The organism is Streptomyces sp. NPDC101225 (genome assembly GCF_044767585.1).
Classification (GTDB): Bacteria; Actinomycetota; Actinomycetes; order Streptomycetales; family Streptomycetaceae; genus Streptomyces.
On sequence record NZ_JBIWOE010000014.1, the window covers coordinates 110,442 to 167,594 of the forward strand.

Here is a 57,153-nt window from a genome sequence, read left to right on the forward strand (position 1 = left end):
CAGCGGGTACTTCCGCTGACCGCTGAAGACTTCGGCGGCGTACGGCGGGACACAGGCCGCGAGGACCTGCACCACCACCTCGCCGCCGCCCGCCTCGGGGTCCGGCACCTCTCGCACGGTGAGTGGGGCACCGAACTCCGTCAGGACTGCTGCTCGCATCTGCTGGCCTCCATCTGGCCTCCGTCATGGTTCGGCCTCGAGGCTAGGAGGCCGGCAGGGCATGCGCCAAGCGACCATCTGGCATGTGTGGTATGCGTAGTGCGCATGGACTTCTCCAGCACGGCCCTGCGGGTTCTGCGGCAAGTCGCCGAGTCCGGAAGCTTCACCGCGGCGGCCTCCCGGCTCGGCTACACCCAGTCGGCGATCTCACGCCAGGCGGCGGCCCTCGAACGCAGCGCGGGCGTCGCCCTGTTCGAGCGCCGCTTCGACGGAGTGCAGCTCACCCCCGCCGGCCTGACCCTGCTGCGCCACGCCCGCTCGATCCTGGACTCCGTCGCGGCGGCCGAGGACGAACTCACCGGGTCCGCACCGCGGAGGGAACGGGTGCGGCTCGGCATGTTCTCCAGCGCGGGGGCCGTGATCCTGCCCGGAGCGCTCACCCGGCTCGCGCGGGACAGCCCGCACATCACGGTCACCACCCGCGAGGCCGGCACGCCCGCCCTGCTCCGGGCCCTGCGGGCGGGCACCCTCGACATCGCCGTGCTGACGTCCCGGCCGCCGCACCGGCCGTCGGACGGCGAGTCACCCCGCCTGCACACCGAAACGGTCGAGGACACCGAGCTGCTCGTGGGCGCGCCGAGCACCGGCCGGTTCACCGGCCGCACGACGGTGCACGTCGACGAACTCGTCGACGCCCCCTGGATCGCCACCTCGTCCTCGACCGCCGACCCGGTGCTGGGTGTCTGGCCCGGCCTGCCCGGAAGGCCGCGCATCGCACACGTCACACGCGACTGGCTGACGAAACTGCAGCTGGTCTCCGGTGGTTTCGGTGTGACGACCGTTCCGTCACGCATGGCGCCGGTACTGCCGCGCGGTGTGAGCCTGCTGCGCGTGGACGGAGCGCCCCCCGAGATCCGCCGGGTCCTCCTGGCCCGGCTTCCGGGCCGTGCAACGCCGGGAATCTCCGCCGTCACGGAAGCGATCACCTCGCCCCCCTGATCCGCCGCCGCACAACGTCACCACGTCCTCCGTGGCCTTGCCGGCGCCCATCACCGGGCAGGGAGCGTACGGGGCCGGCTGCGGACGTCTGCGGGATGCCGACGTCCGCCCCGGCCCCGCTCGGTCAGAGGTGCCGGGGCGCTCCGAGCAGCGGGGTGCGCACCGGAGCGGCCAGCCCGACGAACACCACCATCTCGCGGCCGCCGGGGTTGGTCTGCACCGGCACGTTCCTCCAGTTGTTGGCCAGCCAGACATTGCCGGAGGGGTCGATCTGGACGGCGGTGTTGCGCTCCAGCCCGTCGCTGGTGTACCCGGTGCCCGCCGGTGAGATCGGGTCGCCCGTGTGGAGTCCGGGCGGGCAGGCGGACAGGCGTGCGCCGCACAGGTTGGCCACGCGGTGACCGCCGAAGTTCGCCACCCAGACCGTGTCGTTGCCGTCGACCGCGATGCCCCAGGGCAGGAACAGGCCGTCGTTGACGAAGGGCTGGGCGGGGGTCGTGCCGTCGGGGCGGATCATCGTGACCGAGGCGTCGACCTGCCGGGAGACGATGTCCGCGACCGCCTCGGCGACCATGGCCGGCGTGGTGCCCTCACAAGGCGCCACCACCACGCCGCTGTTGGCGACATAGACGTTGCCCAGGCTGTCGGAGGCGACGCCCATCGGGTGGTTGATCCCGCCGCCGGTGATCGACCGCAGGGGCGTGCCGTGCGGGGACAGCAGCATGACGCTGTCGCTTCCGTTGCCGGTCACCCAGGCACGCTTGCGCGTGTCGACCGTGACGCCGAAGGGCTTGACCAGGCTGTCCCCGCCGGGTGCGATGTTCCGGGCCCGGTAGGGGTTCCCCTGCGGAATCCGGGTCACGCTCCGGCCGCCGCAGTTGGCGACCCAGATGGTGCCGTCGGGGCCCGACACGGCGCCCTGCGGCTGGACGATGTTGCCCTGCCGCCATCCCTGGGGCGGTGAGAGGGGGCGGCCGTCGGCGGAGAACTCCGAGACGCTGCGGTACAGACGGCTCGCGTCGAGCGGACAGCCGGAGCCCTGGAACCCGAAGTTGGCCGCCCACATGTGGCCGCGGGGGTCGATGGTCGCGCCGAACCCCACGCCGTACAGGCCGCCGCCGCGGTACGGGGCGCCGGGGACGTCGCGGCCGGTCGGAGTCAGCCGGGACAGGATGCGCGAACCGCAGACGGACTGCTGGGGATCGGCGCCGAACGTGTAGTTGTTGACGACCCAGGCCGTGCCCTTCGCGTCGAACGCGACGTTGCCGGGCCCGTCCAGCTCGTGCCCGTTGCCCACGTAGCGCAGGGCGATGGTCCAGGCGTCGGGGGCCTTTGCCAGCCTGGGCCGGTAGGTGTCGCGGCCGTCGGCCAGCGCGAACAGACCGGTGACGTGGTTGCCGGGCAGCCTGGCGATGTCCGCGACGGCCTGGTACGTCTCCCTGGGCGCGGGGGCTCCGGGCCGTGCGGCCAGTTCGAGGAGCGCGTCGCAGGTCTGTCCTGCGACGCAGCCCGACAGGATGTCCGCCAGCGTGTTGAAGGCCCGCAGGGTGGACGTCTGGTTGCCGTTGGGGGCGGTGGCGAGCGTCGTGGCCACCGATCCGTCGCGGACGTCGGCCAGGTTGTGGGAGACGGCCGCCGCGTTCTGCAGGCCGGGACTGCGGCCCGCCACCTCACCGCCTCGGGTGAACTGCGCCATCGCGAAGCCGGCCGCGACCGTGGTGCGTTCGTTGAGCACCACCTGCCCCGGACGGCCGTCGGCGGCGAGCATCGCGACCAGCCGGACCGGCCGCCCACGCCGTCCGGACCGTCCCGTGTCCGCGGTGAGGTACAGGACGGCGTCGGGTCGGTCCGGGGCACGGTACGAGAGACTGAAGCGGCCTCGGGAGTCGCTGCGTGTGCGGGCCAGCGGGCGGGCACCGGCACCGGGGCGGTTCCCCGCCTGAAGCAGCGTCACCTCGGCACCGGCGATCGGCCTGTCGCCGCTGCGCACGACGCCGCCCTGACCCTGCCTGCCGTGTCCGGGCGACGATCCACCCCCCGTGTCCGGGTACGAGGCCCCCATCGCGAGGGAGGACAGGAGAGCGATGAGCAAAGCCGTTCTGCGAGGACGCACAAGAGCTCCGTTCTGTGGCGGGGAACCGGATGCCGCCGGCGACGCTCCCGCGGTGGGCGATCGGCATCTCGGCGGACAGGTTCACGGTGTCAGCGGCACGCCGTGGGCCGAGGATCTTCGCCCCACGTGTCATCAGCGCCACCCGTTCCGGTGACGGCACACGACCGGACAGCCCTGGTGGCGGTGCGAGGAACCCGGATCTCCGTTCGCTCACGTGGGCGACCGCACCGCCGTCCCGTTCACGGCCCGTCCCTCCCGTGAAAGGCGAATCGGGGGCCGACCGTCCGCTTCCCGCCTCTGCGTCGATCTGCTGAACTACCTTGAGACAAGAGGGTGTTGTGGAACCAACCGGTACCGGCACGGCATCGCTACCGGCATGAGGCGACCGTGGGCGCTCCGACGTGTCGACCACGGACCGCACGGCGCCTGCGATGCGCGGCGCCGGAGGCGAACTCACGGCAGGGGGGCGATCGTGACGTATGCGAGAACCGGGTCGGTCTGCGGGGCCGTGACGCTGTGCGCGGCGCTGTTGGCCGGGTGCACGGACGGCGGTGGTACGTCCCCGGGGACGACCCGGGCAGCGACCCCGAGCGACGCCCGGAGCGGTGGCGGTGCCAAGGCCGGGGCGTCCACCGGCACGGCCGGCGGGGCCCTTCCGGTCGCGTCGCCGACCGAGCAGGCGGATCCGGCGAAGCAGCCGCGAACCGTGCGGGAAGCACGGGAGTTCGTGCGGAAGATGATCGCCGACCCGCAGCTGCTGGGAATGGGAGCCGTGCGGGCGACTCCGTACGAAAGCGATCCGAGCACCTGGGCGGTGCTGGGCCACGACTGCGTGTGGCGGCGCGAGGCGTTACCGAAGGACGTACTGGCCACGCTCACCCGGTACTTCGAGATACCGGCGAGCGGCACGAAGGGCTCGGTACGGATGTCGGCCACCGTCACGGTCCACCGGACGGCGCTGGACGCCGCCTGGGAACAGGCCGGCATGCTGGAGGAAGCCGTCGGCTGCCCGGAGCAGACCCTGCGCCCGGGTGAGCGGTTGACCGGTCTCGATTCCACGGCCGTCGCCTGGGGCGAGAACGGCAACACCACCAGCGACGACTCGCTCTCCGAAGTGGGCAAGTGCGTCAGCGACACCCAGGGCGGGCCCTACGCCTACTCGTGGACGCAGTCCACGTTCGGTTCGGTCGTGGTCGGCGCGTCGGTGTGCGAGGGGCAGGGGCGCGACACCAGCGAGATCTCCCTGGCGGCCCGGATGCTGGTGCGGGTGCAGGCCGAGATCGCCGTCCCCGTCGCGGCCGCTTCGGGCTCGCCGGAACCGGAACCGGGGCCTTCCTCCGGAACGCCGGACCCCGGCGACGCGAAGGGAGACAAGTGATGGAGCGGCTGCTTCCCACCGACCCCTCGCGCCTGGACGGGCACCGGCTGCTCGGGCGGCTGGGCGCCGGCGGCATGGGCGTGGTCTACCTGGCGCGCACCGAGGCCGGCGACCTGGCGGCGGTGAAGGTGATCCAGCCCGAGTACGCCGGCCAGGCCGAGTTCCGGGCCCGTTTCCGCAGGGAGGCGGACTCCGCCCGGGGGGTGGACAGTCCCTGGGTGGTGCGCGTGCTCGACGCCGACACGGAGGCGGACGCGCCCTGGCTGGCCACCGCGTTCGTGCCCGGCCCCTCACTGGCCGAGGCGGTCGCCGCCTGCGGACCCCTGCCGGACCACGCCGTACGGGTGCTGGGCAAGGTGCTGGCGCGCGCCCTGGCCGCCGTGCACGAGGCGGAGCTGGTGCACCGGGACGTCAAACCGGGCAACGTCCTGCTCGCCCTCGACGGCCCCCGGCTGATCGACTTCGGCATCGCGCGCCCGACGGCGGCCGACGAGACGGAGCTGACCTCGGGCGACATGGTGATCGGCACGCCCGGTTTCCTCTCTCCCGAGCAGGCGCAGGCACGGCGGGTGACGGCCGCGAGCGATGTCTTCTCGCTGGGCTGCGTGCTGGCGTACGCGGCCACCGGACATCTCCCGTTCGGCACCGGCACGGCGGACGCGCTGCTCTACCGCACCGTCCACGACGTACCCGAGTTGGACGGGGTGGCGGACGCCGAACTGCGGGCCCTGCTCGGCCGCTGCCTGGCGAAGGAGCCGGAACAGCGGCCCACCGCGGCCGAGGTGGACGCGGAGCTGGTGGAGGACGCACCGGCCGGCACCGTCGACTGGCTGCCCGACCCGGTGGTCCGGATGATTGCCGAACGGTCGGCGGAGATGCTGGGCCTGCCGGGCATCGAGCCCACCGAGGTGGGGCAGGTGCCCGGGCCGCCGGCGCCGGGCCGCCGCCGGGCCCTCGTCCTGGGCGGTGGCGCGGCGCTGCTCCTCGCGGGTGGCGGTGCCGCGCTGTGGGCGGCCCTGCGGGACGACCAGGGCGGCTCCGGAACACCGAGCGCCGACGGCAGCCCCTGGGTCATCGGCCTGCAGGCGGATCTGACGGGCCCGCAGCGGGAGGACGGGCTGGCGCAGGAGCGAGGAGCACGGCTGGCCGTGGAGCGGTTCAACACCCGAAAGGGCCGACCGTTCGACCTCGTTCTGCGCACCGAGGACGACCGGGGTGATCCGACCCGGGCGGTGCAGGCGGCGCGGCGGCTGACCGGCGCCGACGACGTCCTCGCCGTGCTCGGACCCACCGGCTACGCCTCGGCCATGGCCGCCCTGGAGGTCTACGACGGCGCCCGGATGCCCTTGCTGACGGTGTCGGAGCTGTCGACCAGTGTCCCGCAGACCGCCCTGGCCGGTACGCCTCCACGCGCGTACTTCCACACCGCTTCCCTGACCGCGTACGGCGCCATCGCCACGGTCAACACCCTGGTCGCGCAGGGTGTGGGCCGGATGGGTCTGCTGGCCGACCGGGCGGGCGGGGTACGGGGACTGGAGTCCGTGCTCGTGGCCCACATCGACGCACGCGGCCGAACCGAGGTGTACCTGCGGGTGGTGCCGGCGGCCGCGAGCGCGAGCGCGCTGGATCCCGTCGTCGCCGACATGCTCGACCGCGGCGTGGACGGGTTCTTCTACCTCGGCACACCCCAACGCGCCGCGGTGACCGCCCGGTCCCTTACGGAGCGGGGGTTCGGCGGGCCCCGCTTCCTCGACCCCGCCTCGGCCACCTCGGTCTTCCTGGCCCGGGCGGGCCGGGCGGCCGAGGGCTGGCAGGTCATCACCTCGTACATCGCTCCGGAGGCCGCGCCCGTACGCGACTTCGCCGCCGCCTACCGCGCACGGTACAAGAGCGCGCCGGAGCCGTGGGCGGCCGAGGCGTACGACGTGACGCGACTGGTCGCCGCCCGGCTCACCGCCCTCGCCCCGAAGGGCGGCGGACACCCCTCCCGCACCCGGCTCACCCAGGCCCTCGCCGGGGCACGGTTCACCGGGGTGGCCGCGACCTACGCCTTCGACAAGGACAAGCAGATGGCGAAGAAGCGAGTCCATCATCTGCGCGTCCAGGACGGCCGGTTCGCCTACGTGGGCGCGCTGGACCTCTCCTGATCGCGAAGCCGGAGGACGTGGACGATGCGGGCACTGCACGCGCTGGACCCCGGCGAGGTGGGCGGACACCGCCTGCTGGCCCGGCTCGGCGCGGGCGGCATGGGCGTGGTCTACCTGGCCCGCACCACCGACGGAACCCTGGTGGCGCTGAAGGTCATCCGCTCCGAGTACGCGGCCGAGCCGACCTTCCGCGAGCGCTTCCGGCGGGAAGCGCGGCTGGCGAGCGGGCTCACCGGCCGCTGGCTGGTGGCGGTCACCGCCGCCGACGCCGAGGCCCACGAGCCGTGGCTGGCGACCGCGTTCGTGCCCGGCCCCTCACTGGCGGAGGCGGTCGACGGCCACGGGCCACTGCCTCCGCACACCGTGGCCCAGCTCGGCTCCCGGCTGGCCGAGGCGCTGGCCGAGGTGCACGGCGCCGGCCTGGTGCACCGGGACGTCAAACCCGGCAACGTCCTGCTCGCCCTCGACGGCCCCCGGCTGATCGACTTCGGCATCGCCCAGGAGCCCGGCGCCACGGCGCTGACCGAACCCGGCGCGGTCGTCGGCACCCCCGGCTACCTCGCCCCCGAGCAGGTCCGTTCGGGCGGTGAGGCCCTCCCGGCGAGCGACCTGTTCGCCCTCGGCTGCGTCCTGGCGTACGCGGCCACCGGGCGCCGTCCCTTCGGCACCGGCAACCCGGGCGCCGTCCTGTACCGCACGGTGCACGAGAGCCCCGACCCGACCGGCCTGGAGCGTCTGCCGCCCGCACTGCGCGAGTTGCTCACCCGCTGCCTGGCCAAGAACCCCGCGGACCGGCCGAGGGCGGCCGAACTCGCCCACGCTCTGGCGGCCTGCGCCCCGGCGGCGCCCCGCCCGGACGGCTGGCTGCCGTCAGCGGTCCTGCGGCTGGTGGCCGACCGTTCGGCCCGCGCGCTGGACCCACCGCCCCGGCAGCCGAATCCCGGCGCGCCGCAGGAGCCGACCGCCGGCGCGGCGCGGGCACTCTCCCGTCGCCGTGTCCTCGCCGTCGGCGGCTCGGCCGCCGCGGTGATCGCCGCGTCCGGCACCGCTGCCGCGGTCCTGCTGACCACCCGCCGGAGCACTCCGCGCAGCAGCGCGGCCGGCAACCCCCCGACCGTCCACACCGTCGGCCTCCAGGCGGCTCTGACGGGAGGTCAGCGGGAGGACGGGCAGGCTCAGGCGCGGGGGGCCCAGCTCGCCGTGGCCCGCCACAACGCCCGCAAGGACGCCCGTTTCCGGCTCGCCCTCACGCCGTACGACGACCGGGGGGAGGCCGCACCGGCGAAGGACGTGGCCCGCCGTCTGCTCGCCGACCGCACCGTGCGCGGGGTGATCGGTCCCACGACCGTCACCGCGACCCGGGCCGCGGTCCCCTTGTACGGGGAGGGCGCCATGCCGGTCGTTCTCGTCTCGGTCGACGGCGACGCCCTGGACGGACTCACCTCGGCCGCCACCCGCACGCTCTGCGTGACCGCGGCGCCGACCGGGTACCGGAACCTGCCGGTGCTCGCCTACCTGAGCCGGGTCCGCAAGGTCGGGCGCACCGCCGTGGTCGAGGACCGGGCCGCGGGCGGCACGGCCGCCGACATGGCCCGTGACCTGCGCGAGACTCCGCCCGGCGGCGGTACCGCCACCGTCCACCCGGTCGCGGCGACGACGGACGACTTCCGCCCCGCCGTCGCCGCCGCCCTGGCCACGCACCCCGAAGGCGTCGTCTACGCCGGCACCTCGCCGACCCGCGCCGCGGCCTGCGCCCGTGCCCTGGCCGCAGCGGGATTCACCGGACCCCGGGTGACCTTCGAGCCCGTGATGCGAGCGGCGTTCACGCAGTCCGCGGGGGAGAGCGCCGAGGGCTGGGTGTTCGGGGCGCCCTACAGCCGGCCGCAGTCGTCGGGCACCGAGGCCGCCAGGGCGTTCACCGCCGCGTACCGGGACCGCTACGGCGAACCGCCCGCGCGCTGGGCGGCCGAGGCCTATGACGCCGTCGGCCTGATCGCCGCCTGCCTGGACGTTCTCGGCGGCGGTGCCGACATCACTGCCGGGCAGGTCGCCGAGCGCATGTTCAAGCTCACCTACGCGGGTGTGGCCAAGCCCGTCCACTTCACCCAGGGACTCGTCCACAGCCTCCTGCCCGAGGACACGAGCTTCCTGTACCGGGTGGAGGACGGACGCTTCAGCTTCCTCGGCCGGTACGACCAGGTGAAGTGAGCGGCAGGGGAGGCGGACGTCACCCTGTGACGCCCGCCGGTTCAGGCGTAGAGCCTCACGGAGTAGGTCGACGTGAGGTCCGTCCACAAACCTCCCACGCAGTTGTTGCCGCTGAGGTCCCACGCCACACGTCCGGTGCCGTCGTATCCCGTGAATCCCTTGACCCCGGCGCCACCGAACTGGCAGTTCAGCACCGTGTAGTCACCGATGAGATCGTGGACGTTGTACGTCCCGTAGTAGTAGAAGTCGTACACCTTCGCGTGGTTGGGGCTGTCGTCCCAGATGTCGCCCTTGTAGATGCACACATGGCCCGAGTTGCAGGCGGTGGTCTGCACGCGGCCGGGAACGGCGGGCGTCATGACCGGCGATGCGGACGCGGCCGTGGAGGTGGCGACCGCCATGGGCAGCGCTGCCCCGAGACAGGCGAGCAGGGCGATCGAGATGCGACGCATGGATGTCTCCTTGCGATCGAGGAGCCGGAGCGGGAAGCGGGCGAGGACGCGCGTGACCGGCGCGTGTCCGGCGGGATGCCGTCGGGCGACCGGTCGCGACGGCATCACCGGCAGTGCGGTACGTGCGGCTGCCACTGGGACGCCGACCCGGTCGTCACGTACCAGTCGTTGATGTAACCGCTGTCGTCGTCGAAGTCGAGCACGAACCAGTAGTGGTCGCCGTGGCCGTCCGCGTCGCCGTCGCCGGTGGTCCAGCAGGCCAGCATCATGGTGTTGCCGTTGTAGTAGCGGTGCCCGGTCGTGCCGGAGGCGTAGGAGGGCCCGTTGTGGGAGGCCAGATAGGACCCCGGCGAGATGCTGGTCACGGAGGCGCACCACACCGTTTGCCCGTCGTGGTCGCAGGCCCAGCCCGCGGCCGACGCCGGTGAGGCGGCAGTGCCCACCGCGACCCCGGCCAGCGCGAGTACGCCGGCCACCGAGGCGGCGCCACGCCGCCTCGGTCCGGACTTGCGGACGGGGGCCCGCACGGTGGCCGACGCGGTGGCCCCGGCGGCGGACGGCCGCGGACGCGCCGGGGCGCCGGGTCCGCCGATCGCTGCGGTGGCTTGGCGTACGGCGGCCGCGGTACGGGCCGCGCGCCTTCTGATCGACTGAATGGAGAGTTCTCCCTCTGGCCAGGTCCACCGCAGCGCCCCCTCGATCGGGCGCCCGGGACCCCGGCCGGCGTGCGGGGCGGCGCACCGTGCGGCTCGCCGCCCCTGGGTGGACGACGGCGCGCTCAGCAGGTCGCCGAGGCCGGCAGGCCGCCGTACTGGTCCCCCTTGAGGTAGACCGCGCTGACGTAGCCCTCGGCCAGGCGGACCCAGACGTCGTTGGTGTAGCCGTTGTCCTTGATCGTCTGTCCGTGCTTCCAGCACGACGCCCCGCGCACCTCGCCCGCTGCCACATGGCCGGTGATCGAGTACGTGGTGGCCGGACCCGAGCGGACGTTGACGTTCTCGTACGCGGTCACCGCGTACGGCAGCCCGGCGGCCGCCGCCTGGGCCCCCGCCGCCGTGCCCAGCAGCAGGCCGGCCGTGACGGCTCCCGCTCCCGCCGTCGCGAGCACCTTCGTCCTCAGTCCCATGCCGATGGTTCCTTCCCCGTTGTCGGACGGTGTTCGGTGTGTTCGGTCGTGCGTGCCCGCGGCCGGACGACGGCGCGTCAGCACGGTTGGGGGATGCCGTTGCCGATGTCTTCGGGCAGCGGGTTCGTCTCGCTGTAGATGTCGGTGTCCTTCATGTATCCCCACTGTCCGTTGTCCGCCTCCGTGTACTCCCACCGGTACGGGTGCGGGCCGCCGACGTAGGTGCCGCTGTCGGTGCGGCATTCGAACCAGCTCGGGTTCGAGTACATCGTGCCGACCGGATGACGGGTGTCGGGGGTGGCGTACACCGTGGCCCCCACGACGTTGTTGCAGTACATGTGCTGGCCGTTACTGCCCCACCAGCACGGATTGGCCGCCTGCGCGGTGCCGGTGAAGACGGTGCCCAACGCGGCCAGGGACAGGCCGGTGGTGAGGAGCGCCGAGATCCTGCGCGCGGATGTCCTCATGGTGATCCCCCTGGTGACGATGTCGGTTCTGTTCTCCCGCGCCGCCTTCCACGCGGTCCGGTGGGGAGACGCGGTGCGAGGCGGCCGCGGGAGAAGGTGCTCGGAACGCGGTGTCCGCGCTGCGAGCGGCTTGAGCTCGGTGGTCGCGGTTCAGCCTGCACGAGGTGCCCGGCTTGCGCACGACGGTTCGGACTCAGCCGAAAGACCGGTGCGTCACGCACCGAGGACTTGACAGGGGATCGGGTCCCGGACCCGTCGCGGGTCGTCAGGGCATGGAGTCGGCCCCGGCCGGGCGGGCCTGATACGCGTGCCGCGCCCGCCCGCCGGTGTCCCGCTCGAGCACGGCCCGGCCGAGCGGGGTCGGCATGTGCCACACCGTGTTGGCCGTCCGGTGACTGACGACGAAACCCGCCCTCCGCAGCACGGTGGCGTGTTCGCTCGCGGAGGCGGGCGAGATACGAAGGCGCCGGACGAGGTCCGTGCCGGTCACGCCCTCGGCGCCCGCGATCTCTTCCAGGACGGCGGCGCGCGTGGCGCCGAGCAGCTGGGCCAGGGAGCCGCCCTGTGGCGTCTGCGGCCCTTCCGTGAGCCGCTGCAGGCCGCGGTTGGCCGGGTACACCAGCACAGGGTCCAGGCCGGAGTCGCGCAGCGCGATGGGACGCGCCCAGCAGAAGTACGAGGGCACCAGCAGCAACCCCCGTCCGTCGAGGTGCAGTTCCCTGCGGACGGGATAGGCCACCGACAGCACGGGCGCCTCCCAGCGGATCTGCGGATGCAGCGCGCTCAGCATCCGCTCCACGCCTCCGTCGAGGAGGTCCGCCGCGCGGGCCGCGCGCTCGGCCGCGACCACCCCCTGGATGTGGTCCCACGCCGGAGCCAGGGCACGCTGGTGGTACCGCAGCATCGCGGTGCCCACGCGCCGCAGCGCCGTGGTGTCACCGCAGGCCAGTGGCCGCATCCAGCCGGCCGGGCCGCGCTGGGCCGCCAGCAGCGCGAGTTCCGTGCGCAGCCGGCCCCGAGCCGTGCTCTGCACGGCGTCCACGACGGACTCGATATCGTTGTCGGCGGTCGGGGTGAGAAAGTCCGGGGAGTAGCCTCTCGGCGGGGCGAGGCGCAGCAGCAGCCGTGCGGAGGGGTCCAGCGCGCCCCGCGTCCTGGCACGCCAGGGACCGAAGACGCCGTGGTCGGCGGGCCCGCGCAGGGCATGCAGACTCAGCAGCATCTCCCAAGCCGGTCTCGGCCCGGCGGCGATGCGGACGCGCCCGATGTCCTCGCCGGCGAAGTGGATTCGCAGCACCTTTGCTCCCCCGAAACACAAGCGGTCGCGGGAGAGGACGCCGAGGGCGGCGGATTGGTTCATCGTCGGCCGACGCTGGCTTGAACTCGCGGATCCACGGGGTGGGCCGGACGTGCCCGCAGGTCACGGTCCGACGGTGCGCACGCGAACGGTCCCGGCCGGGTGCGGGACCGAGGCTCACGATCCGTATGAGGGACGGCACATTCGTGGACTACTGGCTCAACTCCGACTCCCTGCACCCTTTGGCGCAGGGCGACGGGCATCAGCGGAATCGCACGGGCAGGTGCAGTGGGCCCCGGATGAGCACGCCGCCCCGCCAGGTCAGCGCCGCCGGGTGCACATCGAGTGCGAGGTCCGGGCACCGGTCCAGCAGGGCACCGATCGCGACGCGTGCCTCCAGGCGCGCCAGCGGAGCCCCCAGGCAGTAGTGGATGCCATGGCCGAAGGCGACGTGTCCGCGGGCCGACCTGCGGATGTCGAAGCGGTCCGGGTCGGGGAAGCGGGCCGGATCGCGGTCTGCGTCGGCGAGGGCGGCCAGCACGAGTTGTCCGTCACCGGGGACGGTGGTGCCGGCGATGTCCACGGGCTCCGTGGTGAACCGGTAGGTCGGCGTCTCGACCGGGCCGTCGTAGCGGAGCATCTCCTCGACCGCGTTCTCCATCAGGGAAGGGTCGGCGCGGAGCACGGCCAGCTGATCCGGATGGGTCAGCAGCGCGAGCACGCCGTTCGATATGAGATTCACCGTGGTCTCGAATCCGGCCACCATCAACAGCCAGACGGTACCGGTCAGTTCGTCGGCGGTGAGGCGGTCGCCGTCCTCGTCCGACGTCCGGATCAGCGCGCTGAGCAGGTCATCGCCCGGATTCTGCTTCTTGTCCGCCAGCAGTTGGCCGATGAAGCGGGACGTCGTCGCCGCCGCCGCGCGCTGCTCGGCGGGGTCGGGCGAGGACAGGGCGGTGTTCGAGGCCGCGGCGAAGTCGTCGCGGTCCAGCGCGGGCACCCCGATGAGTTCGCAGATCACCGACATCGGCAGCGGGTACGACAGGGAGGCCACCAGGTCGGCCCGCCCGTTCGAGGTGGCCAGCATGGTGTCCAGCAGGCGGTCGGTGATCCGGCGCACCCACGGCTCCAGGTCCTGCACCCGGCGTGGCGTGAACTCCTTGGCGACCAGCTTGCGCAGCCGGGTGTGGTGGGGCGGGTCGGACGAGAGCATGTGCCGGCCCGCGGCGACCGTGGTCATGCCCAGCGCCGGCGAGGCCATGTCCCAGTCCTTGGACAACCGTGGATCGGCCAGGACCGCCCGCGCGGCCTCGTACCCGACGACCAGCCATCCCTCCGCCCCTCCCGGCATCCGGATCCGGTGCACCGGACCGCGGGAGCGCAGGTGCGCGTAGACGGGGTAGGGGTCGCGGGTGAAGTCCTCTCCCAGGGAGGCGAGGTCGATCGGGGTGGCCGCGGTGTGCGTGGTGTCCGCCTGCGTCATTCGCCTGCCTCTGCACTGGTCACAAGGGTCGCCGGGGCGTCGGCGCCCGGGGTGTCGGTGTACGGACCGACAGGGGATTGCCACCTTCATCGTGGCCTGCCACCGACACGGTGAACAAGGTCATTTGACGCCACGTCGGATCGCCGTCCACGTCGTCCCCGCCCCCGGAAGCAGCCTCGCGGGCGGCACGTCGGTCCACGGTGCTCACGCCGCCCACGGATGGGCGCGCACGCCACCGCGACTGCCGTCGCCCGTCCGCACGCCATCGCCCTCGCGACCACCACCGGTCCCGCCCTCGCCGCCGGCCCGTCCTCGCCCCCCGTGGACGTTCCGCCGTGACGGTTCCCGGCCTGGTGAGCCCGTGTGTCGATCCGGTGAACGTGCCCGGCGGACGCTGCTCCTCCCTGCCCACCGGCCGGTGCCGGAGTGCGTCGTACAGGCCGGCGCGACGCCAAAACATCGCTGATGCAAATTTCGCGAGTCGTTCGAACTTTCTCACCGCTGCGGGACATCCATCGAAACACCCGAGCCAGGCTGCTCAGTGATGCCTCCGTGTCGCCGGGGGCTCCTGCGTTTCCGTGCCGAACAATGGTCTCTTTGGCAAAGCGCTGTGTGTTGTCCAAGGGCACGCTGTTAACGTCGCTGGACACCGAAGCCGGTACCTGCGGCGTGGAGCCGTGGTGCCGGGTGACGGGGATCTACCCGGCCGGTGAGTGGGTGAGCATCGCGGTGACCAACGCGTGTCCGGCCCATTGTGTGCCGCCCCGACCGGGAGGGAAGCACAGTAAGGAGCGAATCAGTGTCCCGGAAGAACTCGAGGCAGGCGCCGCATGCGATGCGGGGGGAGCATGCCCGTCGAACGCGATCGAAGTGGTCGCTTGCTGTGATCGGCGGGCCGGTGATCCTGGCCGTCGTCGCCGGATCGGTCTTCGCGGCCGGCGGCCGACACCATGACCGCGGTCAGGCGGACGGGGGCAGAGCGGGGCAGGGGGCGCAGGCCGCCACCCCGGATCCCAACTGCACGTTGGTGGTTCCCCGACACCCCCTCACCGCCCGGGGACTGGCCACGCCCTACGAACTCGTCGCCACCGACCCCGCGCAGGGGCCCTGCCACGAGGCCAATCCCGACCAGGCGGCGTTCGTCGAGGCGGCGATCCTGACCAAGGACGGGAGACTGAGCGTCTACGACCCTCTGGTGATCGACAAGGGGACGAGGGCGGCCGCGCGGACCGTCCGGCCCACGGTGCCGAGGGGTTCGACGGTCGGCATATGGTTCGGCTTCAACGGCACCGATCTCACCCTGAAGTCGAGCGACCGCTCCCATGCCCTGGCCCAGGGCCGTTGCGTCAACGGCGTGGGCAGATCGATCTTCGGCCAGTTCGCGTACTGCAACGCGCCCGCCTTCTTCCGTGCCGCGGGCACCAGGACGGCCAAGAAGCATCTCAAGATTCCCGCGCTGGGAACCTCCAAGGACGGCCTGCCCTGTCCGACCACGCGTGACTTCTCCGTCGTGGACCAGGACGGAAGCGACAACGTGGTCACCCGGTACCTCGCCGACGGCCACGGCCGCATCGCCCAGAACAACGCCGCGAACAGGGCGGCCCTGAGCAAGACCGCGCACGTGGACGCCCCCCGCTACCGCCACCACTCTCACCACCACAAGCCCGGGTCATCGACCCCCGCGAAGCCCGCGGAGCTGACCAACGGCAGCGACAACCTGCTGCTCACGCAGTTCATCGACCCGGCCCTGGGCTGCACGCCGTTCACCGCGCCCAACCAGTCCAGCGACGGTCAGGCATCCTCCGCCCTGCCACTGGACGAGTTGTCCGCCGCGGCACGCCAGCAGGCCCCCGTGGCGCTCGTACCGCAGAACGACCCGATGACGCTCCTCGACGGCCGCACCAGCGTCCGCAAGACCAACGCCTACCGCGCCGGAGTCGGCATGCCCAGGATCGGTGCGGGCAGGGACGGGGACGGGGCGGCGTACTGCACGAGCCTCTTCGGCGATCCCGCCGGCATACAGCGTGTCTTCAAGGACAAGGCGCTCTTCACGACCGCGCCCTCGCCGGACCCGGGGACGGCGCCCAACCTCTTCGCCTTCCTCGCGGCGCGTGCGAACCAGACGTTCACCAACCTCGGCTGCGACCGGCTCCTCCACGTGGGCAATCCCGTCGAGCTCACGACGGACGGGAACGGCCTGGTCGTGGACGCGGTACTCACGCGGCTCGGCCAGACGCCACCCCCGTCCGGCGACCCCACGGACAGCGCCTCCCCGTCCTCGACGCCGAGCGCCTCATCCCCGGCCGCGGACGGTGATTCGGCCACTCCGCCCACGGATGGCGCGGACTCCTCGTCTCCGCCCGCCGCCACGAACGACAGCTCAGCCGACCCCGGTTCCGGCACCCCCAGCACCTCGATGACGCCCGGTACGCCGTCGCCGTCGGTGAGCGAAACCAGCAACTGACCGACGCGGGATCTTCAGGCGGAGCGTGCACGTACCGGCTGCGACCCGGACGGTCGCAGCCGGTTCGCTTCGGTGCGTGGTCGCGTCCTTGCCGCCCAGCCGTCCGGCGTGAGCGACACGGACGCGCGCGTGACGCGAAGGCGTCGGCCTCTCGCTTTCCCGAGACGTCACGGACGAACGCGAATGACCGTCTTCCCCAGGACCCGCTCGGTCGGATTGAGGGCGGCGACCGCGTCGTCGAGGGAGGACACGGTGGCGATGTGTGGTCGTACGCGTCCGTCTCGTACCCTCTGGGCGATCTCACTCAGTTGGGGGCGATCGGGGACGACCACGAAGTCGATCGCCAGGCCGTCGGCGGGTCGGACCTCGGGTGGGCCGGCGATGGACACCAGTGTTCCTCCGGCGCGGACCAGGTCCGCGGACCGCTTCCCGATGTCGCCGCCGAAGACGTCGAAGACGAGATCGACCTTGCCGACGTCTTCGAGGGCGTCGGTGTCGAGGTCCACGAATTCCTGGGCGCCGGAGTCGAGCGCCGTCTGCCGGTGGGCGGTGCGGCCGGTGCCGATGACGTGGGCGCCGGCCTCCCGCGCGAGTTGCGCCACCACCGAACCGACTCCGCCGGCCGCACCGTGCACCAGGACGCTCTGTCCCGCCCGGAGCCGGCCATGTTCGAACAGCCCCTGCCACGCGGTCAGCCCCGAGATCGGCAGGCTCGCGCCCACGGTGAAGTCCAGGTCGCCCGGGAGCGGCGCGAGGTTGCGCGCCTCGACGGCCGCGTACTCCGCGAGGGTGCCGTCGCGTGTCCAGTCCGTGAGGCCGAACACCCGCTGCCCCACCGACAGGCCCGTCGTCCCGTACCCGAGAGCGGTGACCACGCCGGCCAGTTCGTGCCCGGGAACGGACGGCGTCCTGTCACGGCCGAGGCGGTCGGTCCAGGTCGAGGGCCACGAGAGCTCACCCGGCGTGAACCCCGAGGCGTGAACCTCGACGAGGACGTCGTTCCCCGCCGCCGTCGGCTCGGGCCGCTCCACCAGCGTCATCCCGGCCGTTCCGGCGGCCTGATCCGTCACCACAATGGCCTTCATCCGGCACCTCCTGTATCAAGTCCTCGCCGTAGGACATGTCGATTCAGCAGTGTTTGCGGCGCCCTGACCTCGCCGTCTTACCAGGCCGATCGTCCGAGCTCATCGGCCGCACAGGACTCCGCGAGGCCCGTCTCGATCTCGGAGCCCCCACGTAGAGCCTCCGCCAGCCTGAAGTCAGGCGGTCTCATGCGGTATGCGAATGGCCTATGAGATGTGAGTGGTAGTTTCGATGGTATGGGCATGAGTCTTGAGGAGCGGATGCGGTCGGCGGTGGCGGCGCTCCTGCACGCGTCCGGCGAGTCGCAGACCGACCTCGCCGCGGCTCTGGGGGTGAGCCAGGCCCAGGTGAGCCGTCGCCAGTCCGGCACCGCGGCCTGGAGTCTGACCGACTGTGAGGCGGTCGCCGCGCATTACGGCATCGATGTTCTCGACCTCCTGGCGGGACCCACCCGGGCCACCGAGGCGCTGCCCGCCACGCGCCGCCGCGTCTCTGCCCGCCAGGCCGGCCCGCGGCGTCCCGCCGTCGTCGAGGGAGGCGCGTCATGACGGATTTCGGCGCGATCGACGCGCTGCTCGCCGGCGCGAAGAAGGAGGTGGCGCTGCCGCCCGCCGAGGAGCGGCGCACCCTGCGCGAGGAGCTGAACGTCTCGCGCGCCCAGCTCGCGCAGGCCCTGGGCGTCAGCCCCTCCACGGTCGGGGGCTGGGAGTCTGGACGCGATCCGGGCGGCGAAGTGCGGGAGAAGTACGCCTACTTCCTCGAAGGGGCGAAGGCCAAGCTGGCCGCCGAGGCCGCCGAGGCCGCCGACGCGACCGAGGAAGCGCCGGACGAGGAGCCGGAGGACGAGGCTCGTGCGGCCGCCGAGCAGGACGCCGAGCAGGACGCCGGTCAGGACGACGACGTCGACGTGCTCGCCGCCCCCCAGCCGTGCGTGCTGTGCGGGCACATGGCCCGTCAGCAGGTCGCGGGCTTCCCTCAGCACCTGGACCCCGCCGAGTGCACCGACGCCGGGCCCGCCCGGACGAGCGGGCCCGTGGCCCCGGAAAGGTCCGCTCCGCGCCCGCAGCCCGAGGGTGAACGACCCTCCGGCCGGCAGGGGCGGACGGAGCGCGGAGTCAAGGTCGTGCCCGTCGGCCGGCGCATGCAGACGGCCGACACTCCGGATCTGATCTCCTCGGCCGTCGCGACCGCGCTCGCCGAGCACGCCGGTGACGTGGAAGCAGCGACCAAGGCACTGCTGAAGCGGGCGATCCCGGATGCGATGGCGCTGCTGGACCACAGCCGCATGGGTGGCCGCTACGACATCGTGGCGCATCCCTGGCTGCCCGACATCCTGCGCAAACAGTCCTCTCGCGGCGCGGACCAGATCTGGGAGGCCCGCCCCAAGTGGGCGCGGCCCGAACTTCCCGCGGGCGAGCACGAGGTCACCGCGCTCGACATCAACGGCGCCTATCTGAGCGCCCTCAAGACCCATCTGCCGCTCGGCCGGCTGGAGCACTCCAGCGGCGACCACCACCATCCGCGCCGCGCCGGTGTCCATCTGATCACCCCGCCCGTCTGGGACCACGACGACCAGTTGCCGAACCCGATCGGCAGCCGCGACGAGCCGGGCCCGGTGTGGGTGACCGAAGCGACGCTGCGCCTGCTTCTCCGGGTCTTGGGCCCGCGGTACGGGCTGTGCCACCCGCCGGAGATCCACGAGTCATGGACTTCCGGGGCGACGGAGGGACTGCTGGAGAAGTTCCGTGTCGCTCTCAAGGACGCCCGCGACCGGGCGATCGCCGCCGACGACGAGGTGACGCTCGAGTACGTCAAGGCGATGTACGCGAAGTTCGTCTCCACGCTGGGGGAGTCGAACTACAACCGGGAGCTGTACCGCACCGACTGGATGCACCTCATCCGCTCGCAGGCCTTCGCCAATTTGTGGTGGAAGGCCCACCGTGCCTACGACCAGGGGCTGACGGTGGTCCGCGCGATGGGCACCGACGAGCTTCACGTCATCGGTGACTGGCGCGCGGTGTTCCCCGAGGGGCGCGGCCTCTCCGAGGTGAAGGTCAAGGACGTCTACACGGTCGGCGCGCCCGACACGCACGGCGATCCCGCCGGCTGATCATCGGGCGGGAACCGCACATCTCCCGTCGGGCGGCTGAGACGTCCGTGTGGTCCGGGCTGACACTCCCGGTCCGGAGCGGGCGGCGGAGCGGTCGCCGCCAGATCGGCGGTGCTGGCGGCGACCTCGGCGCGAGGGCTTGCGCGGCCCCGCCGGGCACGCGCGCCTCGCGCGGGACCGTCCTGACGGTGCGGCGTGGGGCGTGCGGGAGTTCGCCCCAGCTCGAAGCAGCCGCAGGACGCGGGATCGGGGGGCTCGGACGGGCCTTGGGACGGGCCCCGGCTTCCCGGCTGGTGCACTTCTCGCTCCAGGCCCGGGGACTGGGGACCACCACCCGGTTCCCGTCGCGGGACGCCGGGTCGTTCCACCAGGCAGCCTAGGACGCCGTGGCGTGAGGCAGTAGGGCCATCCGGGCCGCTCCACAGGGGCCGACCGGCGACACGTCGCCCGCCCGCTCGGCCCCAGCCCACTACGCCGGCCACGTCCGCACCAGAAGGCTCTGGCCTCGCTCCGGTCAAAGGCGCAGACACGGTTGCCCCGGCTCCACATGGCGTGGCGCGATCATGTCCCGAACCCGAAGGACGGCCGCCGTCCGGTACCCGCGGTCCCGATCCGGCCGGCCGTCGATCGTCCGGATCAGGAGTCCCGGGCCTGGAACGGAAGCCCGTCCTGCTGCCCTGTCAGATCCCGGTACCGCAGCGAGGCACGGAAACGGCGTCGGGGAGTACGGGAAAATAGCCCATGAGCCGGATGCTGCGCAGCATGCGTCCGGTCCGGATGTGCGGGCAGGCGAGCCACAGTCGCCTGCGCCGCGCGTGGAGGATCTGGTCGGCCTCGATGAGCGGCTGGGCACCGCTGCTGTCGATGAAGTCGATCCCGCACAGGTCCACGACAAGATGTCGACCGTCGGCCTGCTCCAGGGCGTCGCCGAGTGCCTGACGCAGCAGTGGGGCCGTGAAGACATCCGCCTCGCCGTGTACGGAGAGGAGCGTGTGGTCGGGGTGCACGGTGCACACCGTATGAAGGTGCATGGCAGCTCCTGCTCAGGGCAAAGCCTGCAGCTCTACGTCCGCCAAGGTCTGGAGCGGCACCTTTCACGGAGCCGACCGCGCGAGGGACGGTCCGTTCACCGGTCACGTTACCTTTGCGCGGGATGTCTCCACGGCGGAACCCCAGGGACAGAACGCGTGTGCGATTTTCGTTCGCACGGGTGGTCTTCCGCCCGGAACCTGGTGACTTGGTAACCCGGTTCGGGTGATCCGGCATCGTTGACCCGGCATCGTTTCAGTTCTCCTCGCCGGCCGGATCGGCCACCGGTCGCGTGGGCACGACGGTGTCGGGCGCGGTGACCACCTGGAGGGCCACGTCGACCAGCTTGTGGTTGCCGTCGCGGGCGATCGCGCGCAGCGAGCTGAAGGCGTCGTCGAGCGACACCTGAAGCCGGTGGGCGAGGAATCCTTTGGCCTGCTCGATGACGACGCGGCTGTCCAGTGCGTGCTGCAGTTGCCGGGCGAGGATCTCGCGTTGCCGGGAGGCCCGTTCCTGCAGGATGCCTGTCGTGGCGATGTCCGCGAGCGCCTGGCCGAGCGTCGCGTTGCGGTCGTCGAGGATGCCCGGCTCGGCGCGGAACAGGTTCAGGGCGCCGATCACCTGGCCCCTGTGCCGCATCGGCAGGGCGCACACGCTGTGGAAGCCCTCCTGGCGGGCAGCCTTGGCGAACCGTGGCCAGGGCAGGTCGGAGACGGGTACCCCCGGGGCGGGGTCGTCGTAGTCGACCCGTCGGCGCTCGGTGTAGCAGGTCACGCAGGGGCCCTGCCGGCCCTGCAGTTGGAGAAGCTCCAGGAGCCGGACCTTCTCGCTGGAGGCGGCGATCAGGTGCAGTCGCCCCTGCGGATTCGTCAGCAGGATGCCGGCCGCGTCGACGTCGAGCAGGGCCACGCTGTGCCCGGCGAGCCGGTTGAGGAACTCGATGACGTCGAAATCCTCGACGAGCGTGTCGGCCAGATCGACGAACGCCGTGATCAACGCTTCTTCGTGCGACATGACGGATCTCCTCCTCACCGGTTCTCGTCGTGTTCGGTGCCGGTCGGCCCACCGTCGCCCGGCTGCTCTGTCGCGGTCGGCGCCGGCGTGCCGTTCGTGCACCTCCCGAGGTGCGCCGCCGCCGGCCCGGCGGCCTGGTGCGCCTTCACGCGGTTCCGGCCGCAGGGGTCTTCGCCGACGGTTGTCCGGCGATCCTCCGTCACGGCCACGACGTCGTCCGCGATACGCGCCACCGGCTTCGGCGGCGCGGCGCACCGATGGACCATCCGGCGCAGGTGTGCCGAGGGCGGGGCCAGTTGCTCTAGGCCGTCACGGCAGGCACCCGCCGGCGTGTGCCGCAGGGGCCCGGTCGCCCGTATCGAGGAGTGTTCGGCCGATCCTGCGACGGGCGCGCTGCCGGGGCTGGTTCGAGGGTGCATGTCGTTCAACCTCCCGGTTCACCGTGGACGACAACGTCCTGCCGGTGACTGAGCCGCGAAGCCTCATTGACGGACCGAAGGTCCCCATTCGTGGGGACCGAACGGAATCGAACGACTGATGACTTGTCATTTCTCGCTGCGTGAGGGCCTCCAGAGACCGGCCCGGGATCTCGCCCGTCGTTCCGAGCGTGTGCTCACCGAGTCGTTCGGGGCGTGCGCTCACCGCGGCGGTGGCGCAGGGACCGCCGGGTCGCGTGGGTGGTGCGATGAATGGGAGAAGCCAAAGGCGCTAGGGACCAACGACCCAAGGACGAAGGGTCGTTCGGCCCGGGCGGATACCCGCCCCTTCACCTGACAATCCTGGTGAACGACCGCGGTACGGAGACCCGGATACGCCGGGAGGGCCGTCCGCGGCGACGTCCCCGGCTCGTCATCGCCGGAGCGAGATCCCGCCCGCTCCGGGAGCTTCGGGGACAACGGCGCGACTCGTGCAGGAGGGAAGGCACGGGGGATCGCGCGGGTGACCGTCATCGTCGCCGACCTTCGGGTGGCGGTCACCCAAACTCTCGCTGCGGCGAGGGGGCGACGGGGCGACGGGGCGGAGTCAGTCGAGGCCGGTCGCCCATGCCGTCAGCGCGGCGAAGTCGTCGAGGACAAGGCCACATCGCGGGTCGACCCGGTGCAGCAGGGCGGGACCGTCGTGGTGCTCCAACACCCAGGTGCGATCCGCCTCGGTGATCTCGTCGTCGACCCAGGCGAACGCGCGGCCTTGCGTCCACGCGACGATCTCAGGCGTCTTCCAGAACAGGCCGTCACCGGGTTGCGGCCGCGGCGAAGTCCAGCGGATGAAGGGCAGTTCCGGCAATCCCAGGACTGGTGCGATGAAGGCGTTGGCTTCTTCCTCCCACGTTGTCGCCCACACCAGGTCGAAGGGAAGCGCGTCCAACGCCGGGCCGTGATAGGGGTTGAGCCACACCCGCAGCGGCTTCACGGGCTTGTGGGGCAGCCCCCACTCGATCAGCCGACGCCGCTCGGCGGCCTCCCACCGAGGCGTCAGCAGGCGGTAGGCCGGCCGTGGAGCCTGCCCCTGGAGGGCCGCGTGGTGACGGGCGCAGCCCACTGGCGCGCGAACTTGACGCTACGCCGGCTCGCGTCGGTGATCTGGGATGCCGGCCATGACGTCCGGGGCGAGGCCCGGCGGAGCCGTAGCGCCGACTCTACGGCTCCGGCCATTGCCCTCGGGCGGTCCCGGCAGCCTCCCGCAGACCGCCGGGAAATCCGAGGGCACCCGCACCGGACGGCTGAGGGAAACGCCCTGCCCGGTGCCCCGACGTTCGCCGCCCATGGACGACGAACGTCCCCACTTCGGGGGCGGGACCGGGGCCCCGACCCGCCCCCGTCGTACGACCGCTACCGCCTGCCCACGGTGGGCGGTTGCTTCGGCCCCTCGCGGTCACGCTCGCGGTTACCTTCTCAGGCGCGTGCCTTCGAGGCATGGGCCCAACAGCCCCTGGCGGGCACCGCTGGACCCGGTGTCGAAAGGGCCGAAGGGCCCAAGCCGTAGGCCCGCCGCTCAGCCCCACGCAGAGGCCGTCGCGCCGGGACCTCGGACAGAATCGTCTTCTGGCGCCGGCGTCGCGAGTGCCCTCGGGGTGGTGGCACACGGGGATCGCCCGTGCACGCCGTCGCCCGGCCGCACCGCACGCCGCTGGTCGACGGGGACGCACGGAGGCACGGCACGGCACCGCACCGCAGGGCACGCGCCGTCGGCCGCAGGTCAGTCAGGAGGGGACAGCGGTCGGGGTCCGGCCATCGGCGGCGGGGCTGCCGGCCCTCCGGACGGCGCAGCTCCTGGTGACCACCCCAGTACACGGCCGACGACGAATTCGGTCGGCAGCCTGAACCACATCGCGGCGTTCTCCGCGCCTGCCGGCGTGGGCGTCTCGGCCGGGGTGAGCACCTCGGAGCGGCCCACGACGGTGACACTCCATCCGCGGCCGTCGGCAGGGTCGATCTCGCCGGTCTCGAAGGCGATCACGTTCCGGTCCGCGGCCCTCAGCAGCGCCGTGGACCAATCCGCCGTGAGCAGCAGGCTTTCGTCCCCCGCCATGCTGAAACGGACCGGTATCACCGCGGGCAGGGCCTCGGCGGTGTACACCACGCGCCCCGTGCCCATGCTCCCCAGCAGCAGCATGCACCGCTCCCGCTCCAGGCGGTCGTCTCGGTAGCTGTCCATGGCGGACATCGTCAGGGGCCGCGGAGCCGTGACGCAGGGGCCCGAAGGCCTTGGCAGTGGGCCGACGGGCCCGGAATCAGAAGCGCACCGTCCTCGCGCGCCGGCCTGCGACCATGCGGGAGTGCCCTGCCGCATGCGACCGTCCGAGAACGCCCGCTTCACGGCCTGCCGAACACCGTGCACCACGGGCAAGCCGTCGCACCACGGAAGGCCTGGCCCTCGGCATGGGTCCTTCGGACCCTCTTCCTGCCCCGACGGGCCCGAGCAGGAGCGTCAGCCTGCCTGGCAGAGTCGCCTCAAGGGCAGACCAATGACCTCTGCACCAGTACATGCGGCACATGGGCCGGCCATGGGCGTACACCCTCGGGAGGGGGCAATGCGGCATTCCCGCGTCCGGTTGCGGTACGGCCCGTGCCCACGCGGCGGACAGGGACGGCTGACGGAACGATGAACCCGCGCGCGGCGAGACTGCTGCGTCTGCTTGCCGAGCAGGCCGCACCCGAGCAGCCCGGTCCCGGCGCGGTGTGCCGGGTCGCCACGGAGGTGTGCGGTGTGGACGAGGCGGCTCTCCTCCTCGGGCGTGGCCGGCGCCGCGGCACACTTCACTGCACGGGCGAGCTGGCCGAAGCGGTGGAGGATCTTCAGGTCACGACCGGTGAAGGACCCGGCGTCGACGCCTGGGAGACCCGCGGGCCGGTGACCGCCGCCGATCTCGGGGAGCGTTCGTACGTCGTCCGCTGGCCGGTGTTCACGCCGCTCGCCCACGCGGCCGGCCTGTGTGCCGTGTTCGTCCTGCCGTTGCAGGTCGGCGCTGTCCGGTTGGGCACGTTGTCGCTGTACCGGTGCACCCCCGGGGGACTGAGCGACGAGGAGGGCACCGACGCTCTGCTGCTGTCGACGATGGCGGTGGACCAGCTGCTCGCCTTGTCCTCCTCCACCCGGGCGGACGGGACGGACGGGTGCCGCACGCCCGGTGCCGATGCGCTGGGCCTCGGCGCGGGAAGTCTGCAGATCTACCAGGCCACGGGCATGGCCGCCGCACAACTGGGACTTGGACTGGAGGACGCCTTCGCCCGGCTGCGCGCCAGCGCCTTCAGCGGGGGACGTCCGCTGGCCGCGGTCGCTCGGGACGTGGTGAACGGCGTGCTCGACTTCACCGAGGACGACGGCCCCGGCGGCATCGGTCCGGCCGGCGCCGAGGATCGTTGAACGCGCACCACGGGCGGAGCGGGCTTTCCAACGTTGCAGAAGGAGAAGGGGAGTTCGCCCGTTTCGCCGGGCGGCGGTGGCCGCAGGAGAGCGTTGCATGGGGGTGGACACCCCTTTTGACGCTGTGCTGTCATGTGGCTGCTTGCTTTTGCAACGTTGTCAGAAACCGGTCGCCGTCAGCAGGGCCACGCCTCAGGTGACGCGCTGACGCGGGGCGAGACGACGCACATGTTCGCTGCACAGTCCATTTTCTGACGCTTCGTCAGAACGTCAGAACCAGTCGGGCACGCCCCGGTGACGCCCCGCCCGCACCGGGGCAGCCGTGGCTCCGCGCGGCCGGACTCGCTCATTCCCCGGGCGGGGGCCCTCCGACCGCGCCCCAGGCCACGAGCTCGCGCCTGTCGCACGCCGCCGCCCGCTGGAGGACGTCGACGTACCGTCCGCTGCCCATGCTGCGTACCAGCTGTTCCTCGCACTCGTCCCGCAGGGACGCCATCTCGGGTGTTCCGCGCTGCGGATGACCGACCGTCTCCCAGAAGCGCGCCGCCGCCCCCAGCGCGTACGCCGCGGCCGACTCCTCGCCCGTGTCGGCCAGCGCGATGGCAAGGACGTCCATGACCATCGCGATGCCGAAGGCGTCCCCGATGTGCTGCTTGCCTTCCAGGGCCGCACGCGCGTGGTGCACGGCGTCCTGCGTGCGCCTCTCCAGCAGGGCGATGAGAGACAGCTGGTGTTCGGCGTAGGAGCGCGTCCAGTGCTCTTCCGAGGCCTGGCAGACATCGCGGAGGTCGAGTGCCTCGTGCCGGGCCTGCTCCAGCTGCCCGCAGCCGGTCAGGGCGAAGACGTGGACGAGGCGGCACAGGGCCGTCGCGGCCGTGAGCCGCCCCGGCCGGGACGCCGCCGGGGCGAATGCCAGGGCGTCGACGACGGACGCCGCCGCGAGGGGACGGCCTTGGAGCAGGTACAGCAGACCGCCCAGGTAGGCGGCTCGTCCTTGCCCCTCCGCGTCGAGGGCGGCCGCCGCGGCCCGTCGGCAGTCGGAGGCCCTCAGCTGTGCCGCGTCGAGTTCACCCTGCAAGGTCAGGGCGAGTCCCAGGCACCACATGCCCTGACCCCAGGTCTTGTCGGGTGCCGTCGCCGGTGCCAGCGCGGTCGCCTGCTCCAGGTATCGCCGGGCCTCGTACAGATAGCCGGAGCAGACCCAGAAGAAGGTGACGTTGCTGATCATCTCCAGCGCGGTGGCCGGGTCGGTGGCCAGGAAGTAGTCGGCCGCCAGCCGGATGTCCGCGTGCAGGAAGTCGATCCGCCGGTACCAGCCGCGCTGGGCGGGACCGAACCACTCGTGGTGGGCCTGTCGGGTCTGGGCCAGGACGTGTTCCGCGTGACGGTGGGCCAGCTCCTGCTCGGTGCCGAGCTCGGTCAGCCACATCCGGCCGTAGTCGCGTACGGCATCCAGCATCCGGTACGTCCCGTGCCTCTCGGAGACGACGGACTTGTCGCACAGCGACGCCAGTGTCTGCTGGACCCGGACCGGTGTGAGCGGGCCGCCGCCGGCCACCTGCCAGGCGGTCTGGCTGTCGAAGGAGGCGGGCAGGAAGGAGAGCCGCGCCCACAGGAGCCGCTCCACGGGGGAGCACAGCTCGTGGCTCCAGCCGATGGCGGTGCGCATGGCCGCGTGACGCGGCGGTGTCGTGTGCCCCCGGGCCGGGGGAAGGTCCACCGCCGAGCGCGCGCCTGCGCACAGCTCGGCCAGCGACATGCCCCGTAACTGCGCGGCGGCCAGCTCCAGTGCCAGTGGCAGCCGTTCCAGCTGGTCGCACAGGTCCGCGGCCATCCGCCGCTGGCCGTCGTCCTTGAGGGGGCTGCCGGCCGAGGCGGCACGATCGGCGAACAGGGCCACCGCCTCCTGCAGCGACGCGAGGGCCCGGATCTCGACCACCACTTCGCCGCGGACGTGCAGCGGCTGCCTGCTGGTGGCGAGGACGCGCAGATTCGGGCAGGCCGTCAGGAGCCGGTCGACCAGGCTGCGGCACTCGGCGAGCAGGTGCTCGCACGAGTCGAGGACCAGCAGGGTCCCACGGTCGCCGACCCACGCGCAGATCGCTTCCACCGGCAGGCGTGGCGTGTGGTCGGACAGGTTCAGGGCATCCGCGACGGTGGCCGCCAGGAGCTGAGGGTTGGACAGCGGCGACAGGTCCGCCCAGGCGATGTCGCGGTCGGTGCCGGGTCCTTCGGGGAACGCGGACGCGACGCGCCGGGCGAGACGGGTCTTCCCCACTCCGCCCGCACCGCGGAGCGTGACCAGCCGGCTCCCGCTCATCGCCGTACCGATCAGGCCGAGTTCCTTCGACCGGCCGACGAAGGAGTTCTCCTCGCCCCACATCATCCACGCCATGCCGCCATCCTCCTATGTGATCAGGCGCGTGACGGGCAGATGGAGAAGAGGAGGACGGCCTGTCCGCCAGGTCCCTACGATGAGTCGGCTGCTGCCGTGCGTCGCGCTCGCCGGGTGGGTGACGGAGACGACGCGACGAGCCGCGCGCCGCGCCGCCCGGGCCCGGCGCAGGCCGCCGCGGGCGGGCGGCGCGACAGGCCGCCGGTACGCGAGCGGAACCGTCGGTCGCGGCCGGCCGGGCGCGTGGGTCCGGCGGTCCGCCCGGGAGGTGGCTGAGGTGATCCTGGGCCGGGGCCGCCTGTTCACGCGGATGTGTGAATCCGGGGCGCCGCTCCGGCGGGACCAGACGGTGCGACGGCCGGTTTCGGCTCGTAGGCTGCGGCCATGACCGAAATCCAGTCTCCGACGCCCCGCGAAGCCTTCGAGTTGCTGCTGGCCGGTAATCAGCGCTTCGTCACCAGCCTCCCCGAACACCCCAACCAGGACGCCGCCCGCCGCACGGAGATCGCCCCCTCCCAGCAGCCTTTCGCGGTGCTGTTCGGGTGCTCCGACTCCCGGCTGGCCGCCGAGATCATCTTCGACCGTGGTCTGGGCGATCTGTTCGTGGTGCGCACCGCGGGCCACGTCATGGGGCCGGAGGTGCTGGGCAGCATCGAGTACGGCGTCAACGTGCTGGGCAGCCCGCTGGTCGTGGTGCTCGGACACGACTCGTGCGGCGCGGTGGGAGCGGCGTGCGCCGCGCTGGAGGACGGCATCGCGCCGGCCGGGTACATCCGGGACGTCGTCGAGCGGGTGACGCCGAGCGTGCTGGCGGCCCGCGCCGCGGGACGGGTCGAGCCCGATGAGGTCCTTGCCGAGCACATAAGGCACACCGTGGACCTGCTGCTGGACCGCTCCCGGGTGCTCGCCGAGAAGGTCGCCGCCGGTGAGGCCGCCGTGGTGGGCCTGTGCTACCGCCTGGCCGATGGCAGCGCACGCCTGGTGGCGTCCCGCGGCCTCGACGAGGTGATCGTCGCCGCGTCCTGACCGCCCGGCCTGTTCCGCGCGACCTGGCCGGCCGGTATACGGCAGATCTTGGCGGTCACGTGGACCCGGAGGAACCTCGCGGACACGTGGCCGAGGAACGCGTCGGGCCACGGACTGGTCAACCCCGGCAGGACACCACCCGATGGCTCAGGGAGCCGACCGCGCGGCCGGCACCTCCTCCGCGTCGACCCGGCGCGGGCGCGGGTCGAGGTGCGCGCCGGAGAGGGGACCGGCTACGGGAACGGCCCCCGCCACCAGGGGCGGCACGCGCTGTGCCCGGCCTGCCGGCCGGTGGGCGTCCCGCCGCATCGGTCACGGGCCCGCCCTCACGGTCGAACCTCGCGAGCGGTCAGGGCACCGCGCCGGTGACGCCTCACACGGTGGGCCGGGGCCCCGCGGCGCGGTGGAGCCGGTTGCCGATCGCCAGCCCCAGTCCCTCCGCCGCCGGCGCCGAGGCGACGATGAGGTCGCAGCCCTGCCGGTCGAGTTCGCGCAGGAACCCGTACAGGCCGCGCGCGTAGGCGGCGGGCGAGGCGGGGAGAGGGACCACGGCGTGTGCCCTCACCGGGGCGTCGGCGAACGAGGCGGGAAGCAGGACGCCCACCTGATGCCCCAGCTCCTGCGCGAGCTCGGCCTCGGCGACGACCTTCTCCGGGTCGACCAGGACGACGCGGGCACGCGGTGCGTAGTGCGAAGGATGCTGGCCCGGAACCCGGACATGGCTGGTCACGGGGAGCGCGAGCGGGCGGCCCAGTGCCGCTTCCAGGTCCTCGCGTGACACCCCTCCGGGCCGAAGGATGCACGGGTCGTCGCCCGTGGCGTCGACGATGGTCGACTCGACGCCGACCTCGCAGGGGCCGCCGTCCAGTACGTGGTCCACGGCATCGCCGAGCTCGGCACGGACATGGTCCGCGGTGGTGGGGCTGACCGACCCGAAGCGGTTGGCGGAAGGGGCCGTGACACCGCCGCCGAAGGCCGACAGCAGCCCGAGTGCGACGGGGTGGTCGGGCACCCGCACGGCCACCGTCTCAAGGCCGCCCGTCGCTTCGAGCGGCACGCGCGGACCACGTCGCAGGACCAGCGTGAGCGGTCCCGGCCAGAAGCGTTCGGCCAGCAGGCGCGCCGTCGCCGGGACGTCCTGGACCCAGTGGTCCAGATGCTCCGCACCGCCGATGTGGACGATCAGCGGGTGGGAGGGCGGACGTCCCTTCACCTCGAAGATGCGCGCGATGGCGACAGGGTCCTCGGCGTTGGCGCCCAGCCCGTAGACGGTCTCGGTCGGCAGGGCCACCAGGCCGCCGGCGCGCAGCACACCGGCCGCCTTCTCGATTTCACTGATACGTGCCCTCACCCCGGTCATCCTACGGGCGTCGAGGACTCGCGCGAGCCGCCCGGATCGGGTACGGACGGCCCGTGGCCCGTGGCCCGTGGCCCGTGCCCCGGCGCCCGTCGCCCGCGCCGGAGCCGGCGAGGGCCTCCCGCAGCACGCTGGGCGAGGCGGGCGCGATGGCACTGATCGTCGCGGCTTCCGGGATCTCACGGTGTGACGATGGCGAAGTCCGGGTCGGGTGTGCTCAGAAAGCCGAGCAACTCGGTCAGGCGGCCCGTGTCGCCGGTGATCTCGACGGTGTCCTTGGCGGCCAGGTCGGCGGGGCCGAGGGTGCCGAGCAGGAGGTCGCGCAGGTCGGTCTCGGCGAGGGTGATCTCGACGTCCGGATCAGCCACGGCCGGTCCGGTGCCCCTGACGTGGGTGAGGACGCCGTTGCGCAGGCGCAGGGTCACGGTGTCACCCTTGGTGATGTTCCAGCGCACGGCGATGTCCGCGTCCCAGCTGCGCGGCCCGTCCACCCGGATGGCGAGCGCGTCGAAGAGCTGGTCCAGGGTCAGGGCCGCCAGCACGTCCGGCGAGGCCGCGACCGTCGGCGTACCGACCGGGCCGTGGCGCAGTTCGTAGGCACCCATCAGATAGAAGTTCCGCCAGGTGCCGTTCTCGCTGCCGTAGCCGAGCTGTTCGAGGGCGTCGGCCTGGAGCTCGCGGGCCTCCCCGTTGTCCGGCTCGGCGAACACGACGTGGCCCACGACCTGCGCAACCCAGCGGTGGTCGCCGTCGGCGTACGCCTGCCGGGCCCGGCGCAGCACTTCCCCGGCACCGCCCATGAAGTCCACGTACCGCTGCGCGGACTCGACGGGCGGGTACTCCCACAGATGGGCGGGGTTGCCGTCGAACCAGCCGAGATAGCGCTGGTAGATCGCCTTGGTGTTGTGGCTGACGGAGCCGTAGTAGCCGTGGGTGTGCCAGGCACGCTCCAGCGCCGGCGGCAGTTCCAGCCGCTCGGCGATCTCCAGCCCGGTCAGTCCCTGATTGAGCATGCGCAGGGTCTGATCGTGGAGGTAGGCGTAGAGGTCCCGCTGCTCCGAGAGGAACTCCACGACGCGCTCGCGGCCCCACACGGGCCAGTGGTGGGAGGCGAAGGCGAGGTCCGAGGACGCGGCGAACAGGTCGACGGCCTCGGTCAGGTAACGGGCCCACACACGCGGGTCGCGGACCTGGGCGCCACGCAGCGTGAGCAGGTTGTGCAGGTTGTGGGTGGCGTTCTCCGCCATGCACAGCGCGGCGTGGTCGGGGAAGTGGATGTTCAGTTCCGCCGGGGCCTCGGTGCCAGGGGTGAGCTGGAAGACCATGCGGATGCCGTCCACCGTCTCCGTCTGCCCGGTGCGGGTGATGTGCGCGGTGGGCGGGATCAGGGTGACCGCGCCGGTCGACGTGGTCTGGCCGAGGCCCGCGCCCACCTGCCCGCGCTCGCCCTTGGGCAGTGCGGCGCCGTACATGTAGGCGGCACGACGGCCCATCGCCGTGCCGGCGTAGACGTTCTCGCTGACGGCGTGCTCCAGGAAGCCCTGCGGTGCGAACACGGGAACTCCGGCTGCCACGTCCGCGTCGGTGACGACCCCTCGCACGCCTCCGAAGTGGTCGGCGTGGCTGTGCGTGTACAGGACGGCGGTCACGGGCCGGTCGCCGCGGTGGCCGCGGTACAGGGCCAGTCCGGCGGCCGCGGTCTCGGCGCACAGCAGCGGGTCGATGACGAGGATGCCGCGTTCGCCCTCGACGATCGTCATGTTGGACAGGTCGAACCCGCGCACCTGGTAGATGCCCTCGGTGACCTCGAACAGCCCGTGCTCGGAACAGAGCCGGCTCTGCCGCCACAGGCTCGGGTTGGCCGAGGCAGGACACTCCTGCGCCAGGAATCCGTAGGCGTCGAGATCCCAGACCGTCCGCCCGTCGGCATCCTTGATGACGTGCTCGCCGGCCGTGCCCATGAAGCCGCGCCGCGCGTCCTGAAGGTCCTGGGTGTCGGCAAAGGGGAATCGCCGGCGGACGGCCTCGTTGGCGCGGGCGACGGCCGGCTCCGCCTGTCTGGCCTCGGTGTTCCAGGACATCGCGGTCTCCCTCGCTGGCGGCGGCACACAGGTCCGCGCCTCGTCGGACGTGGCCAGTGCCACCCTCACCCGGCGCGCCCGCCCGCACGAGTGGATCCCCGCTGTACGGGTGAACGGGCCGGCCGGGCCGGGCCTCGGCCCGCCCGTAGAGCGGGCTCACACGACTGGCCCGGGCGGTCGACGCGGTCCGGCACCCCGTCCCGGAACCGCCCCCTCGGCTCCACTGCCGCCGGCCCTCGATCGGGCAGACGATGAGCCGACCGAAGCCGGTGCCCTCGCGGACGGTGGTGTGCGGCGTACGGCTTCGACGCGGTGGGGTGGTCGCGTCGGCGGCGGTGTCGTCCTCGGCCCGCCCCGGGACCGGCCGCCCGTACGGCAGGGTGGGCCCGGACGACCCGCTCGCCCGCAGTGCGCGGCCGACGGAGGCGGCACGGCGGCATGCCTCAGTCGAGTGCCCCGGCCTCTTCCGGGCGCTCACCGGCGCCCGCACGAGCGGCACTTCGCGCGGCCGATGCGTCTCCGATGCCGTAGCGGCGCAGCAACCACAGCCCGTACGCGGCGTGGAAGACGTACACGCACACCTGCCACCAGTCAGGAGCCGCTCCAGGCGAGCGGATCTGGAGGAAGTCGTCCAGCCCGTGCACCACGACCATCGGCCAGACCGAACCGATCGCGAAGCGCAGGCCGGCGCAGGTGAAACCGAACAGCCCGGCGGACAGCATCTGCCACAGGGTGTCGTCCAACGGGGCCCCGAAGAAGAGGTGGTTCTGGAGATGTCCGGCGCCGAAGAGGACGGCGACAGCGGTCGCCGCGCGTACCGGGCCGAGCGGGATGAGGACCTGCTGCACGAGCCCGCGGCTGTAGACCTCCTCGTTGACGCCCACCCACAGCAGGGAGACGAGCCCGCTGACGACGACGGTTGTGGTGCCGTCGAGACCGACGACGGCGTACGAGCCGGCGATCAGCAGCATCGGCGCGGCCAGCCACCAGCGGCGCGCGCGGCCCAGGGCGGCGACCCCGGACATGCGCAGCCATCCCCACCGCCGGAGCACGAACCAGGTACCGGCGCAGCACACCGCGTTGACCACGGTGGCACCCAGGCCAGGGAACCACGCAGGGGCCATCGGCGGCAGAAGCACCTGGGCGAACAGCAGGAGCACGGTGTGCCAGGCGAGTGTCAACTCCATGGCGCCCCAGAGGGGATGACAGATCGCGTGGCGCTTCCACCGTTCCATCACACGGCGAGCGTAGCCGCGGCAGCCTGTTCGGCGCTCAGTGATCGTCGAAGCGGCCTTGAGCCCGGGAAGCGGCGCTGTACCGTACCGGCACCGCGCCTGGGCGCACCGCGGCCCGTCGTGTCTCCGGGCCGGGCTGCTCAGGCCGGCCGCCCGCTCAGGCGCCGAGCGCGTCGCTCGTCGAAGCGGTCGTACGGGTCTGGAGGCGCTGATCGCGGCGGAATCTGGCCGGCGTCGTCCCGACCTCGGACCGGAACGCGCGGGAGAAGGCGGACTCCGACTGGTAGCCGACCTGTCCGGCGATCGTGGCGACGGTCGCGTCCGACGCACCGAGCAGTTCCGCGGCGGCCATCACGCGGGCCCTGGCGACGAACGCGCCCACGGTCATCCCGGTGTCCTGCGTGAAGTGGCGCAGGAACGTCGCGCGGGACATGGCGGCCGCGCGAGCGAGGCGCTCGATGGACCAGTCGGCACCCGGATCGTCCAGGACGCTTTCGATCGCCTTGGCGATCCGGGGGTCGGAGGCGGCGGTCCACAGCGCCTCCGCGGTGGCCGACCTCCGGGAGGTGCGCAGGACCATAGCGAGCAGGACGGTCGAGAGCGCCGACAGGATCGCGGAGGTGCCGGCGTCGTCACGCTGGGCCTCGTCCCGCATCAAGGTACTGAGCATACGCAGGACTTTGTCGGTCTCCGGAGCGTCCCCGAAGGACACGTGCACCGGATCCGGCAGGCTGCGGAACAGGACGGCCCCGGCTCCCGGGTCGAAGGTGTAGTGCCCGCAGAACAGGTCGACGACCGCTGGGCCACCGCCCTCGCTGTTCGTGGTGATGAACGAGTCCCCGGCCCTCTCCGTCGTGGTCCGCGGAGTGCCGTCTCCCGGGGTGATGACGCGGTGCGGCGCTCCACCGGGAATGAGCACGAGATCGCCGGACTTCATCGTCAGCACGGTCGTGCCGACCTGCATCAGGCACTCGCCCTCGAGCAGAACGTGGAACTGCGCCTGCAGGTGACGGCGGCGGGCCACGTTCATCCTGGTGGAGCCGCCCAAGAGGCATCGCCGGTCGAGGCCGGCCGTGACTCTCGCCAGGCGAAGCAGATGACTTACCGCGTCCATGGTGAGACTTTCACGTCGGAATGACGGCCGCTACGAGCCATGTGCAGCAGGGTCGGCCCGGTCGGTGTCGGGCGGCCTCGTGGGGGTGGCGTCCTGGGGCGGGGCGGCCTTCCCGCGGTGGTTCGCGGCCTTGGCCTGGTTTCCGCAGCGCCGCATGGAGCACCATTTGCGGGTCCGGCCCCGGGCGCCGTCCAGGTAGAGCATCCGGCAGGCGTCGGACGCGCACGCGCGCAGCCGCGAGCGCCGCCCGTCGTCGGACATGAGGCTGATCAGGTCCCGGGCGACGACGGACAACAACTCCCGCACGGTCAGCAGCCCATGGTCCGGGCTGCTGGGTGGGCCGTCGGCGGTCAACTCCAGCCGCGGGACCGGAGGGTGGGTGCGGGCCAGGCGATTGACGAGGGCGACGGCCCGCCGGTCGGGCACATGTCCGTCCACGGCCGATGACGCGATGTCGAACGCCGCCGTGCGCAGCTCGTGCAGCGACGCGAGCACGGCGGCAGCGTCGTAACCCGGTGCGAGCGCGACTCCCGTGCCCGCGCACCACGCTTTCAGCCGTGCTGCGTCTCCCATCCGTTCGACGGGCACGTGCGGGCGGCGGCCCACCGTGGCCACGAGGTCGAGGCAGAGCGTTCCCGCGTCGAAGCGCAGCTCCCGCTGCTGCTCCGTCACCCGCCGTCGGGGTTGCCCTTGCGTGGAGACTCCCATGCGACGATAGTAACCTCATAAACGGTTATTAAGGAGCCCGCTGTGCTCGCCGACGCGTGGGCCGGCCAGACCGTGCCCGGCCGCGGCGCGCCGGACGTCTGCCGGGCCTCCAGGACCTCTCACCACCGGAAGGACACCAGCATGCGCATCGCAGTGATCGGGGCAGGGGGCGTCGGCGGATACTTCGGCGCGCGGCTGGCCGCCGCCGGCAACGACGTCACCTTTGTCGCCCGGGGCCGTCACCTGGAGGCCGTACGCCGCTCCGGGCTCCTGGTGCGCAGCCCCCTCGGCGAGTTCAGGACGCCTCCGGCGTCAGCTGTCGGCAGCATCTCCGACCTGGGGCCCACCGACCTGGTCCTCGTCGCGGTCAAACTCTGGGACACCGAAGACGTGGCGGCCCAACTGCAGGCCGCCGACCTGCGCAACCCCTACGTCCTGTCGCTGCAGAACGGGGTGCACAAGGACATCATTCTCCGCAGCCACCTCGGTGAGGAGCGCGTACTGGGCGGAACGTGCTTCATCTCGGCCTTCATCGAGGAGCCCGGTGTCGTCGTCCACAACAACGCACTGCAGAAGATCGTGGTGGGGCCGTACTCGAACCGGCAGTCGGCCATGAGCGAGGCCGCGTACGAAGCATTCAAGGACGCCGGGATCGAGACGGAGTTGAGCACCGACGTCGAGAAGGTGATCTGGGAGAAGTTCATCTTCCTCGTGGGCTTGTCGGCCACGACCACCGCCGTGCGGCAGCCCATAGGCGTCGTCCGCTCGAACGACCGCACCCGCGTCCTTCTGGAGGAGGTGATGGCGGAGACCGCTGAGGTGGCGCGCGCGTCCGGCGTGAAACTGGACGACACGTTCGTCGACGCTCAGATGGCGTTCTGCGACAACCTTCCGGCGACCATGACATCCTCCATGCACAACGACCTGGAAAAGGGCAACCGCCTCGAACTGCCCTGGCTCAGCGGGGGAGTTGTCGACCTCGCCGAGAACCTGAAGGTCGCCGTACCGCGCAATCGAACGGTGACCGACATACTCGCCCCTTATGCCGCCGGGAGGCCCTCCGCCCAGGTCTAGGCCGGCATCGACCGTCGAGGCGTCAAGGGTTGAGCGCCTCCTCGGCGGACGTGCTTTTCAAGGCCGGCCGGGGAATCGAGGCTCCGCGAAAAGGGATGCAGGCTTCAGCGGTGGCTGCCGTAGGGTTCGGCAGGTGCCGAGCTGAAAAGGTGGGGTGTGGACGTGGTGCCTCGGGAAGTGACGCGAGACCGGTTGGCGGGGGCGGCTCGGGCCGCGCTGGGTGGCGGTCGGACGCTGGCGACGGTGGAGCGGCTCACCGGCGGCACCACGAAGGGCGTGTACCGCCTCACGATGGACGACGCCACGACGGCGGTCGCCTACCTGTGGGAGCAGTCGGAGAACTACTGGCCGGTGGCCGAGGGCGACGGCGATCTCACCGATCCGTTCTCGCCCGGGGTCGGGCTCGACTTGTTCGAGGCCGGCCACGCGCGCCTGACCTCCCTCGGCCTGCGGGTCCCCGAGGTCCACTGGGTCGACCGCGACCGCAGCCACCATCCGGCCGACCTGGCGGTCGTGGAGGACTTCCCCGGCGAGGACCTGATGGACCTGTTCCGCCGTGACCCGATCGCCGCGGAGCCGACGATGGCTCGTCTCGCCGATGCCCTGGCGGTGATGCGACGCCATCGAGCGCCGTCGTTCGGCAAGGTGGCCCAGATCGACAATGGGGGAAGGTCCCGGGCGGCGTCGTGTGAGGAGGCGGCGCTTGCGTTCGCGCTGCGCTGCCTCGCCGAGGCGGCGTCCCGTGACCGGAGGATCGCGGACGCCCGCGGCAGGCTGGAGGAGCGGCTGCGTGAACTCGCCGCGGCGGTGTCGCCCCGTGCCGAGTACTCGGTCGTCCACGGCGAGCTGGGGCTGGATCACGTGCTGGTGGACCGGGACGGGAACCCGGTCGTGATCGACTTCGAGGAGCTGCTGTACTTCGACGTCGAATGGGAGCACGTGTTCCTGAGGCTCCGTCATACCGGGGACCAGTACCGGCGGTTGGCGGTGCCGGACCTCGACGAGGACCGGCTCGCCCTCTACCGGCTCACCCAGCACCTGTCCCTGACGGCGGGGCCGCTCCGGCTGCTCGACGGAGACTTCCCCGACCGGGCGTTCATGCAGGGCATCGCCGAGCACCACTTGAACCAGGCGCTGTCGCTGGTCTCGGGATCCTAGAGGCCACCGGCACTCCGCCTGCCCGCTCTCCCCGCCGCATCGCGGCCGCCCGCTGGCGCGCCCACCGACCCTTCGTCACCGCCCTGGCCTGCGACGGGCCGGAGTGGTGGCGTCGGGCGAGGGCTTCCGGCGCGCCGACGGGTCCGCCACACGGGCGAGGGCAGCTCCGAGGCAGAAGTGGACGCCGTGGCCGAAGGCGACGTGCTGCTTGTCCGGACGGGTGATGTCGAACGTCCCCGTGCTCTCACCGTGGATCCTCGGGTCCCGGTCGGCCGCTCCGTAGGACGCCAGGATCGCGTCGCCCTTGCGGATGGTCGCCGTCGGGAGAGGGATGTCGACCGCGTACCGCATGGGGATATGGCTCACCGGTGCCGTGAAGCGCAGGGTCTCCCCGGGGTGACACCGTTGTCGCGGGGAGCCGGGCCGACGGTGCGGGGCAGGCGCCGCCCGCCCGGTCGTGGGCGGCGCGACGCCGCCGGTGACGGCGCGGGACGCCGTCACCGGCATGGCTGAGACGAGGGAGCCGGTGCCTTATCGGTCGGTACGGACGACCGTGCCGAGGACGTCGTTGAACGCCTCCGTCGAACTGGGGTGGGTGTAGACCGAGTTGCGGAGTTCGGAGGCGGTGATGCGGTGCCGCATGGCCAAGGCGACCGTGTTGACGAGTTCCTGGGCGTCGGTGCTCAGCAGCGCGGCACCGAGGATCTCGTCGGTGGCCACGTCGATCACGAACTTCATCATCCCGCGCGTCTCTTCGACGACGTAGGCGCGGGGCATCGCGATGATCTCGGCCACCGGCTGGCTCGCGATCTTCACTCGGTGACCTGCCGCGCGGGCCTCCTCCTCGGTGAGCCCCACGGTCCCCAACGGCGGTGTGATGAACAGCGTGTGGGGCACGGCGACCCGGTCCTGCGTGGTGCGCGTACCGTCCCCGATGAGCTGATCGAGGACGATGCGGCTGTCGTCGAGCGAGATGTACGTGAACTGGGGGCCGCCGTTGACGTCGCCGAGGGCGAAGATGTGGGGCTGACTCGAGCGCAGGAACGCGTCGACCTCGACCGCTCCTCGGTCCGTCCTTCGCACACCGGCCGCTTCCAGGTTCAGATCGGCGACGACGGGGCGGCGTCCCGCGGCCACGAGAACGGCGTCGGCGTCGATGCTGTGCTTCGTGCCGTCCTGCTCGTGGACGATGGTCGTCCCGTCCGGACCGTCGTCGACCTCGAGCACATGCGCGCCGGTCACGAGGGTGATGCCCTCTTCGGTGAGGATGGTCTTCACCGCGTCGGCGACATCGTCGTCCTCGCGGCGCAGGATGTCGTCCGCGGCCTCGAAGACGGTCACTTCGGACCCGAACCTGCGGTAGATCGAGGCGAATTCGAGTCCGAGGTACCCGCCGCCGATGATTCCTAGCCTCGGCGGCAGGGTGCTGTTCTCGATCAGCTGGGTGCTCGTCACCAGGCGCGAGCTGTTCTGCAGGCCGGGGACGTCGGGGACGATCGGTTCCGAGCCGGTGTTGATCAGGATGGTCTCGCCCCTGATGGTCAGGGGGCCGTCGGGGCCCTGTACCGACACGGTGTGCGGGTCCTCGAACCGGGCCTGCCCGGTGACGACGCGCACGGTGTCCATCCCGTTGAGGCCGTCGTAGTTGCCGGCACGGAACAGGGAGGTCAGCGCCTGGACCTCTCCTACGGAGCGCTCGTACCAGTCCTGCAGCGAATCCTCGGGCCGCCGCTTGTTGGCGTGATGGACCAGCGCTTTGGTGGGCACGCAGCCGACATTGGGGCAGGTCCCTCCGTACATGTGCGGCGAACGCTCGACAAGAACGACGGTCTTGCCGAGTTCGCCCATCTTGGCGGCTACCGTCTTTCCTCCCTTTCCGAAGCCGATCACCAGTACGTCTGCCTGGACCACGTCCGTGTCGATGTTCATGGCTACCGTCCAACGATGAGGCGAGGCGAGCGTCAGCCCGTGCACCTTGGGCACGCTCGGAATGGATCTTGCCGCCGCGGCCGGCCCGGGCGCATCCGCCACTGGCTGGTCCGCCTGGCCACTGGCCACTCGGCGCCGACGCGGACAGCGGTCTCGCTCGCCGTGTTCCCTGGGCTTCCTGGGCTCGCCGTGCTCGGCGGGACGGGTGCCGAGGCCGTGGCCCGCCTCGGCAGGACCCGTCTGCGCGTCGAACTCGCCCGGGCGCATCTGCTGTACGGAGAATGGCTGCGCCGCCGGCGGCGCCGGAACGACGCGCGCGTCCAACTGGGTGCCGCGCACGCCATGTTGACCGACATGGGGGCGGCGGCGTTCGCGGCGCGGGCCGGCCGCGAACTGCGGGCCGTCGGCGGCAGCACACACAAGAGCGCGGCCCGGGCCGCGGACGCGTGTCTGACCGCGCGGGAGGCCCAGATCGCCGGGATGGCTCGCGACGGACTGACCAACCCCGAGATCGGCACCCGGCTCTTCATCGGCGCACGCACCGTGCAGTACCACCTGCGCAAGGTGTTCGCCAAGCTCGGTGTCACCTCGCGCAGCCAGCTGGCGGGTGTCCTGCCGGAGCCGGCCTCTCGTCCCTGACGGGCGGGGGCCGGCTGCTTCTCGTACCCACGCGCATCGCCCTCGACAGGTGAGACTCCGGGGCAGAAGAGCGATCCGAAAGTAGCTGTCTGTCGCATGGGCGGGTCGGCAGACTCGAAGCAGTGGAGCCAGGACTCCCGTGGTCATGGAAAGGGAACTGTGATGACCGAGCTCGCCCGTTTCAAGCCCGTCGACGCGACCGACGAGATTGCCGACCTGTACGCGCAGATGAAGGCGACGATCGGGGTCATCCCGAACATGACGCAGTACATGGCCAACAGCCCCGCGGTGGTCAAGGCCTGGATGACGCTGTCGGGCGCGCTCGACGAGGGCGTGCTGCCCGCGGCCGTACGTCACCGCCTCGCTCTGAGCAGCGCCGAGTACAACCGATGCACGTACTGCCTGTCGGCGCACACCTTCCTGGCGAAGAACGTCGCCAAGCTGGACCGGGCGGAGATCGAGCGCGCCCGGGACGCCGCCTCCGACGACCCGCACACGGACGCCGTGCTCAAGCTGTCCGACGCCATCGCCCGTGGCCGCGGCTCCGTCGCCGAGGAGGACGTCAAGGAGGCGCGCGCCGCAGGTGTCACCGACGCGGAGGTCACCGAGATCATCGGGAACCTCGCGCTGAACCTCCTGACGAACTACTTCAATCGCTTCAACGACACCCCCAACGAGTACCCCGAGCTCGTCACCGCGCGGTGACGTGATCCACCGGACACTCGAGGAATTCCTGGACCGATGGACCGCCCGGGACCGGTTCAGCGGCAGCGGGGTCGCAGCCCGCGGCGATACGGCCGCCGGCCCGAGCTGGGCCCAAGGGCGCACAGAGGAAGGGCGGAAGAGGTGACTGTGGAGGAACCACGCACCACGATCGGCACGTCCGAGGCGGAGGAGCTGCGGGCACGGCTCGCCGGGGAGGCCACCGCTCTGCGCCGCCGGCTCGACGAACGGTCCGTCAAGGAGCAGGAACTGCGCGCCGACTGCCTCCTCGACGCGGCGGACGTCAGCGCGACGGCCGAGGCGCTGCGGCAGCACCGGACGCACACGGAGAACGAACGCACGCACCTGGCGCGCCTCGAGAGCGCCCTGGAGCGGCTGGAGAACGGCGGGTTCGGGTCCTGTGTGCGCTGTGGCACGGAGATCGCCCCCGAGCGGCTGCGGGCGCTTCCGCACCTCGAGCACTGCCTGCGCTGCCGGACCGACCTGGAGAGGTCGCAGTCCGTGCCGCGTTGACGCGGGCGGGCGCGGAGCCGGGCAGCGGCGGTTCCGTGGATGCGTACCGTCGGCTCCTCACCGGCTGCCGGCAACGGTGTCGGCGTGCGGCGGCAGCGGAGGTTTCGGCGTCATGCCTGCCGCGTGGGGCGAACGGTGATCTCGCCGATCTCGACGTCTCCGGGCTGCTCGATGGCGAAGGCCACCGCGCGGGCGACCGCGGCCGGCGAGATGCCCACCGCGGCCATGTGCTCGCGCGTCTGTTCGCGGATGCGAGGGTCTGCCATGGAGTCGGCGAGATCGGTGCGGATGTAGCCCGGCGAGACGGCAGTCGTGCGCACCACCCCGTCGGTGGACTCCGTGCGCAGCCCCTCGTGGACGGTGCGCACCGCGTTCTTGGTCGCGGCGTAGACGGCCATGGTGGGGGAGGTGCCGTTCAGGCCCGCCACGGAGACGACGCTGACCAGGTGGCCCGCTCCCTGCGCACGGAAGGCGGGCAGCGCGGCGGCGACGCCGTTGAGCATGCCGCGCAGGTTGACGTCGATCATGGCCGACCAGCCCGCGGTGTCGAGGTCGGCCAGCGGGCTGATCGGGGCGATGCCGGCGTTGTTCACCAGGACGTCGATGCGGCCGTACCGGTCGATGGTGGAGGAGACCAGGCGCCGCAGGTCCTCGGCCTCGGTGACGTCGACGACGTACGCGGCGGCGCGGCCGCCCTCCTCCCGGATGTCCTGAGCTATGGCGTCGACGCGCTCGCCGCGGCGCGCCGCCAGGACGACCGCGGCGCCACGCCGGGCGAGCAGCCGGGCGGTGGCCTCGCCGATGCCGCCGCTTGCTCCGGTGATGGCGACGATCTTGTCTTCGAGAGAGAGCATGCCTGCCTCCAGGTAAAGTGGACACGTGTCCGGTGTTCGGTCAGCCTACCGGACACGTGTCCACTTGTTGGTGGCAGAGCATCAGGAGAGCCCTTGTGAGCCCGTCAGCACGCCGCCCGGACGCGGTGGAGAACCGCAACCGCATCGTGGAAGCCGCCCGCGCGGCCCTCGCCGAGTCCGACCACGTCCACCTCAACGAGATCGCCAAGCGGGCCGGTGTGGGACAGGGGACGCTCTACCGGAACTTCCCGCATCGCGAAGCCCTCCTCGCCGAGGTCTACCGGCGCGACGTCGAAGACCTCGTCGTCGCCGCCTCGGCCCTGCTGGCGGATCACGAGCCCGTGGACGCCCTGCGCCGCTGGCTGGACCGGGTGATCGACTACGCCGGGATCAAGCGCGGCGTCCTGGCCGCGCTGGAACCGACGGCATGGCAGGACCTCGTCGCCCACAGTCACCACCCCATCGAAGGCGCGCTCGCCCAACTGCTGGACGCCGGCAAGGCGGACGGTTCCCTTCGCACGGACGTGGACGCCCGCGGGGTGCTCCTGCTCATCGCCTACCTGGGCCGGCTCGACCGCGACGAATGGGAATCCACGGCGCGGCCTCTGATGAACGTCATCCTCGACGGCCTTCGCCGGCAGGACGCGCACCGGCGGCGACAGCGGACCGCCGAGACGTCCCGGGAAACGACCGCGCTCCGCCTCGATGGCGCGCGATGTGCGACGCGGCCGTCCGGCACGGCCGCGCCGCACATCGCGCCATGCGACGACTCGCGGACGACATGAACCTCTTGGTGCGGCACGAACAAGGGTCAGGCGGCGATCTGGCCGGCCTCTGCGGCGGTGGTGTCGGCCGGTCGCGGAGTCAGCCGGCTCGGAGCGGTGCGCGCGTGGGTCGCGTACAGGGTCAGGCCCACGAACGTGATGCCACCGACCAGGTTCCCGAGCACCGTCGGGATCTCGTTCCACAGCAGGTAGTCGCCGAACGTGAAGTGGCCGCCGAGCATGAGTCCGGACGGGAAGAGGAACATGTTGACGACCGAGTGCTCGAAGCCCATGTAGAAGAAGACCAGGATGGGCATCCACATGGCGATGACCTTGCCCGAGACGTTCGTGGAGATCATCGCGGCGACGACGCCGGTGGAGACCATCCAGTTGCACAGAACGCCGCGGAGGAAGAGCGTCAGCATGCCGGCGGCCCCGTGCGCGGCGTAGCCGAGCGTCCGGTCCTCGCCGATGTGGCCGATCTTCTGCCCGATGTCGTTCGGATCCATGGTGAAGGCGTAGGTGAAGATCACCGACATGATGACCGCGACGGTGAGTGCTCCGGCGAAGTTGCCCACGAACACCAGGCCCCAATTGCGCAGCACCCCGCGCGGTTTGACGCCGGGACGCCGGTCGATCAGGGCGAGGGGCGCCAGGGTGAAGACGCCGGTCAGCAGGTCGAACCCCAGCAGATAGAGGAGGCAGAAGCCGACGGGGAACAGCAGGGCCCCGACGAGGGCCTGGCCCGTCTGGACGGTGACGGTGACCGCGAAGACCGCGGCCAGCGCGAGAATGGCACCGGCCATGTACGCGCGGATCACGGTGTCGCGCGCGGACATGAAGACCTTGGCCTCGCCTGCGTCGATCATCTTCCGGACGAGATCGGGTGGGCTCACATAGGACATGGATTCGCTCTTTCCCTGGGCTTTCTGGAGGGCGTTGGCTGATGCACCTCCCGGATCGCCCGAGACCCGGGTTCGCGGTCGATGGTGGGGACCGGGATTTTCCTCTCCGTGTCGGTGGGGACAGGAGCGGGTCACTTCCGGCTCACCTCGGTCGGCCCGCCGCTGTGAGCGCGGGTACACATGGTGCGTCGGCCTCTCGGAGCCGGCCGGGGCCGGCGTCCCCGGGCGACGGTCGCCCTCGCGTCCGCCCTCGGGCCGTCTTACGGGTGTCTTACGTGTGCGCGGCTCCCGCGCCGCCCGGCCACCGGCCCCTTAGCGTGACCGGATGCCATCCTTCCGAGTCGCTCGTACGACGGCGCTGGTGACGGTCGCGCCGCTGACGCTGGCCGTCGTGGGTCTGGTGCACCCCCGGCATCTGACGGCCTCCACCGCCGGTGATTGGGCGGGCCTGCACATCGCCTTGCTGCCGGTGTTCCCCTTCCTGGTGCTTGGCCTGGTCGTCCCGCTGTGGGGCCGGCCGCGCCCGGATGCCGAAGGGGCCTTGACGGTGGTCGCCTGGATCGGATGCGCCGTCTACGCCGTGTACTACTCCGGGCTCGACGCGGTGGCCGGGATCTCCGCCGGAACGGTCGTGGACCATCACATCCACGGTGCGGCCGCGCGATTGTTCGCGGTCGGCGACCAGTTGGGGCAGGCGGGTGTGTACGCGCTCGCCGTGGCCTGTTGCGCCACATGCCTGGTGCTGTGGCGGCGGCACGGGATACGGGTGCTGCCGGGAACAGTGGTGCTGCTCACCGCCTGCTGGTCCTTCGTCGACAGCCACATCTTCTGGCCGCGGGGCGTGTTCACGATGCTCGGCTTCGCCCTGGGTTTCCTCCTGCTGACGGCGGCGACGGCCGAACGCGCCGCGGCCGGACCCGCGCCCGGACTGCTCACCGAGCGCTGAGGTCCCCGCGGGTACGGCTCGCGGCGCGGATTCTCGCGGCTCCGGCACGCGCCGCGCGGATCGGCGGCGGGCCCGTCGCACCTGCACTCCGAGAAGATGCGCCCGCACCTGCACTCCGAGAACATGCGCCCGCTCACCCGGCTGACCTCCACCCCGGCCCACCCCACCCCGGCCCGGCCGGGCCCGGTCGTCGGCGCCGGACTTGATGCGGGGGCAGTGACGATCGCGCCGGCCTTCGTGTCAAACGAGAACGCCGCCCGGTCAGCAACAGGCAGACCCGGGCGACTCGAGGCCAGTAGGCGGCAGTTGCGGGTGGCGACGCCCGAGATGCGCTGAGGTGGCTCTTTGCGAGTCTGCCGTCAGTTAGGTCGGATATGGGCGATACGGGTACGTCAGTGTCAGCTGACCGGGCGGGAGCCGCCGGTCGGCCACACCGCAGGCGCGTCCTCAAAGGCGAGCCCAGGACCGCCGAGGACCGGTTCCGGGGACTGCTGGAGGCGGCCCCGGACGCGATGGTGATCGTGGACGACACCGGGACGATCAGGCTCGTCAACGCCCAGACCGAGACCCTCTTCGGCTACCGGCGTGACGAACTCCTCGGCCGCCCCGTCGAGATCCTCATTCCCGACCGGTTCCACGACAAGCATGCCGCCCACCGCAACGGCTACGCCGTCAACCAGCAGGTGCGGCCGATGGGTGCGGGGCTGGAGTTGCACGGGCTGCGCAAGGACGGCAGCGAGTTCCCGGTGGAGATCAGCCTCAGCCCATTGGAGACGGCCGACGGCCTGCTGGTCTCCGCCGCGGTCCGGGACGTCAGCGAACGCAAGGCGGCTGACGAAAGGTTCCGGGCCCTGCTGGAGGCGGCCCCGGACGCGATGGTGATCGTGGACGACACCGGGACGATCAGGCTCGTCAACGCCCAGACCGAGACGCTCTTCGGCTACCGGCGTGACGAACTCCTCGGTCACCCGGTCGAGTTGCTCGTGCCGGAACGATTCCAGGCGCACCACACCCGCCACCGGGACGGCTACGCCGTGAACCAGCAGGTGCGGCCGATGGGTGCGGGGCTGGAGTTGCACGGGCTGCGCAAGGACGGCAGCGAGTTCCCGGTGGAGATCAGCCTCAGCCCTTTGGAGACGGCCGACGGCCTGCTGGTCTCCGCCGCGGTCCGGGACGTCAGCGAACGCAAGGCCGCCGAGACCCGCATCAATGAGCTCGCCGGGCTTGTCGAGTCGTCCCAGGACGCGATCCTCGCCAAGACCCTCGACGGCCGCATCACCTACTGGAACGCTGCGGCTCAACGGCTGTACGGCTACGCGGCCGAGGAAGCCATCGGACAGCATGTGTCCATGTTGGCGCCCCCCGACTGCAAGGACGAGATCATCCGGCTGCTGGAACGGCTGCGGCACGGCGAGAAGATCGAACACTTCGAAACCCTGCGGCTCACCAGCACCGGCGCCATGATCGACGTCGACGTCACCCTCTGGCCGACCCGGGACACGGCCGGCAAGGTCATCGGCGCGTGCGCCATCGTCCGCGACATCAGTGACCGCAAGCGCGCCGAGGCCGAACTCACCACGCTCTACGAGCAGCAGAAGCACATCGCCCTCACCCTCCAGCGCAGCCTCATGGGCACCCCGCCGGCGATCCCCGGCCTGGACGCGGCCAGCCGCTACAGGCCGGCCACCCAGGGCGCCGGTGTGGGCGGTGACTGGTTCGACCTCATTCCCCTCGGCGCCGGCCGGGTCGGTGTCCTGATCGGTGACGTCATGGGCCGCGGCCTGGAAGCCGCCGCCGTCATGGGGCAGTTGCGTTCCGCCGCGCACGCCCTGGCCAAGACCGGTCTGCAGCCCCGGCAGCTGATGCAGGCCCTGGACGCGGTCGTCGCCGACCTCGAGGTCCCCGATCAACTCGTCACCTGCTGCTACCTGGTCATCGCCCCGGACACGGGATCGGTGATCGCCTGCTCCGCCGGGCACTTGCCGACCCTGGTCGCCGACCCCGACGGCGTCCGCAGGCTCCCCACACCCATCAACGCACCCCTGGGCGTGGGCGACATCTTCTACCAGCAGTCCAGCGCCGTCATTCCGCCCGGCGCCACCCTCGTCCTGTACACCGACGGTCTCGTCGAGACTCCCGGCGGCGACATCGAGACCCAGATCGACAAGCTCACCACCGCCTTCGACGACGCCTTCACCCGCACACAGGGTCTCGAAAGCGCCGCCGACGAGGTGCTTGCCGCCCTGCTGGCCGGCACCGACGGCCACGACGACGACGTGACCCTGCTTCTCGCACGGATCCCCGCAGCCCCGTTGGACACCGTCAGCGCGGAACTGCCGGCCACCGCGTCCGCGGTGGCCACCGGCCGCTCGTTCGTCGTCGACACGCTCAACGCCTGGGGCAACGCCGACAAGGCCGACGACGCGCGGCTGCTGGTGTCCGAGGTACTGACCAACGCCGTCCAGCACGCCGAAGGCCCACTCGTGCTCCATGTACGCCGAAGCGTCAGCAGCCTCGTCATCGAGATCAGCGACTCCAGCCCTCATCTGCCGCATCCGCGTCCGGCATCCGAGGACGACGAATCCGGACGCGGCCTCTTCCTGGTCGACAGTCTCGCCAGCAGCTGGGGCGTCCGCCCCGACGAACGGGGAAAGACCACCTGGTTCGTGCTGGAGCTTTGAGGACACGTCCGTCCGCCTCGTTCGTGACGGGAGGGACGCTGCCCGCCGACGGTGGCCGGAGCGCCGGCCGCCGAGCAGCGCTGGGAGGCCGCGCCTCCCAGCGGTGAGCGAACAAGTCCTGGCGCGCGTCGCGACCGAGGACGAAGGATGGCGGGAGTGAGGCGCAGGGCACGTCGGCCCGCCGGTGAGCGGTCGGCCGGCCCGCCGGACGATCCGGGCGCCCGCCCGCACGGTCCGGAGGTACCCGATGAACGGCAACCGTCCTGGTACGAACAGGCTGACCGTCACCGTCTTCGTCTTCCCCGGCGTGCGACTGCTCGACGTCACCGGCCCCATCGAGGTGTTCGCCTCGGCCAACGCGTTCGGTGGCCGCTACCGGGTGCAGATCGTGTCCGAGGACGGGGCCGGCGTGATCACCTCGGCCGGGACCCGGATCCATGCCGACCGCCGCGCCGGCGACGTCCGTGACCCCTCCGACGTGCTGGTGATCCCGGGTGGTCCGGAATGGGAGACGCTGATCAAGGACGACGAGCTGCTGGATGTCGTCCGGCGGCTGAACGGGACGGCCGGCCGTACGGCCTCCGTGTGCTCGGGTGCGTTCCTGCTGGCCGCGGCCGGACTTCTCGACGGTCGCCGAGCCACCACACATTGGCGTTTCACGCGCCAACTGGCCCTGCGCTTCCCGTCCGTGCGGGTCCAGCCGGACGCCCTCTTCGTGCGCGACGGCACGATGATGACGTCGGCCGGCGTGAGCTCCGGTATCGATCTGGCCCTGGCGCTGGTGGAGGAGCACTACGGCGCGGGGGTCGCTCGGGCGGTCGCCAAGGACATGGTCGTCTTCATGCAGCGACCAGGAGGCCAGTCCCAGTTCAGCGTCCGCTCGCAGATCCCCCATTCGCGCCAGGAGTTGCTCCGCCGGATTCTGGACGCGGTGGCCGAGGACCCGGGAGCCGACCACAGCCTGTCGGCGATGGCACGGCGCTCGGGAGTCAGCGTCCGCCACCTGACCCGGCTCTTCCACGAAGAAGCGGGCACGACGCCGGCCAGGTACGTGGAGCAGGTGCGGGTGGAAGCCGCGCAGGTCCTGCTGGAGACGGGCGACGAGCCCATGGCGGTGGTGGCGCGCCGTACGGGATTCGGCTCGCCGGAGTCCCTGCGCCGCGCGTTCGTACGGCACCTGGGGGTCACGCCGGGTGCCTTCCGCACCAGATTCCGGACGACCGGAATTCCCTTGAACGGCGGGGAAACGGCGGGGACTTCGCGGTAGCCGTCCGACGCGGACGTCCGGCGGGCGCGCCTGCCCGTGCCGTGCTTCGGCGCTGTCCCTGTCCGCGGCCCACGTTGCGGCGGACGGGAGCGGACCTGCGGCCGGTCTCGGGCGCACGTCCACGGAGATCGACTTCGCCGTGGCGCTCCCCGGCGCTCAGTCGACGAGCTGACGGGCTGGGCGGCGCACGTGCCGGGTGGCGTGCCGCAGGGACCGGCCCGCCACCACCAGCCAGGCAAGGACGAGAGCCGTGTACAGCACGGAAGTTGTCCAGCTGAGGGGTGCGGACCCCGTGCGGGTCGCGAGGGTGCCGGTGGCCGTGACACAGGCCCCCACCGGGAAGATGAAGGACCACCACGTCGGCGCGAACGGCAGACCGGCCCGGATCGTCCGTACCGTCAGCCCCGTGGCGAGGGCCAGCCAGAGCATGGCGAAGCCCCACACCATGATGCCGCCCAGCAGTGCGAGCACCGCGGCGCCCCGGGCGTAGGGCGCGGGCAAGGCGCCCGGGGCCACGGAAGCCAGTGCGCCGAGCGCCGTCACCGACTGCCCCAGCGCGCCCAGACCGATCCACACGGTGGGTACCGTGGTCCCGGTGGGCGCGTCGTGATGCACCAGGCGGCCGTAGAGCATGGCCAGGACCAGCAGCGTCGCGAGCAGGCCGAGTCCGAGCATCGCGTAGCAGCCCAGCAGCAGGGTGAGGCGGAGCTGCCCGGCCGGGGTGTGGGGGACCAGGAGCGCACCCGTCGCCGCGGAGACCATCGGCGGCACCACAGGCATCAGCCAGCCGCCGAACGCCGCGTCCGGGGCGAAGCGGTGCCGCGTGACCATGAGGTACGGCACCGTCCAGGCCGTGACCAGGCCGAGTGCGGTCCCGGTCAGCCAGAGTGCCCAGTCCACGCCCACCGCCGCGTCCGACCCGATCACGTCCTCGCCCAGCAGGAGCGCGCCGGCGCCCACCGTGAGCAGCGCCATCGGCGGCGCGCCGAAGAACTGGGCCATCACCGGGTCGGCCGCGTGGGAACGGATCGCCTTCTGCCGGAGGTAGCGCGCCGCCAGCACGACCAGCAGGAGGCCGGCGGCCACCCACACCACCGTTGCGGCGGTCCGCAGCCCGGCGAGGGTCCGCGGCAGGGTCGCGGCCGCGTTGGCGACGATGCCCGTGCCCATCACCGCGGCGAACCAGGTGGGGCCGAGGGGCGGACGTGTCGTCCGGTCGGAAGTGGGAGGTGATGGGCGGGCAGCCAGGGAGACATCCATGATCGGCAGCCTAAGTTCGGACCGGGGCAGGTTTGTCGATCATGTCCTGATGTGAGGGTCCCCCGGCACACATCGTGCGGCGGCAGGCCGCGCGGGCCGGTGCGTTCCGTCCGGCAGGCCCGGCCGCCGCGAGGCCCGGCCATCGCGGACGGGACCGGCCGCACCGCACACGGGAACGACGGGGTGTGGCGCCCGGGGCCACACCGAACGTGTCCCCATGACGCGCTACGGCTCGCGGAGCGTGGAACGACGCCGGGGCACGGCGGTCGGCATCGCGGCGAACACGACGGCCCAGACCGCCGCGGCCACCCAGACCTCCCAGCGGCCCGTGCTCGTCATCCACGAGGCTCCGGTCGCGCGCCCCAGTTCGTGCGTGGTGACCGCGTACATACCGATCGGGAAGACGAGGTTCCACCAGCCGACCTCGTAGTGCAGCGGGACGCCGCGCAGGACGTGCCGCCACACGCCCAGGGCCAGCAGGAGCGGGATCAGCCAGCTGGAGAAGGCCCACAGGACGACGGCCACCCCGACCAGCAGCGGACGGGAGAGCATCGTCTCGTCCGGTGGCAGTGCCATCAGCCGTACGGTGGCGAGCACGGTGATCGCCGCCGCTCCCATGAAGATCCACACCGAGGTCATGAGGCCTTCCGGCCGGGTGGGCCGGGCGAGCAGCCTCGTCAGTACCATCGCCGCGGTCAGCAGGTACTGGATCAGGCCGATGGCCCAGCACACCATGGCCAGGACGGCCAGCGCGTGGCTCGGGGCGGCCCGGGCCAGCGAGGCCGCCGCGACGGCCACCGATTCCGAGCCCACCGCCCACAGGAACCAGGTGCCGTCGACCTGGTCGAGCGAAGGATTCCGCTTCAGGGTGGTGATGAGCGCGAGCGGTACGACGTAGTCCAGCACCAGCCATCCCAGGACCCCGAACGCCAGGAACGCCCCGGCCACCGCGGTGTGACCGTCCGGCACCAGACGTGCCGCCAGCACGTTGGAAGAGACGGCGAGGGTGAGCAGCGCGAAGGCCCGTGGCCCGAGGAGCGTCGCCATGAAGCGCCGGCGCCGGCACAGCATCCACCAGCCGTAGGCGGGCACCAGCACCACGAAGCCCGCGAGAGCCACCCACAGGAGTGCGGCGGAGGCCGTGCCGGCGCCGTTGACGTACAGGGCCGTCGAGACGATTCCGGTGCCCATGACGAAGGAGAGCGACGCGGCGTTGAGGTTGGTCACCGCGGCGGAGAGGGCCGCGCGGTACCCGGATGGCGGGGGAGCGGGAGCGGCGGGCCCTGGCGCGGGAGGTGGGGGCCCCGAGGGCCGGGCACCGTTCCGGCCGGTACCGGCGAGCCATTCGGCGAGGATCGCGGGGCGGTGGTCCGTGTCGCGCCCGCCCCTCTCGCCGTCCGAGGTGGAGGTCTGCCCACCGATCCCGTGGCGCGTGGTCTGTTCGGTCATGACACGTCCTCCGGCCGCTTTCGCCGTACCGGCATTTTACGGTGATGCGCATGCCATCGGCTTGCCGGCGGGCGGCGGTACGGGAAGAGGTGGACACGTCAGGCTCGCCGAGGCGGGGTGGACCGCGGGCGCATGGCCGCGCCGTAACGCCTCCCTTCAGCCGATCCGATGGCCGAACGGGCCGTCGCCGATCAGGCCCGAACGGTCGGGCAGACCGGTGGCGACCCGGAGCCTGGCGAACTCGACGGCGAGCGCCGGCGGCGGGTAGTGGGCGTTGAGGCCACTGGGGTTCGGCAGTACCCATACGCGTGCTCCGGCGAGGGCCGTCGGCTGCGCGCCCACACCCGCCTCGACGGCCCCGAACGCCGCGCGGTACCCGGTGACGCCCAGGAACGCGAGCCACGTGGGGCTGAGGACCTCCATGCGCCGGACGAGGTCCTCACCTCCCTGGAGGTATTCGCCGGGCGTGAGCTCCGCTGCCCGGGCCGTGGGCCTTCGGACGATGCTCGTGATGCCCAGGCCCAGACCGAGCAGGTCGCGTTCCTGCTCGGGCCGGAACCGGTGCGGCGTGAAACCCGAGCGGTGCAGGGCCGGCCACATCCTGTTGCCGGGGGTGGAGAAGCTGTGGCCCCGAAGAGCCGACGCCAGCCCTGGATTGATCCCCACGAAGACGACGTCCAGGCGCTCGGCGACGACATCGGCCAGGGGCGGATACGGATCGCTGTCGATGGTTGCCCCCTGGTGCGTCGAAACACTGCGGACAAGGCGGACGTCGCGTCGGGACAAGGCGGACGTCGCGCCCGGCTGACGGCGGTTCAGCGGAAGGCGGCTGCCACCAGTCCCCTCTGCTCGTCGGCGTGCCGGTGGGCGGAGCCCACCGCCGGAGCCGAAGCCGCCGGCCGGCTGACGCATACGACGGGCCGCTCCGCCAGTCGTTGCAGGTACCGGGCCACGAACGTCCAGGGGCCCTGGTTCTCCGCCTCCTCCTGCACCCACCGCACCTCCACGTCGGCGCGGAAGCGGGCCAGCTCCTTGCCCAGTTCGCGCTCCGGGAACGGGTAGAGGCGCTCCACGCGGACGATGGCCGTGTCGGTCGCCTCCTGGGCGCGACGGTAGGCGTCGAGGTCGTAGAAGATCTTGCCCGAGCACACCAGGACGCGCCTGATCCGGCCGGTGTCCGCGTCCTCCTGCGGCAGAACGGCCCGGAAGCCGTGCGTCGTGAGATCCGCCGTCGTGGAGACGGCGGTCTTCAGGCGCAGCATCGACTTCGGGGTGAAGACGACCAGCGGCCTCCTGCTCTCCCGCGCACCGAGTGCCTGCCGTCTGAGCAGGTGGAAGTAGTTGGCGGGCGTGGACGGCAGGGCGACACTCATGTTCCCCTGGGCGCACAACTGGAGGAACCGTTCGATCCTGGCCGAGGAGTGGTCCGGGCCCTGTCCCTCCAGACCGTGCGGCAGCAGCAGCGTGACGCCGCAGCGCTGCCCCCACTTCTGCTCCGACGACGCGATGTACTCGTCGATGACCGCCTGGGCTTCGTCCGCGAAGTCGCCGAACTGCGCCTCCCACAGCACCAGTGCGTCGGGCCGTGCGAGGGAGTAGCCGTACTCGAAGCCGAGCGCGGCCAGTTCGGACAGGGAGGAGTCGTAGGGCGTGAAGTGCGCCTGGGCGCCCAGGGAGTTCAGCGGCGTGTGCTCCACGCCGGTGTGCCGGTCGGTGAGTACGGCGTGCCGTTGCCCGAACGCGCCGCGGCGGGAGTCCTGCCCTGCCAGCCGGACGGGCACCCCGTCCAGGAGCAGGGAGCCGAAGGCGAGGGTTTCCGCGGTGGCCCAGTCGATGGTCCCGCTGTCGAGTGCCGTGGCGCGTCTGTTCAGCTGCGGCAGCACACGGGGGTGCACGGTGAAGCCGGGTGGCAGGTCGGTCTGGGAGGCCATGACGCGGCGCGCCGCCGTTTCCGGGATCGCGGTGGCGACCTCGGAGGCGCCCGCTCCCTCGGCCCGGTCGGCACCTGGCGCGGCGGATCGGCCGGGCGCGGTGTGGGTCTCGGCGAAGGCCCGATCCAGGCGTCCCCGGAAGTCCTGCAGCGCGCCTTCCACCTGCCGTGCGCTCACGTCTCCCCGGTGGAGCAGCGCATCCGCGTACAAGGCGCGCACCGAGGGCCGGGCGTCGATGCGGTCGTACATCGCCGGCTGGGTGATGGACGGGTCGTCGACCTCGCTGTGGCCGTGGCGCCGGTAGCAGACGAGGTCGACGACGACGTCCTTGTGGAAGGTCTGCCGGTAGTCGAAGGCCAGCCGTGCGGCGCGGACGACGGCCTCGGGGTCGTCCCCGTTCACGTGGAGCACGGGCGCCTCGATGCTGCGCGCCACATCGGTGGCGTAGACGCTGGACCGGCCGTGGGCGGGGGTGGTGGTGAAGCCGAGCTGGTTGTTGATGACGACGTGGACCGTTCCGCCCGTGTGGTAGCCGGGCAGCAGCGACATGTTGAGTGTCTCGCTCACGACTCCCTGACCGGCGAAGGCGGCGTCACCGTGGACCACGACGGGCAGCACACCGGCGATGCCGTCGCCGTCCCCGAGCAGCTCCTGCTTGGCGCGCACCACACCCTGGGCCACAGGTCCCACGACCTCCAGATGGGAGGGGTTCGCGACGACGGAGACGGCGATGGTGCTGCCGTTGAGGGCCCGGTAGGTGCCCTCGGCGCCGAGGTGGTACTTCACGTCGCCCGAGCCCTGGACCGTCTGGACGTCCACGGTGTCCTCGAACTCGTGGAAGATCTCGGCGTACGACTTGCCGACGATGTTGGCCAGGACGTTGAGCCGGCCCCGGTGGGCCATGCCGATCACGGCTTCCCGCATTCCGTGGCGGATGCAGCGGTGCAGCAGGACGTCCAGCAGGACGATCGCCGATTCCCCGCCCTCGAGCGAATAGCGCTTCTGGCCCACGTACTTGGTGTGCAGGAACCTCTCGAACGCCTCGGCCGCGCCCAGGCGGTACAGGATCTGCAACTGTTCGGCACGGTCCGGCCGCGGGAGGGGGCCTTCGATCCGCTGCTGGATCCAGCACCGTTCGTCGGAGCTCTGGATGTGCATGTACTGGATGCCGACGGTGCGGCAGTAGGCCTCTCTCAGGACGCGCAGGACCTCGTCGAGCGTCATGGTGACCTGCCCGGCGAAGTCGTCGACGACGAAGGTCCGCGGCAGGTCCTCGGGGCTGAGCCGGAACGCGGCGATGTCCAGTTCGGGCGGCGTGGCCTGCTGCCCCGCCGCCAGGGGATCCGTGTCGGCCATCAGGTGCCCGCGCACACGGTAGGCGTGGATGAGCGCCGCGACGCGGACCGCCTTGACCGCGGCCTGCTCGGCCTGTTCGCTCACGGTCCGCGCCCCGTCACGTGATGCATCGGCCGTGCCGGATACGGAGGAGAAGAGGTTGCGCCACGCCGGCTCGACCGAGCCGGGGTCTCGCAGGAAGCGTTCGTGCTGTTCGTCCACGACCCATTCGTTGGGCCCGAACTCCCATGCGTTGGTCACCGGTTGTCCGGCGCGGGTTCGCGATGCCACTGTGTGGATCGCCTACTTTCCTTCTCGCAGGCCACTGGCCGACGCGGCCGGCGGGGCCGAGCGCCGCGTCACCCCACCCACGGTATGCCAGTGTCCTCGATCGGGCAGCGCGCGGATGTGCCGGGACGGCGGCAGATGTGGACATCACTCCACAGGGCCCTCGCACCATCGGGGCCGGTCGTGGCGCGGCGGCCGGGACCGGCCCCGATACCGCCCGCCCCGCGGCGGCCGGTGTCAGGGGACCAGGGTCACGGGGCGGCAGGTGCGGTGCGGTAGAAGTCGGCCGCGGTGAAGGTGGGGGAGACGCCGAGTTCGGTGGAGACCGCCGTGATGGCGGCGTCGCCGACGGCGAGGTCGACCTGGCCCTCGAAGGTGAAGTGCGGTGCGATGAAGGTGTCGTAGTGTGCGCGGGCTTCCTCCGCGGTGTGGCTGCCGAGGAAGGTCCGCATGTGCCGCACGGTGGTGTCGGGGTCGTGGTGGATCACCTTCAGCGCACGCCGGTGTGCTCGCAGCACGGCCTGCACCGCGGGGGCGTCGGGGTCGGTGTACGTGGTGTCGACGGCCAGGCCCACGGTGGGGATCTGGAAGTGGTCGCCCATCCATGCCAGTACCCGCCAGCCGTGTGCGGCCGCCACCGCTTCCGGGGCGATCGTGCTGCCGACGACGGCCGCGTCCAGGTCGCCCTCGCGCAGGCGGCGCAGGTCCATGCCGTAGTCCCCGGGGTGGCGGACGACGGTCCGGACGTCGCGGTCCGGATCCAGGCCGGCCCCGCGCAGCACGATCCGGGTGAAGCACCCCGGAGCGGTGTGGGGGGCGTGCACCGCCAGGCGTCGCCCGGCCAGGTCGGCCAGGGACTCCAGGCCGGGGCGGGCGAGGAACCAGAAGAGCGGGCGGTGGGTGTTGACGTTGAGTCCGACCCAGGGGGTGCCGTCGGTCAGCCGGGACAGCACGGCGCGGCCGAGCCCGATGGTGGCGCCGCGGCGCAGCCGCTCCTCGTCCCAGGTGCAGCCGTCGCGCAGCGCGACATGGACGCCTTCGTCGGCGTAGAAGTTCTCCTGGTCGGCCACGTAGGCGGCCAGCTCCTCGTGCAGGCCGCGGCCGACGTAGGCGAGATCGATCGTATCCATGGATGTGTGGTCCCTGTCAGTACATGGCCATGCCACCGTTGACGGCGGCGGTGGTCCCGGTCATGAAGGCGTTGGCGTCGTCGGCGTAGAAGGCGACGGCACGGGCGACGTCCTCCGGGTGGGCCAGCCGGCCCAGGGGAGTCGCGGCCGTCTGCCGCCGTCTGGTCGCGTCGTCCAGGACGTCATCGGCGATACGGGACTCCACCGGACCGGGCGCGACGACGTTGACCGTGACCCCCTGCGGTCCGAGTTCCTGGGCGAGGTACCGGGCGAACTGCTCCAGAGCGGCCTTCGACGTGCCCAGCGCGATCATGCCCTCGCGCGGCCGGCGGCTCAGTCCCGTGCCGAGGTAGACGATGCGTCCCCGGCCCTGTTCGGTCATGGCGGGCAGGACCGCCTTGGTGACGGCGTACGCCGCACGCATCTCGGCGTCGAGCTTGCCGCCGAGCTCTTCCCACGACATGTCCCGGAAGGACTTGACCGCGTAGGGGATGAGCGCGTTGTGCACGAGTACGTCGACGCCGCCCCAGGCCGTCCGCACCCGCTCGACCATGCGCTCGACGGCCGCCGCCTCGCGCACGTCGGCCTGCACGGCCATGGCACGGCCGCCTGCGGCCTCTATGCCGGCCACGACCTCCTCGGCGGCCTGGCCGCTGGTGAGGTAGTTGACCACCACCCGCATCCCGCGTGCGGCGAGAACACGTGCGGTGGCCGCGCCGATCCCGCTGCTCGCGCCGGTCACCAGAGCCACCCTGCCGGTCGTCCCTGTCATGGGCTCACCTCTCCTTTTCGTCGTCGCGGGCCACCGGAGTGACCGCCCGGGGTGCGGCAAGGTCGTCCTGGCGTCCCGAAGCCGGGCCACCTCTGGTGGGCAGTCGCACGTCCGTTCTGCCGGCGATTCTGCCGGCGCCGCCGCCCCGGCCGAGGCGACCACTTTGCCCATCCTTTTCCCCCCGCCTTTTGCGGTGCGCGCCCAGAAGTAATGTCGTGCGGTAAGG

47 protein-coding genes and 1 pseudogene (1 of these 48 cut by a window edge) are annotated in these 57,153 nt (G+C 71.9%); 19 read left to right on the forward strand and 29 right to left on the reverse strand.

Translation table 11 applies throughout. The features are described 5' to 3' along the window. Positions 1-159: the 5' portion of an alcohol dehydrogenase catalytic domain-containing protein gene (locus ACIRPX_RS21275; protein WP_404196699.1), read on the reverse strand. Its footprint begins 927 nt before the window's first position; the window shows 159 of its 1,086 coding nt (coding positions 1-159); its start codon is at positions 157-159; its stop codon lies off the left edge, out of view. Positions 160-264: 105 nt separating this feature from the next. Between ACIRPX_RS21275 and ACIRPX_RS21280 the strand changes: the two genes are divergently transcribed. After that, positions 265-1,158: a LysR family transcriptional regulator gene (locus ACIRPX_RS21280; protein ID WP_404196701.1), complete on the forward strand. Its 894-nt coding sequence runs from the start codon at positions 265-267 to the stop codon at positions 1,156-1,158. A gap of 124 nt (positions 1,159-1,282) precedes the next feature. On the opposite strand, the gene ACIRPX_RS21285 is transcribed toward ACIRPX_RS21280, so the two are convergent. Further along, entirely contained in the window at positions 1,283-3,148 is a 1,866-nt protein-coding gene (locus ACIRPX_RS21285; protein WP_404196704.1) for a hypothetical protein, read from the reverse strand. 595 nt (positions 3,149-3,743) lie between these two features. On the opposite strand from ACIRPX_RS21285, the gene ACIRPX_RS21290 reads away from it, so the two are divergent. Genes ACIRPX_RS21290 through ACIRPX_RS21300 form a run of 3 tightly spaced genes read left to right on the forward strand, consistent with a single transcriptional unit; the run spans position 3,744 to position 9,004 of the window. Next, the gene (locus ACIRPX_RS21290; protein WP_404196707.1) at positions 3,744-4,649 is read left to right on the forward strand and encodes a hypothetical protein; all 906 of its coding nucleotides are present in this window, start codon (positions 3,744-3,746) and stop codon (positions 4,647-4,649) included. Then, positions 4,649-6,796 (forward strand): bifunctional serine/threonine-protein kinase/ABC transporter substrate-binding protein, encoded by a 2,148-nt coding sequence (locus ACIRPX_RS21295; protein ID WP_404196710.1) that lies wholly within the window; start codon positions 4,649-4,651, stop codon positions 6,794-6,796. The genes ACIRPX_RS21290 and ACIRPX_RS21295 overlap by 1 nt, the downstream gene beginning before the upstream one ends. A 24-nt stretch (positions 6,797-6,820) precedes the next feature. After that, positions 6,821-9,004 (forward strand): bifunctional serine/threonine-protein kinase/ABC transporter substrate-binding protein, encoded by a 2,184-nt coding sequence (locus ACIRPX_RS21300; RefSeq protein ID WP_404196712.1) that lies wholly within the window; start codon positions 6,821-6,823, stop codon positions 9,002-9,004. Positions 9,005-9,045: 41 nt separating this feature from the next. Here the strand turns inward: ACIRPX_RS21300 and ACIRPX_RS21305 are convergent, their stop codons facing one another. From ACIRPX_RS21305 to ACIRPX_RS21330, 6 genes are all read right to left on the reverse strand, one after another. Beyond that, complete coding sequence (locus ACIRPX_RS21305) at positions 9,046-9,456, reverse strand: hypothetical protein (RefSeq protein ID WP_404196715.1); 411 nt, start codon at positions 9,454-9,456, stop codon at positions 9,046-9,048. Between the two features lie 104 nt (positions 9,457-9,560). Then, positions 9,561-9,821 carry a hypothetical protein gene (locus ACIRPX_RS21310; RefSeq protein ID WP_404196718.1) on the reverse strand — a complete coding sequence of 87 codons (261 nt, stop codon included), beginning with the start codon at positions 9,819-9,821 and terminating at the stop codon, positions 9,561-9,563. A 413-nt stretch (positions 9,822-10,234) separates the two neighbouring features. Then, the gene (locus tag ACIRPX_RS21315) at positions 10,235-10,582 is read right to left on the reverse strand and encodes an SH3 domain-containing protein (RefSeq protein ID WP_404196720.1); all 348 of its coding nucleotides are present in this window, start codon (positions 10,580-10,582) and stop codon (positions 10,235-10,237) included. Positions 10,583-10,659: 77 nt separating this feature from the next. Then, positions 10,660-11,049 (reverse strand): hypothetical protein, encoded by a 390-nt coding sequence (locus ACIRPX_RS21320; RefSeq protein WP_404196723.1) that lies wholly within the window; start codon positions 11,047-11,049, stop codon positions 10,660-10,662. Positions 11,050-11,314: 265 nt separating this feature from the next. Further along, complete coding sequence (locus ACIRPX_RS21325) at positions 11,315-12,346, reverse strand: MarR family transcriptional regulator (protein ID WP_404196726.1); 1,032 nt, start codon at positions 12,344-12,346, stop codon at positions 11,315-11,317. Between the two features lie 262 nt (positions 12,347-12,608). Beyond that, positions 12,609-13,829, reverse strand: a complete 1,221-nt coding sequence (locus tag ACIRPX_RS21330; RefSeq protein WP_404196728.1) for a cytochrome P450 — start codon at positions 13,827-13,829, stop codon at positions 12,609-12,611. 1,024 nt (positions 13,830-14,853) lie between these two features. Here ACIRPX_RS21330 and ACIRPX_RS21335 point away from each other — a divergent pair. Next, the gene (locus tag ACIRPX_RS21335) at positions 14,854-16,293 is read left to right on the forward strand and encodes a hypothetical protein (RefSeq protein WP_404196731.1); all 1,440 of its coding nucleotides are present in this window, start codon (positions 14,854-14,856) and stop codon (positions 16,291-16,293) included. Between the two features lie 167 nt (positions 16,294-16,460). Here ACIRPX_RS21335 and ACIRPX_RS21340 read toward each other — a convergent pair whose 3' ends face one another. Then, positions 16,461-17,378 (reverse strand): NADP-dependent oxidoreductase, encoded by a 918-nt coding sequence (locus ACIRPX_RS21340; RefSeq protein ID WP_404196733.1) that lies wholly within the window; start codon positions 17,376-17,378, stop codon positions 16,461-16,463. A gap of 234 nt (positions 17,379-17,612) precedes the next feature. On the opposite strand from ACIRPX_RS21340, the gene ACIRPX_RS21345 reads away from it, so the two are divergent. Then, the gene (locus ACIRPX_RS21345; RefSeq protein ID WP_404196735.1) at positions 17,613-17,924 is read left to right on the forward strand and encodes a helix-turn-helix domain-containing protein; all 312 of its coding nucleotides are present in this window, start codon (positions 17,613-17,615) and stop codon (positions 17,922-17,924) included. Beyond that, the gene (locus ACIRPX_RS21350) at positions 17,921-19,486 is read left to right on the forward strand and encodes a helix-turn-helix domain-containing protein (RefSeq protein ID WP_404196738.1); all 1,566 of its coding nucleotides are present in this window, start codon (positions 17,921-17,923) and stop codon (positions 19,484-19,486) included. The genes ACIRPX_RS21345 and ACIRPX_RS21350 overlap by 4 nt, the downstream gene beginning before the upstream one ends. 680 nt (positions 19,487-20,166) lie before the next feature. On the opposite strand, the gene ACIRPX_RS21355 is transcribed toward ACIRPX_RS21350, so the two are convergent. From ACIRPX_RS21355 to ACIRPX_RS21365, 3 genes are all read right to left on the reverse strand, one after another. Beyond that, positions 20,167-20,517: an anti-sigma factor antagonist gene (locus ACIRPX_RS21355; protein WP_404196740.1), complete on the reverse strand. Its 351-nt coding sequence runs from the start codon at positions 20,515-20,517 to the stop codon at positions 20,167-20,169. A gap of 253 nt (positions 20,518-20,770) precedes the next feature. Continuing rightward, positions 20,771-21,529, reverse strand: a complete 759-nt coding sequence (locus tag ACIRPX_RS21360; RefSeq protein WP_404196742.1) for a GAF and ANTAR domain-containing protein — start codon at positions 21,527-21,529, stop codon at positions 20,771-20,773. 1,023 nt (positions 21,530-22,552) lie between these two features. Further along, positions 22,553-23,008 carry a hypothetical protein gene (locus ACIRPX_RS21365; RefSeq protein WP_404196863.1) on the reverse strand — a complete coding sequence of 152 codons (456 nt, stop codon included), beginning with the start codon at positions 23,006-23,008 and terminating at the stop codon, positions 22,553-22,555. Between the two features lie 6 nt (positions 23,009-23,014). Between ACIRPX_RS21365 and ACIRPX_RS21370 the strand changes: the two are divergent. Next, positions 23,015-23,101, forward strand: a pseudogene (locus tag ACIRPX_RS21370) (IS5/IS1182 family transposase); the annotation flags it as partial. A gap of 624 nt (positions 23,102-23,725) precedes the next feature. On the opposite strand, the gene ACIRPX_RS21375 reads toward ACIRPX_RS21370, so the two are convergent. Continuing rightward, positions 23,726-24,184: a pyridoxamine 5'-phosphate oxidase family protein gene (locus ACIRPX_RS21375; RefSeq protein ID WP_404196745.1), complete on the reverse strand. Its 459-nt coding sequence runs from the start codon at positions 24,182-24,184 to the stop codon at positions 23,726-23,728. 447 nt (positions 24,185-24,631) lie between these two features. On the opposite strand from ACIRPX_RS21375, the gene ACIRPX_RS21380 reads away from it, so the two are divergent. After that, complete coding sequence (locus tag ACIRPX_RS21380; RefSeq protein WP_404196748.1) at positions 24,632-25,393, forward strand: GAF and ANTAR domain-containing protein; 762 nt, start codon at positions 24,632-24,634, stop codon at positions 25,391-25,393. A gap of 346 nt (positions 25,394-25,739) precedes the next feature. Here the strand turns inward: ACIRPX_RS21380 and ACIRPX_RS21385 are convergent, their stop codons facing one another. Next, positions 25,740-27,788, reverse strand: coding sequence for an ATP-binding protein (locus tag ACIRPX_RS21385; protein WP_404196750.1), 2,049 nt, complete (start codon positions 27,786-27,788; stop codon positions 25,740-25,742). A 384-nt stretch (positions 27,789-28,172) separates the two neighbouring features. Between ACIRPX_RS21385 and ACIRPX_RS21390 the strand changes: the two genes are divergently transcribed. Beyond that, on the forward strand, positions 28,173-28,814 hold the full coding sequence (locus ACIRPX_RS21390; protein ID WP_404196753.1) for a carbonic anhydrase: 642 nt from the start codon (positions 28,173-28,175) through the stop codon (positions 28,812-28,814). Between the two features lie 373 nt (positions 28,815-29,187). On the opposite strand, the gene ACIRPX_RS21395 is transcribed toward ACIRPX_RS21390, so the two are convergent. The 5 genes from ACIRPX_RS21395 to ACIRPX_RS21415 form a co-directional block, all read right to left on the reverse strand. Then, positions 29,188-30,174 carry an L-threonylcarbamoyladenylate synthase gene (locus ACIRPX_RS21395; protein ID WP_404196756.1) on the reverse strand — a complete coding sequence of 329 codons (987 nt, stop codon included), beginning with the start codon at positions 30,172-30,174 and terminating at the stop codon, positions 29,188-29,190. A 176-nt stretch (positions 30,175-30,350) separates the two neighbouring features. Next, entirely contained in the window at positions 30,351-32,252 is a 1,902-nt protein-coding gene (locus ACIRPX_RS21400) for an alkyl/aryl-sulfatase (protein WP_404196759.1), read from the reverse strand. A gap of 443 nt (positions 32,253-32,695) precedes the next feature. Further along, complete coding sequence (locus ACIRPX_RS21405; RefSeq protein WP_404196865.1) at positions 32,696-33,487, reverse strand: lysostaphin resistance A-like protein; 792 nt, start codon at positions 33,485-33,487, stop codon at positions 32,696-32,698. Positions 33,488-33,644: 157 nt separating this feature from the next. Then, entirely contained in the window at positions 33,645-34,601 is a 957-nt protein-coding gene (locus ACIRPX_RS21410) for a cupin domain-containing protein (RefSeq protein ID WP_404196762.1), read from the reverse strand. 30 nt (positions 34,602-34,631) lie between these two features. Then, positions 34,632-35,309, reverse strand: coding sequence for a CGNR zinc finger domain-containing protein (locus ACIRPX_RS21415; protein ID WP_404196765.1), 678 nt, complete (start codon positions 35,307-35,309; stop codon positions 34,632-34,634). Positions 35,310-35,450: 141 nt separating this feature from the next. Between ACIRPX_RS21415 and ACIRPX_RS21420 the strand changes: the two genes are divergently transcribed. After that, positions 35,451-36,383, forward strand: coding sequence for a ketopantoate reductase family protein (locus ACIRPX_RS21420; RefSeq protein WP_404196767.1), 933 nt, complete (start codon positions 35,451-35,453; stop codon positions 36,381-36,383). A 177-nt stretch (positions 36,384-36,560) separates the two neighbouring features. Next, positions 36,561-37,541, forward strand: a complete 981-nt coding sequence (locus tag ACIRPX_RS21425) for a phosphotransferase family protein (RefSeq protein ID WP_404196770.1) — start codon at positions 36,561-36,563, stop codon at positions 37,539-37,541. A 75-nt stretch (positions 37,542-37,616) separates the two neighbouring features. Here the strand turns inward: ACIRPX_RS21425 and ACIRPX_RS21430 are convergent, their stop codons facing one another. Then, positions 37,617-38,048 (reverse strand): cytochrome P450, encoded by a 432-nt coding sequence (locus ACIRPX_RS21430; RefSeq protein ID WP_404196772.1) that lies wholly within the window; start codon positions 38,046-38,048, stop codon positions 37,617-37,619. Positions 38,049-38,072: 24 nt separating this feature from the next. Continuing rightward, on the reverse strand, positions 38,073-39,470 hold the full coding sequence (locus ACIRPX_RS21435) for an FAD-dependent oxidoreductase (RefSeq protein WP_404196775.1): 1,398 nt from the start codon (positions 39,468-39,470) through the stop codon (positions 38,073-38,075). Positions 39,471-39,632: 162 nt separating this feature from the next. Here ACIRPX_RS21435 and ACIRPX_RS21440 point away from each other — a divergent pair, with 162 nt between their 5' ends. The 3 genes from ACIRPX_RS21440 to ACIRPX_RS21450 all read left to right on the forward strand — a co-directional run bounded on the left by ACIRPX_RS21440 (position 39,633) and on the right by ACIRPX_RS21450 (position 41,345). Beyond that, a complete protein-coding gene (locus ACIRPX_RS21440; protein WP_404196778.1) occupies positions 39,633-40,109 on the forward strand; it encodes a LuxR C-terminal-related transcriptional regulator in 477 nt (158 codons plus the stop codon). A gap of 162 nt (positions 40,110-40,271) precedes the next feature. Continuing rightward, on the forward strand, positions 40,272-40,814 hold the full coding sequence (locus tag ACIRPX_RS21445) for a carboxymuconolactone decarboxylase family protein (RefSeq protein WP_404196781.1): 543 nt from the start codon (positions 40,272-40,274) through the stop codon (positions 40,812-40,814). A 141-nt stretch (positions 40,815-40,955) separates the two neighbouring features. Beyond that, entirely contained in the window at positions 40,956-41,345 is a 390-nt protein-coding gene (locus tag ACIRPX_RS21450; protein WP_404196783.1) for a TraR/DksA family transcriptional regulator, read from the forward strand. A 110-nt stretch (positions 41,346-41,455) separates the two neighbouring features. On the opposite strand, the gene ACIRPX_RS21455 is transcribed toward ACIRPX_RS21450, so the two are convergent. Next, positions 41,456-42,199, reverse strand: coding sequence for an SDR family oxidoreductase (locus ACIRPX_RS21455; RefSeq protein WP_404196786.1), 744 nt, complete (start codon positions 42,197-42,199; stop codon positions 41,456-41,458). Positions 42,200-42,294: 95 nt separating this feature from the next. Here ACIRPX_RS21455 and ACIRPX_RS21460 point away from each other — a divergent pair, with 95 nt between their 5' ends. Next, a complete protein-coding gene (locus ACIRPX_RS21460; RefSeq protein WP_404196788.1) occupies positions 42,295-42,984 on the forward strand; it encodes a TetR/AcrR family transcriptional regulator in 690 nt (229 codons plus the stop codon). 26 nt (positions 42,985-43,010) lie between these two features. Here the strand turns inward: ACIRPX_RS21460 and ACIRPX_RS21465 are convergent, their stop codons facing one another. Then, entirely contained in the window at positions 43,011-43,832 is an 822-nt protein-coding gene (locus tag ACIRPX_RS21465) for a formate/nitrite transporter family protein (protein ID WP_404196790.1), read from the reverse strand. A gap of 361 nt (positions 43,833-44,193) precedes the next feature. Here ACIRPX_RS21465 and ACIRPX_RS21470 point away from each other — a divergent pair, with 361 nt between their 5' ends. From ACIRPX_RS21470 to ACIRPX_RS21480, 3 genes are all read left to right on the forward strand, one after another. After that, the gene (locus ACIRPX_RS21470) at positions 44,194-44,814 is read left to right on the forward strand and encodes a hypothetical protein (protein WP_404196793.1); all 621 of its coding nucleotides are present in this window, start codon (positions 44,194-44,196) and stop codon (positions 44,812-44,814) included. Positions 44,815-45,209: 395 nt separating this feature from the next. Further along, positions 45,210-47,495 (forward strand): PAS domain S-box protein, encoded by a 2,286-nt coding sequence (locus ACIRPX_RS21475; protein WP_404196796.1) that lies wholly within the window; start codon positions 45,210-45,212, stop codon positions 47,493-47,495. 247 nt (positions 47,496-47,742) lie between these two features. Continuing rightward, complete coding sequence (locus ACIRPX_RS21480) at positions 47,743-48,762, forward strand: GlxA family transcriptional regulator (RefSeq protein ID WP_404196799.1); 1,020 nt, start codon at positions 47,743-47,745, stop codon at positions 48,760-48,762. A gap of 156 nt (positions 48,763-48,918) precedes the next feature. Here ACIRPX_RS21480 and ACIRPX_RS21485 read toward each other — a convergent pair whose 3' ends face one another. The 6 genes from ACIRPX_RS21485 to ACIRPX_RS21510 form a co-directional block, all read right to left on the reverse strand. Next, positions 48,919-50,022, reverse strand: coding sequence for a TDT family transporter (locus ACIRPX_RS21485; RefSeq protein ID WP_404196802.1), 1,104 nt, complete (start codon positions 50,020-50,022; stop codon positions 48,919-48,921). A 225-nt stretch (positions 50,023-50,247) separates the two neighbouring features. Continuing rightward, entirely contained in the window at positions 50,248-51,471 is a 1,224-nt protein-coding gene (locus tag ACIRPX_RS21490) for a tellurite resistance/C4-dicarboxylate transporter family protein (RefSeq protein WP_404196804.1), read from the reverse strand. Between the two features lie 156 nt (positions 51,472-51,627). Next, on the reverse strand, positions 51,628-52,176 hold the full coding sequence (gene mug / locus ACIRPX_RS21495; protein WP_404196868.1) for a G/U mismatch-specific DNA glycosylase: 549 nt from the start codon (positions 52,174-52,176) through the stop codon (positions 51,628-51,630). 110 nt (positions 52,177-52,286) lie between these two features. Further along, the gene (locus tag ACIRPX_RS21500) at positions 52,287-54,998 is read right to left on the reverse strand and encodes a multifunctional oxoglutarate decarboxylase/oxoglutarate dehydrogenase thiamine pyrophosphate-binding subunit/dihydrolipoyllysine-residue succinyltransferase subunit (RefSeq protein ID WP_404196807.1); all 2,712 of its coding nucleotides are present in this window, start codon (positions 54,996-54,998) and stop codon (positions 52,287-52,289) included. A gap of 278 nt (positions 54,999-55,276) precedes the next feature. Then, positions 55,277-56,155 (reverse strand): ABC transporter substrate-binding protein, encoded by an 879-nt coding sequence (locus ACIRPX_RS21505; protein WP_404196809.1) that lies wholly within the window; start codon positions 56,153-56,155, stop codon positions 55,277-55,279. Between the two features lie 16 nt (positions 56,156-56,171). Beyond that, complete coding sequence (locus tag ACIRPX_RS21510) at positions 56,172-56,927, reverse strand: SDR family NAD(P)-dependent oxidoreductase (RefSeq protein ID WP_404196812.1); 756 nt, start codon at positions 56,925-56,927, stop codon at positions 56,172-56,174. Positions 56,928-57,153: the final 226 nt, after the last annotated feature.

Excerpts from the sequence above, each read along its gene's own strand:
- ACIRPX_RS21385 (WP_404196750.1), bottom strand. The coding sequence starts at position 27,788 with ATGGCGTGGATGATGTGGGGCGAGGAGAACTCCTTCGTCGGCCGGTCG.
- ACIRPX_RS21355 (WP_404196740.1), bottom strand. The coding sequence starts at position 20,517 with ATGCACCTTCATACGGTGTGCACCGTGCACCCCGACCACACGCTCCTC.
- ACIRPX_RS21505 (WP_404196809.1), bottom strand. The coding sequence starts at position 56,155 with ATGGATACGATCGATCTCGCCTACGTCGGCCGCGGCCTGCACGAGGAG.
- ACIRPX_RS21315 (WP_404196720.1), bottom strand. The coding sequence starts at position 10,582 with ATGGGACTGAGGACGAAGGTGCTCGCGACGGCGGGAGCGGGAGCCGTC.
- ACIRPX_RS21295 (WP_404196710.1), top strand. The coding sequence starts at position 4,649 with ATGGAGCGGCTGCTTCCCACCGACCCCTCGCGCCTGGACGGGCACCGG.
- ACIRPX_RS21340 (WP_404196733.1), bottom strand. The coding sequence starts at position 17,378 with ATGAAGGCCATTGTGGTGACGGATCAGGCCGCCGGAACGGCCGGGATG.
- ACIRPX_RS21390 (WP_404196753.1), top strand. The coding sequence starts at position 28,173 with ATGACCGAAATCCAGTCTCCGACGCCCCGCGAAGCCTTCGAGTTGCTG.
- ACIRPX_RS21405 (WP_404196865.1), bottom strand. The coding sequence starts at position 33,487 with ATGGAACGGTGGAAGCGCCACGCGATCTGTCATCCCCTCTGGGGCGCC.
- ACIRPX_RS21455 (WP_404196786.1), bottom strand. The coding sequence starts at position 42,199 with ATGCTCTCTCTCGAAGACAAGATCGTCGCCATCACCGGAGCAAGCGGC.
- ACIRPX_RS21320 (WP_404196723.1), bottom strand. The coding sequence starts at position 11,049 with ATGAGGACATCCGCGCGCAGGATCTCGGCGCTCCTCACCACCGGCCTG.
- ACIRPX_RS21360 (WP_404196742.1), bottom strand. The coding sequence starts at position 21,529 with ATGTCGCACGAAGAAGCGTTGATCACGGCGTTCGTCGATCTGGCCGAC.
- ACIRPX_RS21485 (WP_404196802.1), bottom strand. The coding sequence starts at position 50,022 with ATGGATGTCTCCCTGGCTGCCCGCCCATCACCTCCCACTTCCGACCGG.
- ACIRPX_RS21430 (WP_404196772.1), bottom strand. The coding sequence starts at position 38,048 with ATGCCGGTGACGGCGTCCCGCGCCGTCACCGGCGGCGTCGCGCCGCCC.
- ACIRPX_RS21480 (WP_404196799.1), top strand. The coding sequence starts at position 47,743 with ATGAACGGCAACCGTCCTGGTACGAACAGGCTGACCGTCACCGTCTTC.
- ACIRPX_RS21400 (WP_404196759.1), bottom strand. The coding sequence starts at position 32,252 with ATGTCCTGGAACACCGAGGCCAGACAGGCGGAGCCGGCCGTCGCCCGC.
- ACIRPX_RS21300 (WP_404196712.1), top strand. The coding sequence starts at position 6,821 with ATGCGGGCACTGCACGCGCTGGACCCCGGCGAGGTGGGCGGACACCGC.
- ACIRPX_RS21395 (WP_404196756.1), bottom strand. The coding sequence starts at position 30,174 with ATGACCGGGGTGAGGGCACGTATCAGTGAAATCGAGAAGGCGGCCGGT.
- ACIRPX_RS21330 (WP_404196728.1), bottom strand. The coding sequence starts at position 13,829 with ATGACGCAGGCGGACACCACGCACACCGCGGCCACCCCGATCGACCTC.
- ACIRPX_RS21280 (WP_404196701.1), top strand. The coding sequence starts at position 265 with ATGGACTTCTCCAGCACGGCCCTGCGGGTTCTGCGGCAAGTCGCCGAG.
- ACIRPX_RS21380 (WP_404196748.1), top strand. The coding sequence starts at position 24,632 with ATGAACCCGCGCGCGGCGAGACTGCTGCGTCTGCTTGCCGAGCAGGCC.
- ACIRPX_RS21470 (WP_404196793.1), top strand. The coding sequence starts at position 44,194 with ATGCCATCCTTCCGAGTCGCTCGTACGACGGCGCTGGTGACGGTCGCG.
- ACIRPX_RS21445 (WP_404196781.1), top strand. The coding sequence starts at position 40,272 with ATGACCGAGCTCGCCCGTTTCAAGCCCGTCGACGCGACCGACGAGATT.
- ACIRPX_RS21465 (WP_404196790.1), bottom strand. The coding sequence starts at position 43,832 with ATGATCGACGCAGGCGAGGCCAAGGTCTTCATGTCCGCGCGCGACACC.
- ACIRPX_RS21490 (WP_404196804.1), bottom strand. The coding sequence starts at position 51,471 with ATGACCGAACAGACCACGCGCCACGGGATCGGTGGGCAGACCTCCACC.
- ACIRPX_RS21305 (WP_404196715.1), bottom strand. The coding sequence starts at position 9,456 with ATGCGTCGCATCTCGATCGCCCTGCTCGCCTGTCTCGGGGCAGCGCTG.
- ACIRPX_RS21420 (WP_404196767.1), top strand. The coding sequence starts at position 35,451 with ATGCGCATCGCAGTGATCGGGGCAGGGGGCGTCGGCGGATACTTCGGC.
- ACIRPX_RS21435 (WP_404196775.1), bottom strand. The coding sequence starts at position 39,470 with ATGAACATCGACACGGACGTGGTCCAGGCAGACGTACTGGTGATCGGC.
- ACIRPX_RS21415 (WP_404196765.1), bottom strand. The coding sequence starts at position 35,309 with ATGGGAGTCTCCACGCAAGGGCAACCCCGACGGCGGGTGACGGAGCAG.
- ACIRPX_RS21350 (WP_404196738.1), top strand. The coding sequence starts at position 17,921 with ATGACGGATTTCGGCGCGATCGACGCGCTGCTCGCCGGCGCGAAGAAG.
- ACIRPX_RS21510 (WP_404196812.1), bottom strand. The coding sequence starts at position 56,927 with ATGACAGGGACGACCGGCAGGGTGGCTCTGGTGACCGGCGCGAGCAGC.
- ACIRPX_RS21375 (WP_404196745.1), bottom strand. The coding sequence starts at position 24,184 with ATGGACAGCTACCGAGACGACCGCCTGGAGCGGGAGCGGTGCATGCTG.
- ACIRPX_RS21345 (WP_404196735.1), top strand. The coding sequence starts at position 17,613 with ATGGGCATGAGTCTTGAGGAGCGGATGCGGTCGGCGGTGGCGGCGCTC.
- ACIRPX_RS21410 (WP_404196762.1), bottom strand. The coding sequence starts at position 34,601 with ATGGACGCGGTAAGTCATCTGCTTCGCCTGGCGAGAGTCACGGCCGGC.